The organism is Rhodococcus sp. 5A-K4, assembly GCF_046097995.1.
GTDB lineage: Bacteria > Actinomycetota > Actinomycetes > Mycobacteriales > Mycobacteriaceae > Rhodococcus_F > Rhodococcus_F erythropolis.
The window spans coordinates 223918-280557 of the sequence record NZ_JBJURM010000006.1 but is presented as its reverse complement, the minus strand read 5'-3'; the positions used below and the strand labels follow the sequence as shown (position 1 = coordinate 280557).

General features: G+C 62.8%; 51 protein-coding genes (2 of these 51 cut by a window edge). 26 read left to right on the top strand and 25 right to left on the bottom strand.

Annotated elements, in window-relative coordinates:
* On the bottom strand, nt 1–477 hold the 5' portion of the coding sequence (locus tag ACKAMS_RS11090) for an SDR family oxidoreductase (RefSeq protein ID WP_019746109.1). 582 nt of this gene lie to the left of the window's left edge; only the first 477 of its 1059 coding nucleotides appear in the window; it begins with the start codon at nt 475–477; the stop codon falls past the left edge of the window.
* Nucleotides 478–568: 91 nt separating this feature from the next.
* On the opposite strand from ACKAMS_RS11090, the gene ACKAMS_RS11085 reads away from it, so the two are divergent.
* A complete protein-coding gene (locus tag ACKAMS_RS11085; protein WP_007735219.1) occupies nt 569–880 on the top strand; it encodes a helix-turn-helix transcriptional regulator in 312 nt (103 codons plus the stop codon).
* A gap of 150 nt (nt 881–1030) precedes the next feature.
* The gene (locus tag ACKAMS_RS11080) at nt 1031–2422 is read left to right on the top strand and encodes an amidase (RefSeq protein ID WP_408989037.1); all 1392 of its coding nucleotides are present in this window, start codon (nt 1031–1033) and stop codon (nt 2420–2422) included.
* On the opposite strand, the gene ACKAMS_RS11075 is transcribed toward ACKAMS_RS11080, so the two are convergent.
* Nucleotides 2414–3145: an MBL fold metallo-hydrolase gene (locus tag ACKAMS_RS11075; RefSeq protein ID WP_046379674.1), complete on the bottom strand. Its 732-nt coding sequence runs from the start codon at nt 3143–3145 to the stop codon at nt 2414–2416. The genes ACKAMS_RS11080 and ACKAMS_RS11075 overlap by 9 nt on opposite strands.
* Nucleotides 3146–3242: 97 nt before the next feature.
* Here ACKAMS_RS11075 and ACKAMS_RS11070 point away from each other — a divergent pair, with 97 nt between their 5' ends.
* Nucleotides 3243–3788 (top strand): hypothetical protein, encoded by a 546-nt coding sequence (locus tag ACKAMS_RS11070; RefSeq protein WP_269586544.1) that lies wholly within the window; start codon nt 3243–3245, stop codon nt 3786–3788.
* Here ACKAMS_RS11070 and ACKAMS_RS11065 read toward each other — a convergent pair.
* The 3 genes from ACKAMS_RS11065 to ACKAMS_RS11055 are packed head-to-tail and all read right to left on the bottom strand — an operon-like array spanning nt 3756 to nt 6302.
* Nucleotides 3756–4415 carry an enoyl-CoA hydratase-related protein gene (locus ACKAMS_RS11065; RefSeq protein WP_046379672.1) on the bottom strand — a complete coding sequence of 220 codons (660 nt, stop codon included), beginning with the start codon at nt 4413–4415 and terminating at the stop codon, nt 3756–3758. The genes ACKAMS_RS11070 and ACKAMS_RS11065 overlap by 33 nt on opposite strands.
* Nucleotides 4412–5071, bottom strand: coding sequence for a TetR/AcrR family transcriptional regulator (locus tag ACKAMS_RS11060; RefSeq protein WP_408989036.1), 660 nt, complete (start codon nt 5069–5071; stop codon nt 4412–4414). The genes ACKAMS_RS11065 and ACKAMS_RS11060 overlap by 4 nt, the downstream gene beginning before the upstream one ends.
* 43 nt (nt 5072–5114) lie before the next feature.
* On the bottom strand, nt 5115–6302 hold the full coding sequence (locus ACKAMS_RS11055) for a CaiB/BaiF CoA transferase family protein (protein WP_408989035.1): 1188 nt from the start codon (nt 6300–6302) through the stop codon (nt 5115–5117).
* A 282-nt stretch (nt 6303–6584) separates the two neighbouring features.
* Between ACKAMS_RS11055 and ACKAMS_RS11050 the strand changes: the two genes are divergently transcribed.
* The 3 genes from ACKAMS_RS11050 (at nt 6585) to ACKAMS_RS11040 (ending at nt 11028) form a co-directional block, all read left to right on the top strand.
* Nucleotides 6585–7700: an XdhC family protein gene (locus tag ACKAMS_RS11050; RefSeq protein WP_007735213.1), complete on the top strand. Its 1116-nt coding sequence runs from the start codon at nt 6585–6587 to the stop codon at nt 7698–7700.
* Nucleotides 7701–7802: 102 nt separating this feature from the next.
* Nucleotides 7803–9446 (top strand): PucR family transcriptional regulator, encoded by a 1644-nt coding sequence (locus ACKAMS_RS11045; protein WP_408989034.1) that lies wholly within the window; start codon nt 7803–7805, stop codon nt 9444–9446.
* Between the two features lie 148 nt (nt 9447–9594).
* A complete protein-coding gene (locus tag ACKAMS_RS11040) occupies nt 9595–11028 on the top strand; it encodes a uracil-xanthine permease family protein (protein WP_020971407.1) in 1434 nt (477 codons plus the stop codon).
* Nucleotides 11029–11131: 103 nt separating this feature from the next.
* Here the strand turns inward: ACKAMS_RS11040 and ACKAMS_RS11035 are convergent, their stop codons facing one another.
* The 4 genes from ACKAMS_RS11035 to upp all read right to left on the bottom strand — a co-directional run bounded on the left by ACKAMS_RS11035 (nt 11132) and on the right by upp (nt 16569).
* Nucleotides 11132–12643, bottom strand: coding sequence for a carboxyl transferase domain-containing protein (locus tag ACKAMS_RS11035; RefSeq protein WP_020909751.1), 1512 nt, complete (start codon nt 12641–12643; stop codon nt 11132–11134).
* On the bottom strand, nt 12640–13866 hold the full coding sequence (locus ACKAMS_RS11030; protein WP_408989033.1) for a CaiB/BaiF CoA transferase family protein: 1227 nt from the start codon (nt 13864–13866) through the stop codon (nt 12640–12642). Before ACKAMS_RS11030 ends, ACKAMS_RS11035 begins: the two co-directional genes overlap by 4 nt.
* A gap of 289 nt (nt 13867–14155) precedes the next feature.
* Entirely contained in the window at nt 14156–15853 is a 1698-nt protein-coding gene (locus tag ACKAMS_RS11025) for a PucR family transcriptional regulator (protein WP_003946020.1), read from the bottom strand.
* Nucleotides 15854–15945: 92 nt separating this feature from the next.
* On the bottom strand, nt 15946–16569 hold the full coding sequence (upp, locus tag ACKAMS_RS11020) for a uracil phosphoribosyltransferase (protein WP_019746096.1): 624 nt from the start codon (nt 16567–16569) through the stop codon (nt 15946–15948).
* A gap of 223 nt (nt 16570–16792) precedes the next feature.
* Here upp and ACKAMS_RS11015 point away from each other — a divergent pair, with 223 nt between their 5' ends.
* From ACKAMS_RS11015 to ACKAMS_RS10965, 11 genes are all read left to right on the top strand, one after another.
* Nucleotides 16793–17902 (top strand): ring-opening amidohydrolase, encoded by a 1110-nt coding sequence (locus ACKAMS_RS11015; RefSeq protein WP_003946033.1) that lies wholly within the window; start codon nt 16793–16795, stop codon nt 17900–17902.
* Between the two features lie 137 nt (nt 17903–18039).
* Nucleotides 18040–19518, top strand: a complete 1479-nt coding sequence (locus ACKAMS_RS11010; RefSeq protein ID WP_408989032.1) for an amidase — start codon at nt 18040–18042, stop codon at nt 19516–19518.
* A 41-nt stretch (nt 19519–19559) separates the two neighbouring features.
* Nucleotides 19560–20783 (top strand): aspartate aminotransferase family protein, encoded by a 1224-nt coding sequence (locus ACKAMS_RS11005; RefSeq protein WP_060938487.1) that lies wholly within the window; start codon nt 19560–19562, stop codon nt 20781–20783.
* A 292-nt stretch (nt 20784–21075) separates the two neighbouring features.
* Nucleotides 21076–22515: a uracil-xanthine permease family protein gene (locus ACKAMS_RS11000; RefSeq protein ID WP_408989031.1), complete on the top strand. Its 1440-nt coding sequence runs from the start codon at nt 21076–21078 to the stop codon at nt 22513–22515.
* A gap of 89 nt (nt 22516–22604) precedes the next feature.
* Nucleotides 22605–23507: a xanthine dehydrogenase family protein subunit M gene (locus ACKAMS_RS10995; RefSeq protein ID WP_019746091.1), complete on the top strand. Its 903-nt coding sequence runs from the start codon at nt 22605–22607 to the stop codon at nt 23505–23507.
* Nucleotides 23508–23509: 2 nt separating this feature from the next.
* The gene (locus ACKAMS_RS10990) at nt 23510–24154 is read left to right on the top strand and encodes a (2Fe-2S)-binding protein (protein ID WP_029256750.1); all 645 of its coding nucleotides are present in this window, start codon (nt 23510–23512) and stop codon (nt 24152–24154) included.
* Nucleotides 24151–26673 carry an aerobic carbon-monoxide dehydrogenase large subunit gene (cutA, locus tag ACKAMS_RS10985; protein ID WP_019746089.1) on the top strand — a complete coding sequence of 841 codons (2523 nt, stop codon included), beginning with the start codon at nt 24151–24153 and terminating at the stop codon, nt 26671–26673. Before ACKAMS_RS10990 ends, cutA begins: the two co-directional genes overlap by 4 nt.
* Nucleotides 26670–27341 (top strand): SRPBCC family protein, encoded by a 672-nt coding sequence (locus tag ACKAMS_RS10980; RefSeq protein ID WP_408989030.1) that lies wholly within the window; start codon nt 26670–26672, stop codon nt 27339–27341. Before cutA ends, ACKAMS_RS10980 begins: the two co-directional genes overlap by 4 nt.
* A gap of 281 nt (nt 27342–27622) precedes the next feature.
* Nucleotides 27623–29722: a hydantoinase/oxoprolinase family protein gene (locus ACKAMS_RS10975; RefSeq protein WP_019746087.1), complete on the top strand. Its 2100-nt coding sequence runs from the start codon at nt 27623–27625 to the stop codon at nt 29720–29722.
* The gene (locus ACKAMS_RS10970; protein ID WP_003946069.1) at nt 29722–31662 is read left to right on the top strand and encodes a hydantoinase B/oxoprolinase family protein; all 1941 of its coding nucleotides are present in this window, start codon (nt 29722–29724) and stop codon (nt 31660–31662) included. The genes ACKAMS_RS10975 and ACKAMS_RS10970 overlap by 1 nt, the downstream gene beginning before the upstream one ends.
* Nucleotides 31663–31676: 14 nt before the next feature.
* Entirely contained in the window at nt 31677–32510 is an 834-nt protein-coding gene (locus ACKAMS_RS10965) for an NmrA family NAD(P)-binding protein (protein ID WP_408989029.1), read from the top strand.
* Between the two features lie 6 nt (nt 32511–32516).
* Here ACKAMS_RS10965 and ACKAMS_RS10960 read toward each other — a convergent pair whose 3' ends face one another.
* The 5 genes from ACKAMS_RS10960 to ACKAMS_RS10940 are packed head-to-tail and all read right to left on the bottom strand — an operon-like array spanning nt 32517 to nt 36941.
* The gene (locus ACKAMS_RS10960; RefSeq protein ID WP_019746084.1) at nt 32517–33527 is read right to left on the bottom strand and encodes a YdcF family protein; all 1011 of its coding nucleotides are present in this window, start codon (nt 33525–33527) and stop codon (nt 32517–32519) included.
* A 25-nt stretch (nt 33528–33552) separates the two neighbouring features.
* Complete coding sequence (locus tag ACKAMS_RS10955) at nt 33553–34359, bottom strand: ABC transporter ATP-binding protein (protein ID WP_408989028.1); 807 nt, start codon at nt 34357–34359, stop codon at nt 33553–33555.
* Nucleotides 34359–35141 (bottom strand): ABC transporter permease, encoded by a 783-nt coding sequence (locus ACKAMS_RS10950; protein ID WP_202022878.1) that lies wholly within the window; start codon nt 35139–35141, stop codon nt 34359–34361. Before ACKAMS_RS10950 ends, ACKAMS_RS10955 begins: the two co-directional genes overlap by 1 nt.
* A gap of 2 nt (nt 35142–35143) precedes the next feature.
* Nucleotides 35144–35926 (bottom strand): ABC transporter permease, encoded by a 783-nt coding sequence (locus ACKAMS_RS10945; RefSeq protein ID WP_408989027.1) that lies wholly within the window; start codon nt 35924–35926, stop codon nt 35144–35146.
* Nucleotides 35927–35936: 10 nt separating this feature from the next.
* On the bottom strand, nt 35937–36941 hold the full coding sequence (locus ACKAMS_RS10940; RefSeq protein ID WP_279163329.1) for an ABC transporter substrate-binding protein: 1005 nt from the start codon (nt 36939–36941) through the stop codon (nt 35937–35939).
* Between the two features lie 195 nt (nt 36942–37136).
* Here ACKAMS_RS10940 and ACKAMS_RS10935 point away from each other — a divergent pair, with 195 nt between their 5' ends.
* Genes ACKAMS_RS10935 through ACKAMS_RS10925 form a run of 3 tightly spaced genes read left to right on the top strand, consistent with a single transcriptional unit; the run spans nt 37137 to nt 39157 of the window.
* Nucleotides 37137–37919 carry an IclR family transcriptional regulator gene (locus tag ACKAMS_RS10935; protein WP_019746079.1) on the top strand — a complete coding sequence of 261 codons (783 nt, stop codon included), beginning with the start codon at nt 37137–37139 and terminating at the stop codon, nt 37917–37919.
* Nucleotides 37916–38728 carry an alpha/beta fold hydrolase gene (locus ACKAMS_RS10930; RefSeq protein WP_060939382.1) on the top strand — a complete coding sequence of 271 codons (813 nt, stop codon included), beginning with the start codon at nt 37916–37918 and terminating at the stop codon, nt 38726–38728. Before ACKAMS_RS10935 ends, ACKAMS_RS10930 begins: the two co-directional genes overlap by 4 nt.
* A 42-nt stretch (nt 38729–38770) precedes the next feature.
* A complete protein-coding gene (locus tag ACKAMS_RS10925) occupies nt 38771–39157 on the top strand; it encodes a RidA family protein (protein WP_003946047.1) in 387 nt (128 codons plus the stop codon).
* Nucleotides 39158–39170: 13 nt separating this feature from the next.
* Here the strand turns inward: ACKAMS_RS10925 and ACKAMS_RS10920 are convergent, their stop codons facing one another.
* From ACKAMS_RS10920 to ACKAMS_RS10880, 9 genes are all read right to left on the bottom strand, one after another.
* A complete protein-coding gene (locus tag ACKAMS_RS10920; RefSeq protein ID WP_408989026.1) occupies nt 39171–40421 on the bottom strand; it encodes a reverse transcriptase family protein in 1251 nt (416 codons plus the stop codon).
* A 240-nt stretch (nt 40422–40661) separates the two neighbouring features.
* The gene (locus ACKAMS_RS10915; RefSeq protein ID WP_141488107.1) at nt 40662–41603 is read right to left on the bottom strand and encodes an ABC transporter substrate-binding protein; all 942 of its coding nucleotides are present in this window, start codon (nt 41601–41603) and stop codon (nt 40662–40664) included.
* Between the two features lie 41 nt (nt 41604–41644).
* Nucleotides 41645–42352 carry a class II aldolase/adducin family protein gene (locus ACKAMS_RS10910; protein ID WP_020909735.1) on the bottom strand — a complete coding sequence of 236 codons (708 nt, stop codon included), beginning with the start codon at nt 42350–42352 and terminating at the stop codon, nt 41645–41647.
* Nucleotides 42349–43503: an LLM class flavin-dependent oxidoreductase gene (locus tag ACKAMS_RS10905; RefSeq protein WP_408989025.1), complete on the bottom strand. Its 1155-nt coding sequence runs from the start codon at nt 43501–43503 to the stop codon at nt 42349–42351. Before ACKAMS_RS10905 ends, ACKAMS_RS10910 begins: the two co-directional genes overlap by 4 nt.
* Nucleotides 43500–44609, bottom strand: coding sequence for an LLM class flavin-dependent oxidoreductase (locus ACKAMS_RS10900; RefSeq protein WP_003946034.1), 1110 nt, complete (start codon nt 44607–44609; stop codon nt 43500–43502). The genes ACKAMS_RS10905 and ACKAMS_RS10900 overlap by 4 nt, the downstream gene beginning before the upstream one ends.
* Nucleotides 44606–45649 (bottom strand): ABC transporter substrate-binding protein, encoded by a 1044-nt coding sequence (locus ACKAMS_RS10895; RefSeq protein ID WP_084326391.1) that lies wholly within the window; start codon nt 45647–45649, stop codon nt 44606–44608. The genes ACKAMS_RS10900 and ACKAMS_RS10895 overlap by 4 nt, the downstream gene beginning before the upstream one ends.
* Nucleotides 45633–46475, bottom strand: a complete 843-nt coding sequence (locus ACKAMS_RS10890; protein ID WP_031332129.1) for an ABC transporter ATP-binding protein — start codon at nt 46473–46475, stop codon at nt 45633–45635. The genes ACKAMS_RS10895 and ACKAMS_RS10890 overlap by 17 nt, the downstream gene beginning before the upstream one ends.
* Nucleotides 46472–47329 carry an ABC transporter permease gene (locus ACKAMS_RS10885; RefSeq protein ID WP_019746071.1) on the bottom strand — a complete coding sequence of 286 codons (858 nt, stop codon included), beginning with the start codon at nt 47327–47329 and terminating at the stop codon, nt 46472–46474. The genes ACKAMS_RS10890 and ACKAMS_RS10885 overlap by 4 nt, the downstream gene beginning before the upstream one ends.
* Before the next feature lie 4 nt (nt 47330–47333).
* Nucleotides 47334–48386: an NrtA/SsuA/CpmA family ABC transporter substrate-binding protein gene (locus tag ACKAMS_RS10880; RefSeq protein WP_019746070.1), complete on the bottom strand. Its 1053-nt coding sequence runs from the start codon at nt 48384–48386 to the stop codon at nt 47334–47336.
* Nucleotides 48387–48633: 247 nt separating this feature from the next.
* Between ACKAMS_RS10880 and ACKAMS_RS10875 the strand changes: the two genes are divergently transcribed.
* The 4 genes from ACKAMS_RS10875 to ACKAMS_RS10860 all read left to right on the top strand — a co-directional run bounded on the left by ACKAMS_RS10875 (nt 48634) and on the right by ACKAMS_RS10860 (nt 52081).
* Entirely contained in the window at nt 48634–49383 is a 750-nt protein-coding gene (locus ACKAMS_RS10875) for an IclR family transcriptional regulator (RefSeq protein WP_020971387.1), read from the top strand.
* A 117-nt stretch (nt 49384–49500) separates the two neighbouring features.
* Nucleotides 49501–49971 (top strand): NfeD family protein, encoded by a 471-nt coding sequence (locus ACKAMS_RS10870; protein WP_080910792.1) that lies wholly within the window; start codon nt 49501–49503, stop codon nt 49969–49971.
* Nucleotides 49968–50783 (top strand): slipin family protein, encoded by an 816-nt coding sequence (locus ACKAMS_RS10865; protein ID WP_069145282.1) that lies wholly within the window; start codon nt 49968–49970, stop codon nt 50781–50783. Before ACKAMS_RS10870 ends, ACKAMS_RS10865 begins: the two co-directional genes overlap by 4 nt.
* Before the next feature lie 59 nt (nt 50784–50842).
* The gene (locus ACKAMS_RS10860) at nt 50843–52081 is read left to right on the top strand and encodes a DUF222 domain-containing protein (protein WP_408989024.1); all 1239 of its coding nucleotides are present in this window, start codon (nt 50843–50845) and stop codon (nt 52079–52081) included.
* An 80-nt stretch (nt 52082–52161) separates the two neighbouring features.
* On the opposite strand, the gene ACKAMS_RS10855 is transcribed toward ACKAMS_RS10860, so the two are convergent.
* Nucleotides 52162–52869: a pyridoxamine 5'-phosphate oxidase family protein gene (locus tag ACKAMS_RS10855; RefSeq protein WP_070385325.1), complete on the bottom strand. Its 708-nt coding sequence runs from the start codon at nt 52867–52869 to the stop codon at nt 52162–52164.
* A gap of 97 nt (nt 52870–52966) precedes the next feature.
* Here ACKAMS_RS10855 and ACKAMS_RS10850 point away from each other — a divergent pair, with 97 nt between their 5' ends.
* Together ACKAMS_RS10850 and ACKAMS_RS10845 are read left to right on the top strand one after the other, a co-directional pair.
* On the top strand, nt 52967–54352 hold the full coding sequence (locus ACKAMS_RS10850; protein ID WP_408989023.1) for a PLP-dependent aminotransferase family protein: 1386 nt from the start codon (nt 52967–52969) through the stop codon (nt 54350–54352).
* A gap of 59 nt (nt 54353–54411) precedes the next feature.
* Nucleotides 54412–56529 carry an FAD-dependent oxidoreductase gene (locus tag ACKAMS_RS10845; RefSeq protein ID WP_070797618.1) on the top strand — a complete coding sequence of 706 codons (2118 nt, stop codon included), beginning with the start codon at nt 54412–54414 and terminating at the stop codon, nt 56527–56529.
* A gap of 8 nt (nt 56530–56537) precedes the next feature.
* Here ACKAMS_RS10845 and ACKAMS_RS10840 read toward each other — a convergent pair whose 3' ends face one another.
* Nucleotides 56538–56640, bottom strand: partial view of an isopenicillin N synthase family oxygenase gene (locus ACKAMS_RS10840; RefSeq protein ID WP_223304565.1) — the end only. It continues 956 nt past the right edge of the window; only the last 103 of its 1059 coding nucleotides appear in the window; its start codon lies off the right edge, out of view — the gene reads right to left on this strand; it ends in the stop codon at nt 56538–56540.

Here is a 56640-nt window from a genome sequence, read left to right as displayed (position 1 = left end):
CTTGCCGAGCTGCCTGCGTTCGAGGAACTGCTGTTGGTCGACGTTGAACTCGGGTGGCATGTGCGGTGGATCGCTCTCGCGGGCCGGAGTTTTGAACGGTCCGAGATGTGCCCCGTAAACCTTGTAGCCCTGCATCAGGCTGACGTGCTCGAGTCCGCCGGCAACGGGTTCGATGGCGTCGAGAGTGTTGACCAGCATCGCCAAGTTGGGCGGAACCAGCTCGGCCCATGTCGGGCGGTCTTGATAGGCGGCGTAGAAGACGTGGGTGACGTCGTCCAGTCCGCTCAGTGCCGCTGCAGTCCGGGAAGGATCGAGCAGGTCGACTGCGATGTGTTCGACCCGGTCGGTGTTCGTGCCGCCTCGGCGCGAGAGTCCGATGATCTTCCATTCGCCGGTTGATTCGAGGTGATCGATCAAGTTCCCACCGATCACACCTCGGGCTCCGACCACGAGTGCGACTTTATTGTGATGCACCATTTCAGCCTCCCATTGGAATATCGCGATGTTGCGATATGGGGAGTGAACCATATATATCGGTATTTCGCGATCTAGCGGTATGATCTCGAGCATGGAAGACGCAACAACCGAGTGGGAAACGGCGTTCAAGGCGCTGGCCAACCCGATGCGTGTACAAATCCTGCAGTGGTTGAAAGACCCCGGGAGCTTTCCCCCTCAGCTCGAGCCTGCCGAGGAGGTCGGAGTGTGCCTCAAGCACATACAAGCGAGGGCGAAGGTGTCGCAATCGACTGCGTCTCAGTACATGGCCGCACTCCAGGCTGCGGATCTGGTCACCACCACACGAATCGGCCAGTGGAGGCATTACAAACGAAACGAGCAACAGATCGAGAAGCTTGCTGCATTCATCAGGCAGGGCTTGTAGGTACCAGCACCTGACCGATCCCTCCGGAACCGCGGACGTTGTGGCAAAACCTCACATCGCCGGAGCCGTCGGTATGTGCATTGTGGTCGTTTCTCGGGTTGCTCGCGGTCCTTACGCTCGGCAGAGGAGTCCGGCGAGGAGAGGCATGCGATGAGTCGTGAGAGCTGGGTGGGCCGTGATGCCCGATCCATCGCCGAAGCCGTGCGGTCGGGTCAGGCGTCGGCGCGGACCGTCGTCGAAGATCATCTCGCACGGATCGACGAACGTAACGGCGAACTCAACGCACTGGTCACCGTGTGCGCCGAGGACGCGCGTGCGGCCGCAGACAGCCTGGACGAACGTCGCCTTCTCGGCGAGACACTCGGCCCCCTTGCCGGGGTTCCGTTCACGGTCAAGGACTTGATCGCTACTGCCGGCGTGCGTACCACCGCCGGTTCTCGCACTCTGGCGGACAACATACCGGCCGTCGACGCCCCGGCCGTTGCAGCGTTCAAGGCTGCCGGCGCAATCCTGATCGGCAAGACCAACACGCCGGAATTCGGCGCGTGCGGCCTGACGCGCAACGAACTGTTCGGAACCACGGCCAGCCCGGTGCGACCGGACGGCGTCGTCCGGTCCCCCGGCGGATCGAGTGGCGGCGAGTCCGCGTCGGTTGCTGCCGGAATGAGCGTGCTCGGACTCGGTACGGATTTTGGTGGCTCGGTGCGTTGGCCCGCCCACTGCACCGGCCTCATTTCGGTTCGCCCGACGCTCGGCCGTATCGACCCGGAAGGGCAATACCCCGGCGTGCTTTCGGATGGACGGGTACTCGCCAATCCGGCGACGATGCACGGCACGATCCAGACCATCGGCCCACTGGCCCGCAACCTCGGTGATGCGACGCTTGCGCTGCGCGTCCTGTCGAAGCCGTATCTCGCGTGGACCGAGTCGGAGTCGGTCGACGTCGAACACCTCGACATCCGCTGGGCACCCGGCGAGGGAACCATGCCTGTCGACGAAGAAATCCTGGCGGCGGTTCGCTCGGTGGCGAACAGCCTGGACGCGAGTGAGTACGACGGTCTGGCTCTGCCGCGGGCCAACGCGCTTTTCGGCGCGTTGCGATCGGTCGAGACCCATGCGGACATCCACTCTCTCGCCGCAGGTTCAGCGCACTCTTTCGACGCGGACATCACCGCCATGCTTGCGGCAGGCCATGATCGGAGTTCCGCCGAGGTGGAAGCGCTGTGGGCGGATCGCGCGGTGTTGATCACCGACTTCCTCGGCGAGGTGGGCGACGTCCTGATTCTGCCGGTTGCGTCGGTGCTCGCTCCGCCGCTCGGTGTGGAGAGCTTCGAGGTGGGCGGTCGCGAACTCACGTGGATGGACGCGCTCGCGAGTTGCCGGGCGATCAGTGTGCTCGGCCTTCCGTCGGTCGTGGTTCCGGTAGGACTCTCCCGCGACGGTTTACCGATCGGAGTGCAGGTGGTGGCGCGACCGTTCCACGAGCACGTTGCGCTGTCCGTGGCGGCGCGAATCACGTCGAATGCGCAAGCTCTAGTCTGACTTCCATCTTTCGGTTTCGGCTGCGAAACGTGTTGCGTACGAGTCGGCCAGGTCGTGAAGCGTGGTGACGCAGTCGCCGTAGTACGTCGGTGCATGCATGGTAGCCAGAATCCGCGGCTCGAGGTCGGCCAGGGCGCGGATCGTGGGTTCGAGATCCGGGGTGAGGCAGGTGGCGTGGCCCAAGTCCTCGGCTTCCAAAGCGGGACCGACGATTTCGTGCTCGGTAGTCGCGGGGTGGTGCCCGAACGCAGTGAAGAGATCTCCGCAGAACAGCGTGGACGTCGTCTCCTCGAACATCAGGCCCGCGTCCCAACCGTGCGGGACGTGCGGGGTGTCGATGTGCCGAACGCGGCGCCTGCCGGTTTCGAGTACGTCGCCGTCCTGCAAGGGAAGTGGCGCCCGATCGGCCAGATCGTTGACCTGAACGAAGCACCCCATCGCGCCGTGCGCCACTTGTGCTTCGGGGGCCGCCGCAAGCCAGGAGTTCATGGACCCGCATTCGTCGGCCTCGACGTGACCGAACGTGATCCATTTCAGACGGTTGATTTCGATCAACGTGGAGAGTGCGTCGGAAGCTGAGGTGAACAACGCTCGCTGCCCGGTGTGGAAGAGCAGGGGTTCCTCGCCGTCGACGAGAAACTGGTTCATCGTGAGGTTCGCTTCGTCCACGAAGGTCGACAGTCGGTAGATGTCCGGCGCGATTTCGGTGATCGTGGTGGTCATCGCTGTGCTCCGATCAGGGCTGTTGTACACGTCAATCTGTCTTCTCCAGCCTTCTCGCCGCCCCGCGCCTGCACAAGGCTCTGGAATAGTGGAGGACGTGTTCGTACTACTGCTGACAGGCCCGCCGGGCGCGGGGAAGAGTTCCGTGCTGACCGCGCTTCACGATCGACTCGGTGAGGCCGGGGTGAGCAACGCGATGATCGAGGTGGACGAACTCGAGCGGTGCTACCCGCCGCTGGGAACCGAGCGGGCAATCGCACACGTCGGGATGTTGTGCGCGTCGTACCGGGAAGCGGGGTACGAACTCCTGTTCCTCACGGCGACCGTCGAAGACGACGACTACGGGCATGCCTTGCTGGCCGCGACCGGCGCCGAGGGGCACCTGCTGGCGCGCCTCGAGGCCGATCCGGATACGTTGCGCACCAGAATCGTCGAACGTGAACCGACCGGCTGGGCCGGGCTGGACGGTCTGGTGGAAGCGTCACAACTGCTGGCCGGTTCGATGCCGACGCTCAGTGGGGTCGACGTGGTTCTGAGCACAGAAGGCCGCGATCCCGAAAGTGTTGCCGATGATCTGGAAGCGGCTCTGCGAGAACGCAGTCCAGCGCTCTTAGCTGTCGGTGTTCAGAGCGGTGACCACTGAAGCGAACATCGTCGACTTGATTGCCCCAAGTGTGCCCGCATTCTTCGGGCCGATCGGTGCAACCATTTCGATGGCCTTGGCGGTCAAAGCGTCGACGGATGCGGTGAAGTCCACCAAACCGGCTGCGAATGCGTCACTTCCGCCGTATCGCCGCCCCGTGGTCATGGCGACGATTGCCGACGCCGGGCTGAGCTTGGCCTGGATGAGAGCTGCCATTCCTTCGGTGAAGGGGATGTTGATGTCCACCTCCGGGAAGCAGTAGTAGCCGCGATCATCGCGCATGACGCGGTAATCGTGCGCGATGCCGAGCATGGCGCCCGCTCCGAAGGCGTGGCCGTTGATCGCCGCGACGGTGGGCATGGGGAACGTCAGCATCCGGGCGAACAGCGACTGGACTTGCTGCACATACCACTTCGCCTTGTCGCCGTTCGCGCCCAGCCAGTCGAGGTCGAGTCCGTTGGAGTAGAACTTGCCCGTTGCCGTGGTGACCAGGGCATGTGCGCCTTCGCTTAAAGCCTGGTCGAGCAGCTTGTCGACGGAATCGAGCCAATCCGGCGAGAATCGATTCTCGTCTTCGCCGAGATCGAGAACGGCGATCTTGTCTTCGAAGCGCAGAGTTGCGGTCATGGTTGGCCTTTCCTGTTGCGGGGCTTGGGCAGTGGTGGGTCGAGATGCAGAACCGCTCGAACGGCGGCATCCAACCGCGCGCGCGCTGCGGCGTCGGGGACTCGCCAACCGTCGGCGCGTTTGGCGGGATGAATGAGCAGTCCGGTAGGCAGGCCGACAACACAGGCTTCGATTGCTTCGACGGCTCGGCCGTCCTTGCGGCCCCAGAGCGCGGTCGACAACCGGATGAACAAGTCGACCAGAGACCGGTCGAGTTGTGTGAGTTTCTCGGCGATGTCGGCGGGGACGTCGGTGCCGAGCAGTTCGTCGCGCTGAATCGTCAGCAGCAGCAACGCGGATTGTGGGTAGTCGAGCGCGAAGACGGCCGGAACTTCGGCGGCTGCGACGACGGCGGAAACCGCGGAGGTCGGCGCGGGGTCCGCGAGAGCGTCGTCCACTCTCGATTGCTGAAGGGCGAGAAATCGTTGCGCGGCACGCAGCCATGCGCTACCGACCAGTCCACTGCGAGAGCCGAATGCGTGATAGATCGCCCCGTTGGATACACCGGTGGCGTCGGAGACCGCCCTGACCGTGACAGCGCTCGGCCCGGCAGTGGCGGCAAGTTTTTCGGCAGCGTCGAGCAGCGTGTCGAGATCGTGGACGCGTGGCCGAGGCATGAACGCACAGTAACAGAGCGTCTGCTCTGTTACTAGTGTGCGGTCAGATCACCGAATTTGCGCGAAGATCCTCGATCTCCTCCGGGTGCAGGCCGAAGTCGGTGAGTACGTCGTCGGCGTCACCGCCGAGAGTCATGGGTGGCGCATTTCTGACGGGAAGGGTCTTGCCGTCCACCCAGAACGGTCCGCGGACAACGGGAATCGATGTTCCGTCGGCGCTCTGGGTCTGCTCGACCATCTGCAATGCCTCGACCTGCGGGTCGGAGAACACCTGATCGATCGAATGAATCGGGCCGCAGGGGATTCCGGCACCGCGGATCTCGGCGATCCACTGTGCCGCGCCCTTCGTGGTCAGTAGGTCCTCGAGTTCTTTGGTCAGTTGGTCTCGGTGCGCCAAACGTTCTTTACCCGTGGCATATTCGGCACGGAAGGCGAGATCGGGGTCGCCGATAACCGAGCACAGCGCGATCCAGTGCTTGTCCGAGCCGGTGGCAATGTTGATCGGGAAGTCGGCAGTGTCGAAAGCGCCGTACGGCGTGATCGTCGGGTGCGTATTGCCGTTCGGCGTCGACACCCGCCCGGTGCTCAGGTAGTCCTGCGCCTGGAAGGTCATGATCGAGATCGCGGATTCCAGCAACGAGGTCTGCACGCGGTGCCCACGACCGTCGCGTCCGCGCGAAGCCAACGCCGCCGTGATACCCAGCGCCGCGTAGATGCCCGAGACCGTGTCGATGATGGGGATACCGACCCGCATCGGGGTCTGTTCCCCGGCGCCGGTGACCGACATCAACCCGGACATGCCCTGGGCCACCTGATCGAGTCCGGGCGCGAACTGGTCCGGGCCCACCGGGCCGAAACCACTGATGCTCATCACGACGAGACCCGGATTCTCCTGCTCGAGCGAATCGGGATCGAGCCCCATGTCGGCCAGCACTCCCGGACGGAAGTTCTCGACCAGCACATCCGCGTCGAGGGCCAGGCTGCGAAGCAGTTTCCGCCCGCGGTCACTGCGCATGTCGATGGCGATCGACCTCTTGCCGCGGTTCACGGAAGCGAAGTAGAGGCTTCGATCGCCGTCGAACGGCGGCCACTGACGCGAACTGTCGCCGGAGCCACGGGTTTCGACCTTGACCACGTCGGCGCCGAAGTCCGAGAGCAGCGACGTGCACAGAGGGCCCGCGAGAGCGCGGGTGAGGTCGAGAACTTTGATACCGCTGAGCAATTGGTCCATGGGAGAAACCTCGGTTCTGTGGTGTGCAACGTCGCCCACTCGATCCGTCGCACCATCTGCGTGAATTACCGCTGCAGTGATCGTCGGAGAGGGGAAGAATGAAGGTCAGGCCTGCTTTCGGCTGGGCTCGGTGACAACACTGGTCGAGAGCGCACGGTGATGCGACGGCGACATTGCACAACTGCAGGGTCCGGATTTAGGCGCATTGTGTGACAGGCAGGATTGCGGTGGGCCGATACCGTGAACTCTCTACGGACGGCGATGCAAGCGGGAGGCGAGGCGATGCGCGACATTTCCACTCAGCTGGCGCAGTGGCACGCCCGCGGCGAGGATTTTGCACTGGCGACGGTTGTCCGTACCTGGCGATCCTCACCGCGCATGCCCGGTGCTTCGATGGCCGTCTCACGCTCCGGGGAGGTAGTCGGCAGCGTCTCGGGCGGGTGTATCGAGAGTGCACTGTACGAGATCGCCCAGGAGGTTCTCGCCGACGGCACCAGTCGCGTCGAGGTCTTCAGCGTCTCCGACGACGACGCCATCGGAGTAGGTCTGACCTGCGGCGGAACCATCGAAGTGTTCGTCCAGGCCGTCGGAGCCGATTTCGTCGAGTTCGGTCAGGTCTGTGAACGGATCGAAGCCGATACGCCCGTCGTCGTGGTCACCGAAGTGCGTCCGGGAGCGCCGGCGCGGCACCTCGTCGTCGAGCACGGCCGACGAAGCGGGGATCTGGACGCCACGGAGGACGAGGTCTCCATCCTGTTGCGCACGATGGACACCGGTGAGTCCGTAGCCTTTGTCGCGCCGGCGGGAACCCTCATCGATTCGCAGCACGACCTGCTGGTCGAGATCTTCGCGCCACTACCGCGGATGTACGTGTTCGGGGCCATCGACTTCGCGGCATCGATGTGTACGTTGGGCGCCTTTGCGGGTTACCGAGTGACCGTCGTGGACGCACGGCCGGTCTTCGCGACACGAGCGCGCTTCCCCGACGCCCACGATCTGGTCGTCATGTGGCCACACAAGTTCCTCGAAACCGCACCGATCGACAACAAAACCGTCCTGGCCGTGCTCACCCACGACGAGAAGTTCGACATCCCCTTGCTCGAGATCGCGCTGCGTTCGCCGGCTGCATACGTCGGCGCGATGGGAAGTCGTGCGACGCATGAGCGTCGGGTGGCGCTGTTGAAGGAGCGAGGCGTCACCGACGCCGAGTTGGGGCGTCTGCACTCACCGATCGGGTTGGATCTCGGCGCCAGGACGCCGGAGGAGACTGCAGTGTCGATCCTCGCCGAGATGACCAAGACCCTGCGCAATGCATCCGGTTTGGAACTGCGGGATCTGCAGGGGCCGATCCACCCGCCACCTCAGGAGAATCCGACCGCCCTGCATCGAACGGCCTGAGTCGACTGCGCTGAATTCGGACATCTTGTGTTCGGTGGGGATAGGATCGTTTCTTTCGTGAACCATCTTCCGTGATCCGAATGAAATCGAGGTGCCTGCCAAGTGGCAAACCCGGCCGTACCGGCATCCGAGGTGAATGCTGTTCTCTCCGAACTTCTTCGAACCCCGCTCCTTCCTGGTGTTCGAAAGGTCGCCGGCGGCTGCGAAGACCCGACGGTAGCCCGGGTGGGATTCATGGCGGTTCCGGACATCGGACCGTGGCTGCGACACGGACAGTTGCTGATCACCACGCCGGAAACCCTCGCCCGGGTCACCGAAACCTTCAAAGCATTTGTCGGACGGTTGTCGACGCGCGGAGTTGCAGCGCTCGCCGTCCAATTCGGCGCAGACGGGGACACTCTCGCGCCGGAACTGGTCGACGCGGCCGAAAACGCAGGCTTCCCGCTCCTGGTTTTTCACGGTGCGTGCGATCACCCTGCGGCGAGAGACCGTGAGCAGACGGAGTCGGCCCAGATCGACGCCATGTTCGGGGCCGAGCGCTTGCGACGGCTGCTGGTCGACGTCGTGATGGGCGGCGGTGGCCTCCCACAATTGACCGAGGTCATCGCACGGGAGATGAAGGGCGCCGCCCTGATCACCACCTCGGACGGACGCGAGATCTGCCGCGCCGGGGATGCGGCGGAGCGCAAGCATCTGTCTGCCTGTCCCGCCGTCGATTCCACCGGTCGTCTGCGGACCGACACCGTCGAGGGCGGGTTGGGTCTGCACGAGTTCGACGGTCAATTCATCGCGGTGTCCGCGATTTCCGCCAATCACATCGACCACGGGCGTCTCGCGTTGTTCACCGGTGAGCGCGTGATGACGAGTTACGACCAGTACCTGGTCGAGCGAGCGGCGTCGGTGTGCGCGTTGGTCATCACCCGTGAGCAGGCCGTGGCGTCGGTGGAAGAACGCCATCGCGCCAACTTCGTTCACGACCTGCTCCTCGGCCGGGCCGGGGACCACGATCACGTTGTCTCCCACGCCAAGACGTTCGGTTGGGACTTCGATCGCCCGCTGGTGATCGTCTCGATCGAGCCGGACCCGATCGACGAACCGGCCTCTGCGGCGCCCGCTCGGCTGCCTGTCGTCGATCGCCAGGCGATGGCGTTCTCCGGGGCGATCGCCCACCGCGATCCCGGTGCGGCGGTGACCGCGCTGACGGGCGAGACGGTGATCGTCATGGGCGTCGGCACCGACACGATGGCATTGGTGCGGGACCTCGTCACGGTCGTTCGCGGTGAAGGTGGCGGCGGGAGAAGGCCGTTCAGTGTCGGGGTGTCCCGGCCGACAGCGGCGATCGACGCCGTCCCCGCGCTCTACAGTCAGGCGCGCACCGCACTGACCGTCGGACGCCGGATCTCCGGTCCGTGGACCGTGACTCAGTTCGACGATCTCGGCGTGTACAGACTGCTCAGTCTGGTCGAGGACGAAAACGAGCTGGAGACGTTCGCGCGGGAGACATTGCGGGAACTGACGGAAGAAACTGCCGAAGCGCAGGACATGCGCAAGACATTGGAAGTCTTGCTCGCGACCAACATCAACATCGCCGAGACAGCGCGCAAGCTCCACTTCCATTACAACACACTGCGTTACAGGGTCGTTAAGCTGGAGAAAATGCTTGGCCCCTTCACGGCGCAACCCGAGCTACGGCTGGATCTGTCTCTAGCACTGAAGATAACCGCGATGCGCGGCATCAATCACTAATATTGCCAATCCGAGTCCGTGGGTTCTGGCAGATTGTCATCACGTCGATACCCCTGCGCTGTAATAGCGTTTCACTCCAGTCACGGTGTTTTGTGAGCTGGAGCACACTCAGCGTTCGGACACCTTCCTCTGCACGAAAGGTCCCATCATGCCGATTTGGACGTTGCACGGAGATGGAAAGAACATCAGACCGGGTGAAGTGGTCGCTCCCGGCGAGCGGCTCAGCTGGGGAAGAACCATCGGGCTGGGCAGCCAGCACGTGGTGTCGATGTTCGGCGCGACGTTCGTCTTCCCGATCATCATGGGGCTCAATCCTCAACTTGCCGTGATGATGTCGGGCTTTTGTACGCTCTTCTTCCTGCTGGTGGTCAAGGGACGCATTCCCAGCTACCTCGGTACGTCGGCGGCCTTTGTCGGCGGTATCGCCGCCATTCGTGCCCAAGGCGGAACGTCCGCAGAGGTGACCGGCGCGATCCTGGTGTCCGGACTGGTCCTGGCAGCCATCGGTATCGCGATCCACTTCCTCGGTGGCCGGGTCGTATTCAAGGTTCTTCCCCCGGTGGTGACCGGCGCAGTGGTGATGCTGATCGGATTCAACCTGGCACCCGTCGTCGCAGGGCTGTACTGGCCGCAGGACCAGTGGGTGGCTCTGATCGTCATGGTGGCCCTGATCGTCATGAGTATCGCGCTACGAGGCTTCATGGCGCGCATCGCCATCTTCCTCGCGCTGATCTTCGGCTACGTCCTCTCCTGGATCCTCGACCGGGTCTCGGGCACGATCACCTCCTACGACGCAGGCACCGGTCAGATCACCGAGCACTTCCGCGTCAACTGGGATTCGGTGCAGTCGGCGTCGTGGTTCGGCCTGCCCCCGTTCTCGGACGAGGCCAACGGAATCGTCGGCATCCACGCTCCGTCGTTCAGCCTGACGTTCATCATCCTGGTCCTTCCCGGTGTCATCGCGTTGATCGCGGAGAATGCCGGCCACGTCAAGGCGGTCGCAGAGATGACCGGCGACGATCTCGACCCGTACATGGGACGCGCGCTCGCCGGTGACGGTTTCGCCACCGCTATCGCCAGCAGCGTCGGCGGTTCGCCCACCACGACGTACGCCGAGAACATCGGTGTCATGGCAGCGACCCGTGTGTACTCCACCGCCGCCTACGCAGTTGCCGGCATCGTCGCGATGATGCTCGGCTTCTCCCCCAAGTTCGGTGCCGTCATCTCGGCGACGCCCGGCGGTGTTCTCGGCGGAATCACCGTGGTGCTCTACGGCATGATCGGTCTGCTCGGCGCCAAGATCTGGAAGGAGAACGGCGTCGACTTCGGCAATCCGCTCAACCTCATGCCGATCGCGGCCGGCCTCATCATCGGTATCGGCGACACGGCTCTGAAGTTCAGTGACACGTTCTCGCTCAGCGGCATCGCGCTCGGCACCATCGTCGTGATCGGGATGTACCACCTGTGCCAGTTCATCGGTTCGAAGAACCCGGAGCTGAATGCGAAGAATCCGGAACCGAACAAGCCGGATTCGAAGGCTCCAGGCGGCGAACGGGAAGAACCCGCCCCGCAGCTCACGTGACACTTGGCTGAGTGTGCTCGATTGTCGAAGGCCGGACATCCTCCTTGGAGGATGTCCGGCCTTTCGCGGTGTGTGCGTGTTCTGTGTGCTGTGTGCTGATCGATCAGACGGCAGTGCTGGCTTCGACCAGGCCGATACGGTCGATGCGTTCGGTGCGGGTGATGAGCCGTTCAGTCGCATCGGTAGCACTGAGCACGCTCAGCTCGTAGTGCAGTACCGCTCCGACGCGAGTGCAGAAGGCGGCGGATTCGTCCGCGGCATCGGGAAATTCGGGGATGACCCGATCGACGATGCCGCCCGTGAGCAGATCGAAGGACCGTATCCCTTGACCGGCTGCCATCTCCGGAGCGTGCGTGATGTCGTGGAACATGATCGCGCTCGCCCCCTCGGGAGGTAAGGGCGAGAGCCAACCGTGGCGGGCCGCCAGCACTCGATCGGCCGGAATCAGTGCCAGGGCGCCGCCGCCGGTGCCCTGCCCGAGCAGGAGGGAAATGGTCGGGACCTCGAGTGAAATCATGTCGGCTATGCACCGAGCGATCTCGCCGGCCAATCCACCTTCTTCGGCTTCCTTCGACAGTGCCGCGCCTGCCGTGTCGATGATCGTCACCAACGGCAGGTCGAGCTCTGCGGCAAGCCGCATCCCTCGCCGAGCTTCCCGCAGAGCGCCGGGGCCGAGTGGGGAGTGAGCAGTCTGTCCGCGTCGGTCCTGTCCGAGAAGGACGCAGGGCATGTCGCCGAAGCGAACGAGCGCGAGCATGATGCCGGGATCGTTCTCGCCTTGGCCGGTTCCGTTGAGCGGGAGCATGTCCGAGGCGGAATTGAGCAACACTTCCCGGATTCCCGGTCGGTCTTCGCGTCGGGATGCGACGACGGATTCCCACGCCGACGTATCGGGTGGGCAATCGTACGAGCACGGGTCACTCGGCAACGAGTACCCACGACGTCTCGAGGTGATGATGCGCAATGCGCGGTCGACGATTTCGGCGAGCTGGTCTGGCGGCCTCACCGCATCGATGAGTCCGTGCTCGTGAAGGTTCTCCGCTGTCTGGACACCGACGGGGAAAGGTGAGTTGTACAAAGCCTCGAACACCCGGGGGCCGAGGAATCCCACGAGGGCTCCTGGCTCCGCGATCGTCACGTGACCGAGTGACCCCCAGGACGCGAATACGCCTCCGGTGGTGGGGTTTCGGAGGTAGACGATGTAGGGCAGGTGCGCTTCTTTGTGCTTGATGAGCGCCGCGGTGATCTTGACCATCTGCAGAAATGCCGTTGTCCCCTCCTGCATACGCGTTCCTCCGGAGGTGGGAAGCGCAAGAAGGGGCAGCTGCTCTTGCGTCGCTCGACGGATGGCGACGACGAGGCGTTCGCCCGCCGCCACGCCGATCGATCCGCCGAGAAAACCGAACTCGCAGACGATGATTGCCACACGGCGGCCTCGGACGGAGGCGCTTCCGGTCAGGACGGACTCGTCGAGCCCGGTCTTCTCCTGCGCCCGCAGAAGTGCTTCGGCGTAATCGGAGTCGGTCGCGACGGGGATCGGAGGGGTATCCCACGACTCCCAGGTGCCGGCATCGATCACCAGGTCGAGCAAGTCGCGAGCCGTCAGGCGGTTCATCGGGTGAATCCTTGTAGCCACGACATGACTTCGTCAGTGTCTTCACCGAGTACCGGCGGTGCGGTGTGCCGGGTCTCCGTCACTTCGGTTCCGTCCGGATCGAAGAATCGCAGCGGCGGCCCGGGCAGAGTGATGTTTCCGAGCGTGCTGTGGTCGACGTCGACGAGCAATCCCTGTGATCGGGTCTGTTCCCATTCGTACACTTCGGAGATCGTCCGAACCCGTCCTGCCGGTATTCCGATGCGGTCGAGTTCGGTCAGAAGCTCGTCACGCGAATACGGTTTGAAGGTACGTTCGATCAATTCGACGACCTGGAAATGATTTTCGACGCGTTCGGCGTTTGTTGCCATACCGGGGGCGTCAGGGTCGAGGTCGAATCCTTCGCAGAATCTTCTCCACAGGCTTTCGCTGCCGACCGAGATCTGTACTGCGCCATCGCCGGTACGAAAGAGTCCGTACGGTGCGATGGAGGGATGGTGGTTGCCTTGCGCTGTGCCTACCTCGCCGGCGACGGTCCACTTCGTTCCTTGAAACGCGTGAACGCCGACCACGCTGGCCAAGAGCGACGTTCGAACGACACGGCCTCTCCCCGTCTGTTCGCGTTCCTTCAAAGCCGCGACGACACCGAACGCCCCGTACATCCCGGCGAGAAGATCGGCGATCGGAACTCCGACTCGTTGAACGTCGTCCGGGCTCGAGCCGGTCAGCGACATGAGTCCGGCTTCCCCCTGGGCGATCTGGTCGTAACCGGCGCGGCCACCTTCCGGGCCGTCGTGGCCGAAACCGCTGATGGACAGGACGATCAGTCGAGGATTGAGTTCGGCCAGCCGCTCGGTGGAGAATCCGAGTCGATCGAGAACTCCGGTGCGGAAGTTCTCCATGAGAACGTCGGCGCGGCAGACAAGATCTTCGAGGGTTGCGCGCCCGCTGTCGGATTTGAGGTCGAGCGTGATCGACTTCTTGTTCCGGTTCGTGGAGAGGAAGTACGTCGATTCCCGTTGCGTGTTCGGTGGTTCCAGCGGTGGCTCCACAAAAGGCGGCCCCCACCCACGGGTGTCGTCGCCACCGTGAGGTGATTCGACCTTGATCACGTCGGCACCCAGATCGCCGAGCATCATTGCCGCGTGAGGACCCGCGAGTGCGCGCGTGAGGTCGACGACAATCACGTCGTGTAACGGACCACTACGAGCACTTGTGTTGTGAGGCTTCGAAGTCGAGTTCATGTCGCACCGCCGTGTTCTGGTGTAATTGGCTGAGCCAGTTGGTGGTTGAGGCCTCCGTAGTTCGGTCGACTCCGGTCCGCTGGACCGAGAAATCGGCCAGGGCCACTGAAGGAGGTATGTGCGGCCCGTCTTTCGAACCGTAAGCGCGCACCGGTCAACGGCACATGGGTAACCTTGCCGATGACGGGTATCAGTGGTGGGTAAGAAGTGACGAACGCTCAACGCACGGCGCGATTGCGGTTGTATCGAACCGTAATTGGGGCGTTCTGTCAGCCTATTGGGTGCATCTTCATGACATTTCGTGCATCTTCATGACCTGCAGGGCGAGTGAGACGTTCAATCGAAGGACGGGGTCGTCGGTGAACGATCCGACGACGCTCTCCAGCTTTCCGATTCTGTATCGCAAAGTGTTGTAGTGCATATGCAGTGCCCGGGACGCCTCGGCGACATTGCAATTGCAGTCGAGCAACGTCTGGAGTGTCAGACGCAAATCTGCGGCTTCGGCGTTGTCCGCCGACAGTGACTTCAGAACGTCATCGGTGAACGAACGCAGTTCGCTCTTGTCCGTCTGGAGCGAGAGGAGTCGGTGTACGCCGAGTTCGTCGAAGTGCGCGATCTGGCCCGGCCCGTTGATACGTCGGCCGACGACCACGGCCGTACAGGCCTGGTCGTAGGCAGCAGGTAGATCGGCCAGGGAGTAGATCACCCGGCTCACTCCCGTGCTGAAGGAGCGGCGGCCGCTGGTGCGATCTCCGGCAACCTTGCGCACCAACCCTTCGATGTCCCGAACCGCACGGTCGGTGCTGGTGGGGAAAAGCGTGACCACCTCGTGTCGAAACCCGACGGAGGGTGCCGTCCGCTCGTGGGTGCGTACCACTTGTTGCCAGCCGTCGCTGAGTCGATCTTGGTCCGTGCGCGTGGAATTCGCGTGCTGGGATTCCGGGTGATCGACGTCGAGTTCTGCAACCACTACGGCAAGTGGACGAGTGACATCCCACCCCAACTGGGTGAAGTGCGCGCTCACTTCCGCCGGCGAGCCGGCTTCACCTATCAGTGCGTCGCGGAGGAAGTCGCCGCGGAATTTGGATTCCACTGCCGCAACTGCCAGCTGCTTGGTGACGGCCAGCGCAGCAACGGTGGCCGCTCGCTCCAGCGCTTGGACGACAACTGCGCCGAGTTCGTGGGTGCCGGCGTACGCGACCATTCGGCCGTGGTCGGTGCCGCCGGCCACCACCCGGGTGAGCGCCAACTGACCAGGAAATCCTTTGGGCGCGTTCTGTAAACCGACAGCGACCCGTTCGGTCAGGAACCGACCGGTGCTTTCGAACAACGGAAGCGCGTTCAGCGCGGCTGAATCTCCGGCCTCCGTCAACACTCTTCCGTCCGGCGAGCAGATGAGAACGCTGACGTCGAAAAGCGCGGCGAATTCCGCGGCAATCTGGGGTAGATCGCCACCTTCCAAGACGATCGACGTCAACGAGCGGTGAAGACGATCGGCAATGTCGAGTGCCGCAGACTGCTTCGCCACCAACTTGGTGAAGACCTCCGAGATCACCTCGTCGAATCCTGCGGTGACGGGAAGAACCAACAACGGCAGCCCTCGCTGCTCTGCCATGTGCAGCATGGCTTCCGGCAGTTCGTCGAGATAGCGGCCCGTTTTAACGGCAAGTGCCGCGACTCCTCGGCGTGCGAGACCGTCGACGAGGTCGCTGAGATCTGTATCGTCGAGAAGCTCTCCGGTTCGCCCGTAACGCAGCGGGAACCCGGTTGTCACCAACAGTTCGTTCGGCTTCACCCAAGCGAGGATGTCCGGTACTTCCATCACGTTCACCGATTGAACGAGGTGGCGCAAGCCCCCGTGCCCGGCAAGGACTTCGGCTCCACGCAGACTGGGCAGCTCGAGGACATCCCGAACCGTCAGTCTGTAGTCGCCACCTTCTGGCAAATGTTGAAGCTCTTCGCTCGAATATTTGGCAGATCTATCCATGTCGCGAGACTACGCTCGATCACGCGACGAACATTGTCAACAGTTGACGAAAATAGCCTCTCGAAATGAGTGGTTCTCCGTATGTCTGCCAACTACCGTGGTCCGAATTGGCGATCGCCCGCGTCTCCGAGTCCAGGTACCAGGAAAGCATTTTCGTTCAGGCCGTCGTCGATGCTCGCAGTGAGGAGCCTGACTGGATGTCCGGAGTTCCTCAGTGCTTCGATCCCCTCCGGAGCCACGACGACACATATTGCAGTCACATCGGTGGCTCCGCGTGCAATGAGCAGATCGATTGTGCGGATGATGGATCCACCGGTCGCCAACATCGGATCGAGGACGTAGACGGGGGTGCCCGACAGATCAGCGGGAAGGGACTCCAGATACGGAACCGGTTGGTGTGTCTTCTCGTCTCGTGCCATTCCCACGAAACCGACACCTGCCTGCGGAATAAGGGCACTCGCCTGCTCGACCATGCCGAGGCCTGCTCGCAAGACCGGTACCAGGAGCGGTGGATTTGCCAGCCGCACTCCCAGCGTCGGAGCAACTGGCGTCTCGATGTCGAACTGTTCCACTTCTGCGCCGCGCATGGCCTCGTAGACCAACATATGGGTCAGTCTGCGCAAGGCGGACCGGAAAGTTGCGTTGTCGCTGCGAGCGTCGCGCATGGTCGTGAGCAGCGATGCCGCCAGCGGATGGTCGACAACAGTGGTGTCCATGGTCGAATCGTAAGTGAGAACCGATGGGGCGGCGCACAACCGGTGAATTGGAGTCGAAATAACCAATCGCGGTTTTCGTTTGGGCAACTATTGACGATGCCGAAGGGTTCGAGTCGTCATAGCGTGGTCGGCATGGCAGTTCCGAACCGCTCGGCTGGGCTGGGCGCCAGGAGCTGTCAAGGCCCAATTTTGCCTCCACGATTCCCTATACAAGGAGATGCCAATGCCCGAAGCAATCGAGGTCCGTAAGGTTCCGCTACACAGCGTCTCCGACGCCAGTGAGCTCGCCAAGCTGATCGACGACGGTGTCCTCGAGGCCGACCGCGTCATTGCAGTCATCGGCAAAACCGAGGGTAACGGCGGCGTCAACGACTACACGCGAATCATCGCGGACCGAGCGTTTCGAGAGGTTCTCTCCGCCAAGGGTAATCGCAGCCCCGAAGAGGTGGCGGAGGTGCCGATCGTCTGGTCAGGCGGCACGGACGGTGTGATCAGCCCGCACGCGACGATCTTCGCGACGGTACCGGCAGACAAGGTCACCAAGACCGACGAGCCGCGACTGACCGTGGGTGTCGCCATGAGTGAGCAGCTGCTGCCCGAGGACATCGGTCGTACCGCAATGATCACCAAAGTAGCTGCGGCAGTGAAAGATGCGATGGCCGATGCCGGAATCACCGATCCCGCCGACGTGCACTACGTACAGACCAAGACTCCGTTGCTGACAATCCACACCATCCGTGACGCCAAGAGTCGCGGCAAGACCGTGTGGACCGAACAGACTCATGAGTCGATGGACCTGTCCAACGGCGGTACGGCGCTCGGAATCGCGGTTGCACTCGGCGAAATCGACATGCCGACCGACGAGGATGTCATGCACAGCCGCGAGCTCTTCTCCTCTGTTGCATCCTGCTCGTCCGGCGTCGAGTTGGACCGTGCTCAGATCGTTGTCGTCGGTAACGCACGTGGCGTCGGCGGACGCTACCGGATCGGCCACAGCGTGATGAAGGATCCGCTCGACCAGGACGGCATCTGGGCGGCGATCCGTGACGCCGGACTCGAACTTCCGGAGCGGCCGCACTCGAGCGACCTGGACGGTCAACTCGTCAACGTGTTCTTGAAGTGCGAGGCCAGCCAGGACGGAACGGTCCGCGGCCGTCGTAATGCGATGCTCGACGACTCCGACGTGCACTGGCACCGCCAGATCAAGTCGTGCGTAGGTGGAGTCACGGCAGCTGTCACCGGTGATCCGGCAGTGTTCGTCTCGGTCTCGGCAGCGCATCAGGGCCCCGAGGGCGGCGGCCCTGTCGCCGCCATCGTCGATCTCGGTCAGTAGCCGGTAAGAACCTCGCTGGAAACTTCGACAGTCGCGCGCCGCCACCGGTAATTCGTCCTCGAATCAGTTGCCGGTGGCGGCGAATCCGACCGAGATTCTGCCGGCGCAACCCACTTCACTGCTTGAAAGGATTCACGATGGTTCATGCTGCTGACCCTGTCGACGAGAGCGTTTCCGGTGCGCCCGAGAATCGCGAGCTCGTCATGGCCGATGCGGTCACGCTCAGTGGTCTGATACGCAGGCGTGAAGTGTCGTGTGTCGAGGTGATGGAGAGCTACCTCGACCAGATCGAAGTTCATAACCCGGCGGTGAACGCGATCGTCGCATTGCGGGATCGGGAAGCGTTGACGGCGGAGGCGCGCGAGCGTGATTCGCAGTTGGCGAGTGGGCAGTATCTCGGTTGGATGCACGGGTTTCCGCATGCGGTGAAGGATCTTTCGGCAGCCAAGGGTCTGCCGTTCACGTCCGGGTCGCCGATGTTCGCGGATCGAATCGCCGAAGAGGACGACCTGTTCGTCAAGCGGATCAAGTCTTCCGGTGCCATCGTGATCGGCAAGACGAACACACCGGAGTTCGGGCTCGGATCGCAGACGTACAACCCGGTGTGGGGTACGACGGTGTCGCCGTACGACAATTCGCGCACTGCCGGCGGTAGCAGCGGAGGCGCAGCAGCGTCGTTGGCGCTTCGCATGCTGCCGGTGGCTGATGGAAGCGATTACATGGGTTCGCTCCGAAACCCGTCGGCGTTCAACAACGTTGTTGGGTTTCGACCTTCCTGGGGTCGGATACCGGAGACGGGATTCATCGCTCAGGGCGCTGTTGTGGGTCCGATGGGCCGAACCGTCACCGACGTGGCTCACCTTCTCTCTACGATGGCGGGGCCGGATGCCTATGCACCGTTGGGGATTCGTGAGAATCCCGCTGTGTTCACCGAAAGCCTCGCACGGGATCTGAAGGGCTCTCGGATCGCATGGGTCGGTGACTGGAACGGGTACCTGGCAACCGAACCTGGAGTTCTCGAGTTGTGCGAATCCTCGTTCGAGGTCTTCGAACAGTTGGGGTGCCGCGTCGAGGCTGCGCTTCCTGACTTCAAACCCGAGGACATCTGGCAACTGTTCCTGCGATGGCGTTGGTGGGCGCAGCTCGGTTTGATCGATCAGTACAACGATCCGAGTTTGCGTGAGTTGATGAAGCCCGAACTGTTGTGGGAACTCGGGCATGCGGTCACCCTCTCGGCACTCGACGTGACCAAGGCTGCGGAGGCCCGCAACGGCTGGCTGTCGGCCATTACCAAGATGTTCGAAACCTACGACTACATTCTCGCGCCGAGTGCTCAGGTGTTTCCTTTCGACAAGAACACTCACTGGCCCGAGACCGTCGACGGGCGGTCGATGGACACGTATCACCGGTGGATGGAGACGGTTGTTCCCTGGACGATGGCCGGGGTTCCGGTTGCGGGGATGCCGGTCGGCTTCGACGATCGTTCGCTTCCCATGGGTATCCAGATCATCGGTCGGCACGGAGCCGACTTGGACGTACTCCAACTCGCCTACGCATTCGAGCAGGCAACCCAGTGGGTCGAGCGGGTTCTTCCTCCCGCACTCCGCGTGAACTGACCTAATCTATTTCGAACGTATCCAGTTGGGAGAGAACGACGATGGCTTCGGCATTGTGGCACGGGTTCGCGGACATGGGCGCTGTGGAGAAGAACGGCGCGTTTGTCGTCTCTCGCGGTGAGGGCGCGTACATCTGGGATTCCGAGGGCACTCGGTATCTGGATGCGACGGCGGGCCTGTGGTTCACCAATGTCGGGCACGGGCGCACGGAGATCGCGGATGCGGTGGCGGCTCAGTTGTCGAAGATCGCTCATTTCTCGAATTTCGGTGATTTTGTTCCCGAGACCACGCAGGTGTTGGCGGAGCGGTTGGCGACGATCGCGCCGGTTGCCGGGAGCAAGATCTTTTTCACCTCGGGTGGTTCGGATTCGGTGGACACTGCGGCGAAGCTCGCTCGCCGGTACTGGCACGAGGTGGGGCAGCCGGAGAAGGCGATCATCGTCGGTCGTCAGAAGGCGTACCACGGAATGCATGTTGCGGGAACAGCTCTGGCGGGTATTCCGGTGAACCGTGAGGGTTACGGCGAGCTGATGGCGGATGCGGCCACGGTCGGCTGGGATGATGCGAAGAGTCTGCTCGAGTTGATCGAGAGGATCGGTGCGAACAAGATCGCCGCGTTCTTCGCGGAGCCGATCATCGGTGCGGGTGGGGTGTATCTTCCGCCGGAGGGGTACCTGGCCGAGGTGCGCGACATCTGCCGCGAGCACGACATTCTGTTTGTCGTCGACGAGGTCGTGACCGGTTTCGGTCGTATCGGCGGCGAGTGGTTCGCGTCTACTCGTTTCGATTTGCAGCCGGACATGATGACCACGGCAAAGGGTTTGACGTCCGGTTACGTTCCGATGGGTGCGGTGTTCATCGCGCCGCGGGTGGCGGAGCCGTTCTATGCGGGTTCGTGGTGGCGTCATGGTTACACGTACGGCGGGCATGCCGGTGCTGCTGCGGCGGCGATGGCGAACCTCGACATTCTCGAGCGTGAGAATTTGCTTGGGGAGTCGAAGCGTCTGGAGGCGTCGTTGCATACGCATCTGCAGCCGTTGGCCGAGCATCCGCGGGTGGCGGAGGTTCGTAGTGGACTGGGTGCGGTCGCTGCGGTGCAGTTGGCAGATCCGGCGGAGGCGTTGCCGTTCGTGAAGACGTTGCGTGAGCACGGTATTTCGGGTCGCGCGGCGGGTCAGGGTGCGATGCAGATTTCGCCGACGTTCGTCATGACCGACGATCAGGTCGCGGAGATGGCAGCAGGGATCCTCGCAGCCCTCGGCTAGGTACCTCGTTTTCCGTTGACAGACATCGTGTTACGGAATCATTAAGCCGAAGAAAATGTTTGGACCCTTCGCGGCGCGGTCCTCATTTCGGTCGAAACTGTCTCCAGCACTGACGATGACCCCTGCCCGCGTCATCTGCCACCATTGTTGCCAATCTCGGCGAGTGGGTTCTGGCAGATTGTCATCACGTCCAAATCTGATTGCTGCATTAGCGTTTCACTCCAGACACGGTGTTTGTGAGCTGGGGCACAAAGCATTTCGAACACCTTCCTCCTTCGCGAAAGGTCTCGTCATGCCGATCTGGACGTTGCACGGAGACGGAAAGAACATCGGACCCGGTGAAGTGGTCGCTCCCGGCGAGCGACTCAGTTGGGGAAGAACCATCGGGTTGGGTGGCCAGTATGTCGTGTCGATGTTCGGCGCGACGTTCGTCTTCCCGATCATCATGGGGCTCAATCCTCAACTTGCCGTGATGATGTCGGGCTTTTGTACGCTCTTTTTCCTCCTGGTGGTCAAAGGACGCGTCCCCAGTTACCTCGGTACGTCGGCGGCCTTCGTCGGCGGCGTTGCCGCTATTCGTGCTCAGGGTGGAACGACGGCGGAAGTGACCGGTGCGATTCTGGTGTCGGGGTTGGTTCTGGGATTCGTCGGCATCGCCATCCACTTTCTCGGCGGTGGCGTCATCAGTAAAGCGCTACCGCCGGTGGTCACCGGCGCTGTGGTGATGCTGATCGGTTTCAACCTGGCGCCCGTTGTCGCGGGGTTGTACTGGCCGCAGGACCAATGGGTGGCACTGATCGTGATGGTTGCCCTGATCGTGATGAGCGTTGCGCTACGCGGCTTCCTGGGACGTATCGCCATTCTCGTCGCGCTGGTTTTCGGCTACATCTTCTCGTGGGTCCTCGACCGGGTCTCCGGTCCGATCACGTCCGCCGGCGGTAGTGGAGCACCCACCGAGCACTTTCGTGTCAACTGGGATTCGGTGCACTCGGCGTCATGGTTCGGGTTGCCGCCGTTCTCGGACGAAGCCAACGGAATCGTCGGTATCCACGCTCCCTCGTTCAGCCTCACGTTCATCGTTCTGGTCCTTCCCGGTGTCATCGCACTGGTCGCGGAAAACGCCGGTCACGTCAAGGCCGTCGCCGAGATCACGGGCGACGATCTCGACCCGTACATCGGACGCGCAATTGCCGGTGACGGTTTTGCCACCGCCATCGCCAGCGCAGTAGGCGGCTCTCCCACGACGACACACGCCGAGAACATCGGTGTCATGGCGGCCACTCGGGTGTACTCGACCGCCGCGTACGTGATCGCGGGTGTCATCGCGATCCTGCTCGGCTTCTCCCCCAAGTTCGGGGCGGTCATGGCGGCGACTCCCGGCGGCGTTCTCGGCGGAATTCTTGTGGTTCTGTTCGGCATGATCGGTCTGCTCGGCGCCAAGATCTGGAAAGAGAACGGTGTCGACTTCGGGAATCCGCTGAATCTGATGCCGATCGCCGCCGGTCTGATCATCGGTATCGGCGACACGGCTCTGAAGTTCAGTGACACGTTCTCACTCGGAGGCATCGCGCTCGGCACCATCGTCTTGATCGTGATGTACCACTTCTGCCAGTTCGTCGGGTCCAGGAACCCCGAACTGAACAGGCCGGAGCCCGGCAGGCGACCGGGCTCCACGACGGGTCCGGATACGTCAGATGACGAACGGGAAGAGCCCGTGGCGCAGCTCACGTGATGCCAAGTTGAATGTATGCCAGGTATGACCCGTGACCGTTGTCACATCTGCACAAAACGTGAAGTGACTCATAGAGGCAGGATTGAGTAATGAAACCGTCGCCGCTGACTTATCACCGACCGTCCTCGGTCGAGGACGCGTGCCGAATCCTCTCCGAGGTCTCTCACGAGGGGAAGGTGCTCGCCGGTGGGCAATCGCTTGTGCCGCTGCTGTCCATGCGCCTCGCCGCGCCCGCCCACATCGTCGACATCGGATCGATCCCGAACCTCGCTTCGGTGACCTCGTCCGAAGACGAAGGAGTGCGGTTCCAGGCCCTGGCCACGCACTCGGTGCTGGCGGCCGACGAAGGTGCTCGTCGAGTTCAGCCTCTACTGAACCGTGCTCTGCAGTTGGTAGCGCACCCCACGATCCGTAACCGCGGGACGAGCGTCGGTTCCATCGTCCATGCCGACCCGTCGGCGGAGATGCCGGCAGTCCTGACACTGCTCGGCGGCAGCGTGACCGTCCAGTCGGTGCGTGGCACCCGCGAGATCGCGTCGACGGATCTCTTTGCCGGTCCTCTCGAATCGAGCCTGGAATCGGACGAGATCGCGGTGTCGGTGTCGGTGCCCGGCGCCGAACCCGGAGTGGGGACCGCCATCGACGAGATCGCGCGTCGTCACGGTGACTACGCACTGGTCGGCGTCGTCGCCCGGATTCGCGTGGTCGACGGTCTGGTGGCCGAAGCGCACATGACGTACGTGTCCGCCGGAGAACTGGGGCAGGTCGTGGACTACACGGACGTGCTGGCGGGGGCGTCCGCGACGGATCAGCGAGACCCGCGATGGCGCACTCTCGGAGAATGCGCCCGCGCGCAGATAGATACCGAGGCAGACATTCACGGGACGGCGGCGTACCGCTCGCAGTTGGTGTCCGCGCTCACGGCGCGGGTCGGCTTCGCGGCGGCAACGGATGCTCTCAGTGAGAACGCAGTACTGGCAGGAAAGTGGTGACAATGTCCAAAAACGATCGCTCCATCGATGATCAACTTGCCGAGTTGGCAGCAGACACCGGTGAGCACCATGTGGCCGTGACGTTCACGCTCAACGAGGTGACGAGCACCGTCGTTCTTCCCTCCCGCACTTTGGCTTCGGATGCCATTCGTCACCACCTCCGTAAGACGGGCACGCACGTCGGTTGTGAACACGGCGTGTGTGGTGCGTGCACCGTGCTGCTCGACGGAAAGCCGGTTCGGTCCTGCCTCGTCCTCGCTGCCAGCCTCGAAGGTCGATCGATCACGACCGTCGAAGGCCTCGTCGAGCCGGACGGTACTTTGCATCCGGTTCAGCAGGCGTTCAAGGATTGTCACGGTCTGCAGTGCGGATTCTGCACTCCGGGATTCGTGACGACCATCGCGGCGTTTCTCGAGGAGAACCCCAATCCCACACGTGAGGAAGCAACCGACGCGATCGCGGGAAACCTTTGCCGTTGTACGGGATACCAGAACATCAGGGCGTCGGTTCTGCGCGCAGCCGAGATCAAGCGTGAACGGGCCGGGCAGTTCCCGCTCGGAATCGACGACGCGTCCACTCGGGAGGCGTTGGATCGCAAGGTGCGGGGAACGACGAATCCCGTCGGAGGACGGGCGGGTAAGGCATGAGTACTCCGGTCAAACCAGCAAAGCGCAACGGGGCGAAGCACCCCGCTTCCGATCATTCGACGGCCGATCATTCGGTTGCCGACGACGGCAAGTTCTTCGGTAAACCGATTCCGCGCGAGGAAGATACGCGTCTGCTCAGCGGTCAGGGGCGATACCTCGACGATCTGGGCCACAACGCGCTGATCGCGGCATTCGTCAGGTCGCCGCACGCTCATGCGCGAATCATCGACATCGACATCGACCAGGCGCTGGAAGTGCCTGGTGTGCATGCCATCTACACCTACGAAGATCTCCTGGCCGACACGCCGGAAATGGCGGAGAACCTGCCACTGCTCATTCCGCATCCGGGAATCATCGCTCCGCGCAACGGGTATCCCCTCGCGAAGGACGAGGTGAAGCATGTCGGCGAAGCCATCGCCATGGTGGTCGCCGACAACCGGTACATCGCCGAGGACGCTTGCGCGAAGATCGACGTCACCTACGAGGCGCTGAAGCCTGTAGTGGGGATCGACGTCGCTCGCACTGCCGCCAACGCCGTCCACGCCGACGTTCCGGACAACGTCGCCGCTCACCTGCAGCACGGGTTCGGAGATCTGGATGCCGAACTGGCCGCCGCGCCGCACCGACTGACGCTGGATCTCGAAATCGAGCGTTCGGCTTCCATGCCGATGGAGGGCAAGGGTGTCTACGCGCGCTGGGACGGCGACGAGAACACCCTCACGTTCTGGACCTCCACCCAGACCTCCACGTCCGCCCGCGCCGCAATCGCCGCGCGATTGGGGATGGCGCTGAACAAGGTTCACTGCATCGCTCCTGACGTCGGCGGTGGATTCGGCGTCAAGATCGTTCACCCGTGGCCCGAAGAAGTGATGATCACGTGGGCCGCTCGACGCCTCGGCCAGGCCGGCATCTCCTGTGAGGTGAAGTGGGTCGAGGATCGCCGTGAGCACTTCATCTCGAGCGCGCACGAGCGTGGGCAGATCCAGAAGGTCGACATCGGATTCGACGACGAGGGTCGCCTGTTGGCGTTCGACTTCACGTTCTGGCACGACAACGGTGCCTACCTGCCGTACGGGATCATCGTCATGATCAACACCGCGACGCAGGTTCTCGGGCCGTACAAGCCGAAGTCGTTCCGGGTCAACGCCTATTCGCTGTACACCAACACGGTCATCGTGACCCCGTACCGCGGCGCCGGACGTCCGCAGGCAGTGTTCGCTATGGAGCGATCCATGGACGCCATCGCCAAGTACCTGAACAAGGACAAGATCGCGGTGCGGGAGGCGAACTTCATTCGCCCTGAGGACATGCCGTACGACTTCGGCCTGATGTTCCAGGACGGACGCCCGTTGATCTACGACACGGGCGACTACCAGGCAGGCATCGACAAGCTCAAGAAGCTCATCGACTGGGACGGATTTCCCGAGTACCAGAGGAAGGCTCGCGCCGAAGGGCGGTCGGTCGGAATCGGTATCGGTGCGTACGTCGAGGGAACCGGCCCGGGACCTTACGAGGGTGCCCACGTCGTGGTCGAGACGTCCGGAAAGGTCAAGGCGGCAACAGGCTTGACGACGCAAGGCCAAGGCCATCAGACCGCGTTCGCCCAGATCGTTGCGGACGATCTCGGAGTCAAGGTCTCCGACGTCGAGATCGTCACGGGTGATACCCGCCGGTTCGGTTATGCCGTAGGCACTTTCGCCTCGCGTGGGGCGGTCATGTCGGGTTCGGCCTTCCATGTCGCGGCGCAGATGGTCGCGGAGAAGGCGAAGAAGATCGCCTCCGGAATCTTGGATCTGCCGGAAACCGAACTGGAACTCCGGGAAGGCCACGTGTGCAAGATCGGCACCGAAGCCGGTGTGGAAGGTACGTCCGTACCGCTGAGTGTTGTTGCCGTGCTGTCGAACCCGCTACGATATGCGTTCGACCGTGAGTCGAAGCTGGCCACCGGTTTCGCCAAGACCGACACGGACATGTCGAAGCCGCCGATTCCCGAGGGTGAGCAGCCCGGTCTGGAAGCAACCGGCTACTACTCGCCGCCCAGTTCCACCTTCGCTTCGGGAGTGCACGCGGCGATCGTCGAAACCGATCCCGTGACAGCCGAGATCACGGTCCGTCGTTACGTTGTCATCCACGACTGCGGAAACGTGATCAACCCCCGCATCGTCGAAGGCCAGGTCATGGGCGCCGTCGCGCAAGGTATCGGCGGCGCACTCTACGAGCGGATCGTCTACGACGAGCACGGGCAGATGCTCAACGCGTCGTACATGGACTTCTTGATGCCGTTCGTCACCGAGATGCCGGATTCGCTCGAGATGGATCACACCGTCACGCCGTCAGGGCTCAACCCACTCGGAATGAAGGGTGCCGGTGAGGCCGGTGTGATCCCCACCAGCGCCGTCATCGCGGCCGCCATCGAGGACGCCGAAGGAATCTCGATCACGTCCATGCCCATTTCACCGTCCGAACTGTTCGAACTTCGACTCGCACATGCGGGTTCGTCATCAGAGGAGAATGCATGAGAATCGCCGGCACCGCGCAGCTGACGGCACCTCGCGAAGAGGTCTACGACAAGCTCCAGGACGGTCGTGTACTGGCCGCGACCATTCCCGGTGTGCAGTCGCTCGAGCAGCTCACGGACAATCACTACAAGCTCTCCATCATGGCCGGAGTTGCGTCGATCAAGGGCGTCTACGACGGCGAGGTTGTTCTGTCGCAACAGAATCGGCCCAATTCGTTTGTCATGACGGCTTCGGGGGCTGGTGCTCCCGGCACGGTGAAGGCGGACGTCACGGTCACCTTGACGGAGAACGAGGGTGGCACGCTGCTTTCGTATGACGCCGACGCCGTGGTCGGCGGGATGGTCGGCGGCGTCGGGCAGCGCATGATCACCGGTGTAGCCAAGAAGATGGCCGGGGTGTTCTTCAAGAGCATCGACGGCGTCATTGCCAACGGCATCCCCGAGAAGGTCACTGCCGCCGTGGCCGCGGCAATACCGGCAGTGGCGGTCGAGGCGGTGCCGGTAGTTTCCGGAGCTGTCGCGGCACCGGCGATTCTTCCGGCCGCTGCACCGACAGCGGGTGGCGCCGATGCTCGCACGGTGATGGTCAGCGCCGTCGTCGGCGCAGCCATTGCTTTGTCAGGTGTTGCTATAGGCGGATTCCTGGCGCGTTCTGGTTGTCGCGAGTAGTTCACTCAGGTGTCAACAGCTGATTCACGATGAGGGAAACGCCCCGAACCGACCAGGTTCGGGGCGTTTTTCACGTCCGCGTAACCCACGGGGGCGCCGGCGAAGATCCGCTCGTGATCGTGCGCCGAACCTTGGTCCCCCGATTCGGCGAATTGTGACAAAGAATCCGCCCTTCCGAACCTGTGGAATAGCACTACACGTCAGGTACGAGCCACTCACCGGCTAGGCCGCAACCGTCGATCGGTACCAGACGAGACGAGCCAAAGATCTCAGGAGGAAGCGTGGAACCCAGGAAGATTCGGGTCGGTATCGATACCGGCGGAACGTTCACCGACATCGTGGCAGTGGACGACGAAACCGGCGCCATCGTCACCACCAAGACCCCGTCCACCCCGGCGGATCCCGCCGAGGGCTTTCTCGCCGGTATCGAGAAAGTGCTCGCCAAGCTCGGCGAGAGCGGCGACTCGATCGGTGCGGTCAGCCACGGCACGACCGTTGCGACCAACAAGCTGCTCGAAGGCAAGGTCGAGAACCTCGGCTTCATCACCACCGAAGGCTACGAGCACGTTCTCGAAATCGCTCGTCAGTCGGTGCCGGACGGCTACGGCAACTCGTACTTCTGGGTCAAGCCCGAACGCATCGTTCCTGCCGATCGTGTACGCACCGTCGGTGGACGGCTTTCCTTCGACGGCAGCGAGATTCGTCCGCTCGACGAAGAGAGCGTTCGCAGCGCAGCGCAGTTCTTCAAGGACCGCGGCATCCGGACCATCGGCGTCTGCCTCATGCACTCGTACGCCGATCCGACGCACGAGGAGCGCGTTCGCGACATCCTCTTCGAGGTCTTCCCCGATGCGACGGTGAGCATCTCGAGCCAGGTGCTTCGTGAGTACCGCGAATACGAGCGGTCCATCACCACTCTCGTGGACGCCGCGGTCAAGCCGAACATCCGAAACTACGTGAACAACATCGCGAATCGTCTGCGTGAGTTCTCGACCACCGACGGCGAACCCCGCGACATCCCGTTCTACGTCATGAAGTCCAACGGCGGTGTCCTGTCGGCCAAAGAGGTTGTTCACCAGCCTATTACGACAGTCCTGTCGGGACCGGCTGCCGGAGCTCTCGGTGCTGCGCTGATCGCCGATGCGGCCGGCGTCGAGCAGGTGTTGACCTGTGACGGCGGCGGAACGTCGACGGACGTCACCGTCGTGGTTCGCGGCGAGCCCGCGCTGACCACCGAAGGGCGAGTGGGCAACTACCCGTCGAAGATCCCGATGATCGACGTCGTGACCGTCGGCGCCGGCGGTGGCTCGATCGCGTGGATGACGCCGGAACGCACCCTCCGAGTCGGCCCTCAGTCGGCGGGCGCCGATCCCGGACCGTTGTGCTACGGCAAGGGCGGCAGCGAACCGACCATCACCGACGCGCACGTCCTGCTCGGGCGCATCCCACCCCATCTGCTCGGCGGCGAAATTCCCCTCGACACAGAACTGGCACGCAAGGGCCTCGAAGAGCTTGCAACACAGCTCAGTCTGGGCTTCGAGGAGTGTGCGGTCGGTGTCCTCGAGGTTTCGGCGTGGAACCAGGCCAACGCCCTGCGTCAGATCACGGTCAAGCGTGGCCTCGACGTTCGCGACTTCACCCTCGTGACGTTCGGCGGCTCCGGCTCCCTGCTCGCCTGCCGTCTCGTCGACATCCTGGGTCTGAAAGACGTTCTTGTCCCGCTCAATCCGGGTAACGTCTCCGCGTTCGGTCTGCTGACGGTCGATGTCCGCAACGATTACGTCCAGACGCATGTCAGTCGTCACGACCGGTTGAAGGCTGAAGACCTGCAGAGCCAGTTCGACGCGTTGGCCGGCGAAGCCGAGATCGCGCTCGCCGAAGAGGGTTTCGACGAGACGCAGCGCAAGTACTCCCGTACTGCGGATCTGCGTTACCTCGGTCAGGCCTTCGAGGTACGCGTCCCGGTGGCGGAAGGTACCGTCACGGCGCAGATCATGGACGACGCGGCCGAGGCGTTCCATCAGGCGCACCGCGAACTGTACGGCTACGACTTCCGGGGAGACCCGTCGCAGCACGTGGAATGGGTCAACCTGCGCGTGAGCGGCATCGGCCCGATCAAGCGTCCGACGCTCAAGGAGATCCCCGCCGGCACTGGCGCCGACACCGCCCGAACAGGTTCGCGGCAATCGTATTTCGACAGCTGGGTCGAAACTGCTACCTACGACCGCACGCTGCTCGGTGCGGGTGACGTCATCGAAGGACCGGCCGTGATCGAGGAGTTCAGCTCGACTGTCCCGATCCACCCCGGATTCTCGGCACGTATCGACACCTTCGGGAACATTCGTATCTCGAAGTCTTCCGACTCGAACGGAGTGAAGTGATGACCGCCATTCTCGATGCTGCTGCTGCCACCGCGGCCAAGCCGTACCGACTCACCGCTACCGACGGCGCGTCACCTGATCCGATTTTGGTCGAGATCGTCGCCGGTTACCTCGCCAGCGTGGAAATGGAGGTCGAGACCTCCATTTCGCGCACCTCGCGTTCGCCGATGATCCGTGACGCTCACGACTTCCGCGCGGGTATTCACGACCGGAACCTCCGCAAGCTCACGGGCCGTTCGTATTCCGCCCTGGTTCATCCGATCGCCCGGGACTTCCCACTCGAGACGATGAAGCCGGGAGACGTGTACTTCCACAACGACGTCTACCTGTCCGAAGGTGGCATCGGCCATCTCCCCGACCTCTGCGTCACGGTGCCTGTCTTCGCCCGCGTCACTCCCGATGCCGAGCCGAAGGTTGTTGCGTTCGTTCAGGCATTCGGTCACCACGACGACATCGGCGGTTGCTGCCCCGGCTCCATGCCGTCCGGCGCCACCACGGTGTACGAAGAGGGTTTGATGGTTCCGCCGATCAAACTGTGGGACCAGGGAGTTCCCAACGAGGCGGCGCTGCGCATCATGACGCGTAACTCCCGCATGCCGGACGCTCTCGCAGCTGACCTCGACGCCGAGTGCTCGGCGTGCCTGATGGGTGCGCGTCGACTCACCGAATTGTTCGAGCGCTACGGCGTCGACACCGTCGAGTCGTGCTTCGACGCGATGATGGACGCGACCACCGAGACGTACCGCCGCGAGATCCTGAGCAAGATCCCGGTCGGTGAGTACACGTGGGAGGACTACGCCGAGCACGACGGCGTCGACGAGCCGATGCTCCACATCCAGCGCATCACGCTCACGAAGACGCGGCCGGAGGACGAGGGCGGCGAGCGACTCATCCTGGACTTCAACGGAACCGGACCGCAGGCAAAGGGCCCGATCAACCACTGCGGTGACTACGCGGACGGAAACTTCCTCATCAAGTGGTTGGCCCCGATTCTGCGTAACCTCGCGGACACCCCGGAGCGCATGGCCGAACTGGATGTCAACGAGGGCGTCGTACCGCTGATCGAGATGAAGTTCCCCGAGAAGGGAACATTGATCACCCCGATCTTCCCTGCCCCCACCAACGCTCGCACGTTCGTCATCCTCCGTCTTCTCGGAGTGCTGGCCGGCGTCGTCGCCAAGGCTGTGGACGGCAACATGCCCGCCGATCAGGAGACCATCAGGTACACCGGTGTTTACGGTGAGGACTTCGAGGGTCACTCGTACCTCATGCGTGAGGTGCTCGGCGGCGGTTCGGGCGGACGCTATTATGCCGACGGTGAGGACACGATTCACGTCGTTCCCGATTCACGGAACCTGCCGACCGAATTCACCGAGAGCCGTTTCCCCTTCATCGTCGAGAAGCTCGGTCTGGCCATGGATTCCGGCGGAGCCGGACGCTACCGCGGCGGCCTGGGATACGAGAAGCACATCCGGATGCTCAAGGATGCGCACTTCATGTCCATTGCGGATCGTTCGATCCTCGCCTGCTGGGGAGTCAAGGGCGGCAAGGCCGGTCGGCCGTTCTCCGTGGTCCTGGATCCGGGTGGACCGAACGAGCGTGAGTTCGACGCGCTGACCGATGCCGAGCCGATCAAGGCCGGCGAGGTCGTACGGATTCGCACCACCGGTGGTGGCGGTTGGGGAGATCCACTGGAGCGCCCGATCGAGGAGGTCTTGCGAGACATTCAGTGGCGCAAGGTTTCCGTGGAGGGTGCACGCGACGACTACGGTGTTGTCGTGATCGAGGGTGACGAGCCGTCGGTCGACGAGGCTGCTACCACGGAGCTACGGGATCAGTTGCGCTCGGAGCGCGGTGAGAACGAACCCTTCTTCGATCGGGGTCCGGGCTACGCGCAGCTTTCCGGTGGCGCCACCTCAGCGGTCTACGACTACGTCTAGGACGGAAAACTCTCATGGAGAACGGAATTGCTCGCGGCGCCGACATCGCGGTGATCGGCGCCGCGGGTAAGACCGGTGAGGCAGTCGTCGCTGCACTGCCGCAGAGCGTGACAGCTCGGCGACTGGTGCGAAAGGCGCGTGTCGACGGGGACTTCGAGGTAGAACTCGAAACGGGAAGAGGGCTGCGCAAGGCCCTCGCCGGGTGCCGAGGGGTGTACTTCATTGCTCCGAACGTCCATCCCGACGAGCCGGCACTACTTCGCAATGCGCTGACGGCAGCGGCTTCGGCGGGGGTGGAACACTTTGTCTATCACTCCGTGGCGTGGCCGTTCAGCCCGCCAATGCCGCATCACCTGGACAAAGCCAGGTGTGAGGACGAACTGCATCGTTCTCCCTTGAAATGGACTGTGCTGCAACCATGTGCGTACGCGCAGAATTTCGAAGCGGTACTCACGGGTCGGTCAGAGACCATCGTCGTGCCGTACAGCGCGGACACGAGGTTTTCGTTCGTGAGTCTGGCGGACGTGGCAGCTGTTGCCGCGGTCGTCCTGAGCGAGGGCCCGGGCGAGCATCACGGAGCGACGTACGAGGTGGGGGGCCCTGAAGCTCTGAGCGTCATGGAGGTGGCACAGATGGTGGAGAAGCAGACGTCACGTACCGTCGCGATAGAACAGATCAGCGTGGATCAATGGCGTGAACAGAGCGGCAGCGGCCTGGACGTCAACGCCAGCTCACGATTGGCGGCGATGTTCGAGTTCTACAACCACCACGACTTCCTTGCGGGCAGTGCTGCCGTGGAACTGCTTCTGGGTCGCCGACCGATGGGCGTCGAGAGCCTGATTCGGTGAGGCTTGCTACGCAATGCCTCCTGCCGCCCAGACAACCAGTGGGGGCAGGGCGGCGAGGATCAGGCAGACCGTTCCGTTGAGCCACTTGTGTTCCACCGTGACGGCGGCGAACTCGCGCAGAATAGCGCTCGGCAGGTAGTACCGGGCGGTGTGGGAACCGATGACTTCTGCGTCCAGATCGAGGCTTCGGGCAAACGTTGCGGTTCGGAGTATATGGAAGTTGCTGGTGACCAGAACCATTCGAGGCTTCGTGGTGTCGGCGCGGAGAAGGTCCCTGGTGTACTCGAGATTCTCGAGCGTGGTGGTCGAACGGTCCTCTAGCATCACGTTCTCGCGCGGGATCCCGTGATCGACGAGGTAGACGCACATTGCCTCAGCCTCGCTGACCACCTCGTCCGATCCCTTCCCGCCGCTGACGACCAACAGCGGTGAACGTCCTTCGCGGACCTCGGCGCGGAAGACGTCCGCGGCCTTGTCCAGACGGCTGGCCAGCAGGGGCGTCACGTCGGCACCCGAAAGCCCGGCGCCGTGCACCACTATCGCGTCCATCCCGGGCTGGTACTTCTGGCGTCCGTACACGTAGGAGTAGAGCAGAAAGCTCGTGAACAGAAACCCCAGGTACGACGCGACCAGGCTGAACGATCCGAGAACGACTGCGAGCCAATATCTCTGCGTCAGCAACGCTGATGCGAGCAGTACGTAGGGAACGAGCAGTCCGAGTCCGGCGACGAGGGAGAGCAGGTTCGCCACGCTGAATCCCTCGCGCCGCAGCATCGTGACCCCGTTGACGATCAGGAATCCTGCAAGCAGGAGCACCAGCAACGGCGAGAGCAGAGCGATCGTCGCGATGACGAACGACGGGATCTCGGTCCCCGGTGCACCCGACTGCAGCATCCACAGACCGGTGAAGATCACTCCGAGAAGTAGATAGACGCCGTTGCTCAGCCTCCGCCGATCCTGCCTGAACCGGTAGCCGCAGAATCCGAGCAGCGCGAGGCCGATGAGGAGAAGGATCACGGAGCCAGACTAGGCGAGGTGCCCACTACACGGGCGCCACCGTTTTGGACTGCTGGATTGCGGACAGCACCCTGGTACGGCACTCGATGAACAGTGGGTCCGCCTTGGTGGTCAGTTGATCTCGAGCTCCGGTCAACGGGACGTCGACGATGTCCTGCATCAATGCCGGCGTTCCGCCGAGTACGACCACTCGATCGGACAGGTACACCGACTCGTCGACGTCGTGGGTGACCAGGAGGACGGTGATACCAAGATCACGTTGAAGCGTCAGCAGCAGGTCTTCGAGTTCCGCGCGGGTCTGCGCATCGACCGACGCGAAGGGTTCGTCCATGAGGAGTACCTGCGGCCGATAGGCGAGAGCGCGAGCTATCGCTACTCTCTGCTGCATTCCGCCGGACAACTGCCAGGGGTAGGAACGCGCAGCGCCGCCTAGACCGACAACGGCGAGTGCATCGGTAACCCTCTCGTTCTGAATCTTCCGCGCCAGACTGTTGCCCCGCAGCGGCAGGCGAACGTTCTCGCCCACTCGAAGCCACGGCATCAGTGTGCGTCCGTAGTCCTGTGACACGAGAGCCAGAGTGGCCGGCGGTGCATCGATCGCGATCCCGGCGATGTGGACCTCACCGGTGGTCGGCTTCTGCAGACCGGCGATGCAACGAATCAGCGTGCTTTTGCCGATGCCGGAATGGCCGACGATGCAGACGATTTCTCCCGGTGCGACCGTAAGGTCGATCCCGCGGAGCACTTCGCGGCCGGTGGGGCCGCCATAGGTCACCCCGAGGCCGTTCAGTTCGACTGCGGGTATCGATGCCGCAGATTCTGTGGATGACATCAGTTTCCTTTCACTGCGAGAGCGTCGTGGGTCCGCGGCTGCCATCTGAGCAACCATCGTTCGATCACGCCGTATCCGAGGTTGAGCACGTATCCGATGATTCCCAGCAGGAGAATTCCGGACCACATGTCCGCGATGGCGAATGTCTGTTGCGCGACGATCACGAAGTGACCGATTCCTGCAGTGGAGACATACATTTCGCTGCCGACCATGATGACGACACCGATCGCGAGACTGGTACGGATGCCGACTGTTATCTGCGGCATCGCTCCGGGGAGGAGTACCTGCGTCACCAGGAGGGGTGTACGGATCCGGTAGCTGCGCGCCACCAATCGGATACTCGGGTCGATGGAGCGAATGCCGTCGAGGGTGTTGAGGAGTATCGGCCAGACCGCGCCGAAGGCGATGGCGGCAACGTTACCCGTCGAACCGGTTCCGAAAACGATGAAGAGGGCGGGCAATACGGCCAGCGCCGGAATGGCGCGGAAGAACTGGAGAAACGGATCGGCAATATCGGCAGCCAGCGGGAACAGTGCCAGCAGGAGACCGGCGCCGATGCCGACCACCAGTGCCACGGCAAGACCGAAGGCAAGGTTGGTCAAGCTCGGTACGACGTCGTGGGCGAATCCCGGACCGAACCAGTTGTCCACAAACGCTTTCCAGATACGCGACAGTGGCGGGAAGTAGGGCGACTTGCTCGACTCCGAACCGAAGTACCATACGACGACGATCAAGATCGGCAGCCACAACTCCCACGCGAGGAGTCGAAGTCCTGACATCATCTTCACGTCGTCATCCTCCTCGGGATGTAATGCCAAGCAAGTAAACGATTCTCGATCGCCATCACGGCGAAGGCGAGCAGCATTCCGAGTAGTGCGGCGACGATGATCAGTGCGAACATTCGATCGGGGACGGATTGGCTCAGCAGGATCTCCTTACCGAGTCCCGGCACGCCCGCGATCAATTCTGCACCGATGGTCAGCAGCAAGCTCAGTGTTGCCGAGATGCGAATCCCGGTGAAGATGTAGGGCATCGACGCCGGTGCGACGACGAGAGCGAGTCTGCGCCACAGCGGAAGTCGGAAGGAGCGTGCGGTCGCCAGCAGTTCCGGGTCGACGTTGCGCACACCGTGAATCGTCTGGAGCAGAATCGGCCACACACTTACTGCCACGATCAGTGCCACCGCCATCCGTTGCGTCGGGCCCATGATCAGCAGAAAGAGCGGAATGATTGCGAGCGGCGGAACGGTTCGGCAGAAGTCGATGACGAAACGGGAGGAGACCGTCAGGAACGGGTGCGCGGCGAGCAGCAGTCCTGCCGGGATTCCGATCACCAGGCACAGAGCCAATCCGATCGCCGTGGTGGTCACCGTTTGTCCCAGTGATGTCCACAACGGGGACGTGCCGAGTTCGTTCACAAGGGCCACTGCCACGTCGCTGAACTTCGGAATACCTTTGACGTCCTCGTCGCCGAGCATTCCGAAGATCTGCCAGGCGGCTGCCAACGCGAAGAGCGTCAGCAGCCGACCGAGCAGAACCTGCCTGCGGCGAGTCTGCAGGGTTGTCAAGGCGGACAACTCAGTTGGCCGGGGTCAGCAAGGAATCGGCCTCGACCGAATCCGTCAGTACCCCGTACTTGACCAGCAGTTCGATCTCCGTGCCGAGAGCACCCGGTTCCACTACTGCGACGAACTGAGGATTCTTGCTGTTGGCCAGCATTTCGAGCGGAATCTTGGCTTGTGTCGAGAGTGCAGCCTTGACGGCGCCCGGATTCTGATTGGCGTAGTCGACGGATTTGGCAAGCGCCGTGCGGAATTTGGCGAGTGAGTCCGGGTTCGCGTCGACAAACGATTCCGAAGCGACCAGCGAGGTCCCTGGCACACCGGGCGCGGCCAAGGGGAAGGGGTGGCCGAGGATCTTCAGCCCCGAGTCGGTTGCTTTGCTCAGGAACGGATCGATGAGGAATGCCGCATCGGCTCCGCCAGTGGAAACAAGGTCGCCGAGGTTGGGCATGGGCGCCTGAATGAACGAGATCTTGTCCGCTGCTCCACCGGACTTCTCCACCGCAGCAGAGATGACTGCCTCGCTGACGGACTTCAATCCGCTGATCGCAACGGTTTTGCCTTCGAGGTCACGGAAGCCGCTGATGGAACTGTCTTTGGCGACGACGAGGCCGGACTGGTCGACGTCGTCACTCGCGGCAAAATTCGTGAGTCCTCCGACGATGGTGACGGGCATGTTCTGGCTGCGTGCCTGAATTGCGGCGGCGGCGGTCGTGGCTGCCATATCTGCATTTCCGCTGAGCAGCAACGGAATTTGAGCCGAGGAACTAGCACCGCCCTCGACGAGTTGGATGTCGAGTCCTTCGTCGGTGAAGTATCCCTGCTCCATTCCGAGCCAGATCGGTGCGAAGTCTGCGATCGGCTGAGGTGCGATTCGAATCGTGGTGGTCTGGGTGCCCCCGTCGTCGGAGGCCGTGGCGTCGCTCGAGCAGCCGGTCAGTGCCAATGCTGCGGTCGCGACCGCAGCTAGGGCAACAACTCTGAACCGTGGTGTCGACCGAAGGGTATGTCCAACCGTCATGTCCGAAAGCCTCTCGCTGGGAAAGATATGACTTCCTTGCCGGTAATCCGGTGGGAAGGTGAAGACGCTCAAAGAATTCCGTACGCCGGAACGATTGTTGTGACTATAGTAATTTCCAAGACGAATGCCAAGGGTTTTCCAAGAACACGAGATTTCGGATCGCCGGGTACATCCACGGCACCGGGAGGGGATCGGATGACGAAGGGTTCTGCGTCCGCCGTCGACAAAGCGCTGGATCTACTCGAGGCCATCGCGCGCTCGACCACGCCGATGAAGCTCAGCGAACTGGCAGAAGAAGTCGGGATGCTCCGCCCGACTGCGCACCGAGTGCTCGGAGAACTCGCGAACCGTGGTTGGGTCTTCCGCTACGACGGTCGCTATCTCCCCGGCCCGGCTGCACTGCAGGTTTCCCACGAAGCGGCAGCGCACTCGTTGGCGGCCTTGTGCGATCCGACCATGCGGGTGCTGTCCGAGAGCACCGACATGATGGTGAATCTGCAGGTTCTCGAGAGCGGCGGAACGCGGATCATCGCGGCGCTGCGTCCCGAGAGACTCAAGATGATCACTCGGATGCTCGGGGATCTGCTTCCGCCGCACCGGTTCGCGGGTCCGCTCGCGTTGGTCGCGGCACTCGAGGACAACACCCGGGCGCCCTACCTGGCGATGGTGGAGAAGAGCGGCTATCCACTGGAAGGCCCCACCGGCTTTCTCGCCGACATAGCCGAGACGCAGAAAACCGGATTCGCCGTTGTACACAAACGATCTCAGGACATCATCGGTTCGGTCTCGCGTGCAGTGTCTTCCCGCAAGGGATCTCCGCTCTGCGCGTTGACGGTGATCGGGTTCGATACCGACTTCGATGCGAAAACGACGCGAATGGTCGAAGAACACCTGCTGCGGGCCACCGATGAAGTGCAGCAACTCCTCACTGACCACACTTCGGGCAAGCGCCCGTCCGACACAGGAGAAGAAGGATGATTTCACGGACCGAGGGCTTCATCACCGTCGCAGACGGCGAACGGGTCTGGTACGAGACTGCCGGCGAAGGCCCGGATCTGATTCTCACGCACGGTCTCGGCGGCAACGCCGCGGTCTGGTACCAACAGGTACCGTACTTCGCTCAGCATTATCGGGTAATCAGCTGGGATCAGCGAGGATTCGGCCGGTCCACCAACGAAAAGGGCAACCACGGCCCGGTAGCGGCAGTCTCGGATCTGATCGAAATCATGAACCTGTTGGAGGTCGATCGAGCGCACGTGGTCGGCCAGTCGATGGGCGGTTGGGCCGCATTGGGGACCGCGATCGCTGTTCCGGAGCGGGTGGAGTCGGTAGTCCTGGCCTGCACGACCGGCGGCATTCCCGTCGGATTCGGTCCGGACAGCGCACCTCCCCTCACCGCGGCGCCCGTCACGGCGCGGCCATTGGGGGAACACCCCGCTGTGGGCGGACGGTTGCCGAGCTTGGACATGGCGAGGGCATACCTGTACCAAGCTCTCGGCACCTTCGGTCATCGCCCACCTGACACCGAGTTCTTCCGAATTCTCAAGGCCCACAACTACTCGCCGAGCGATCTTGCCGCGGTGACGGCGCCGGTTCTGCTGATCGCGGGTGAGCTGGACGATTTGATGACACCCGAGCGGATTCGCAGCGCCGCCGAGTTCCTGCCCCACGCCGAAGTGGTCGAACTTGCCGACCGCGGCCACTCCCCCTACTTCGAGGACCCACACGCGTGGAACGAGTTGGTGGCGCACTTCCTGGCCGATGTTCGTGCCCGCCCAGTGCGCTGAAACACCAACTCGTCACGCATATTCCAACTCCGAGGAGATCTAATGGATTCATCTCAGACCGTCGAGTTCATCCCACCCGCTTTCGATACGCCGTTCTCCACCGGAGTGCGCGTCGGAGACGTTCTGTATCTGTCGGGTCAGATCGGCATGCTCCCGGACGGGACTTTGGCCGACGGCTTCGAAGCGCAGGCTCGACAGACCATGGAGAACATCGTGGCTTCGCTGATCGCTTACGGTTCCGGCGTCGAAGCAATCTTCAAATGCACTGTCATGCTTGACGACATGTCTCGTTGGCAGGAGTTCAACAAGGTCTACCTCGAGTACTTCCCGGCGTCGAGACTGCCGGCCCGCAGTGCGTTCGGAACAGACGGACTGGCGCTGGGTGCGCACATGGAAGTCGAATGCATGGCCTACACACCGCGGGTCTGACTGCTCGCGGGCACTAACCGTCCCAATCCACACGTTCAGCCAGGCGCAGCAATGTGCGTCGGCGCGTAGTGCTGGTTTCGCCGATGTGCGCGATCCGGCCGTAGATGTGGGCGCGGAAGTTCTCGATACCGTCCCGATTCTGTTCCTGCGCAGAAGTACTGGCGGCATTGTGCAGCAGGGCACGCAAGCGATCGTAGTCGTCACGCGGATACGACGGTTGGTCGTTGATCACCAATCCGGTGAGGTGTTGGCGTCGATGAGGGCGCATCACCTTGGTCTTTCGTGGATGGATGGCAAACCCTTCGTCCCTGGCGATCTGCTCGACCGTCCAGAGGAGGGTTCCGACGTCGGCTACTTCAATTCCGGAGAACGCGAGGTCGTCGGCGTATCGGGTGTAGGTGAGCCAGTTCGCTTGTGCGAGTCCACTCAAGCGGATGTCGAGTTTGCGTGCGACGAGATTCGCCAGTGCCGGCGAAGTTGGCGCGCCTTGCGGAAGATGCGCGGTGCGTAGCTGTGATGCCTGTGCATACGGTAGTCCGCGCAGGGTATCGGCAGGTGTTGCAACAGTGCACAATCCGGTGAGAACTCCTGCCACTGCGGGTGGATAGCCGAGGGCTGTGAAGACGGCGTGAACGCGGCTGCCGCTGATCGAGGGGAAGAACTGCGCGAGGTCCACACCGATCACGATTTCCGACTGTGCGTGCGGCGCTGCAAAAGTCAGAGGGCTTCGACCACGGACGAATCCGTGTGCCGCGTCGTGTGGGGGCACCAGGTCGAGTATGCGGCGCAGAATCTTGCGCTGAATTTCGCGCAATCGAGATTTCGGTACCTCGAGGAGGCGAGCGCCGGTCTTCTTGCTGATCTGCATGGGCCGGTAGTGGCGTAGCGGTAGGGGTTTCGTGCGGAGCCATTCCCCTCGGTCGGCAAACCACTCGAGTTCGGAGATCGTCAGATCCAGTGAACGAGCCAGGTCCACACTGGTGTTGTAGCGGGGAACGTCGAACCGCCACACCGAAGATTCATTGGTGTCCAGTGAGAGAGGAACAGGCCGCAGGCGAGGTAGTTCGCGAAGCAATCGGTACAGCGTTTGCGGTTCGAACGGTGGGGCGGGCATGAGGTCGAGAACGCGCACGGCCAGGAGCGTCGGGGAAACGCCGAAGACGGTTCCGAATGCCTCCTCGAGGCCGCTGAGGGTCCACGGAGCATCAGCAGCCGCAACGGCCAGACGACGCGCCAACTCGGGATCGAGCTCGAAGTCACGCATGATTCGACCCCGGGATGCGACGGGGCGGGGTGACCAAATCCTTTGTCCGGTGCGGCGGCAAGCACGCGGAGCGTGCCGAACGCCGGTGGACGCAGTATCCAATTCTTCTGGCCGACCCAGGGGTTACCCCTGAGACTGGTCGCGTGGACCAACTCTCACCCACGCGCCGCCGCATCCCTTCACAATGGCAGACCGTTCGGTATCTGTCACGTGTGAAGCGGATCTGTCAGGTGTGGGCCCTCAGATCGACGAACGATCCGAACCGACGAACTCGCTGATCCACGGCACGACTGCTTCGCGGACGGTGACCGCCTGCGGCAGTAGTCCGTTGCTCAGCAGGAGATCGGCCGCGCGCTGCTGCTCGTCGAGGAACTCGTCGGTGACCGGGTTGACACCGAAAGGACGTCCGCGCAGTGCAGCTTCCCAGGCATTGATGCTCGCGGACCCGCCACGCTTCTCGATGTCGTCGACGAAGATCTGCGCGGCTTCGCGGGGGTTGGCTTCGATCCAGGCGTCGGATTCCTGCAGGGCCTCGATGATCGCCTGGAGGGCCTCCGGGTTGGTATCCGCGAAATCGCGCCGGGTGAACCACAGTGAGGGGTGGCTGAAGAGTCCGTCGGTGGCGATCAGCGTGCGCAGTTCGTGGTTCGCTTCGATGTCGGTCAGCCCCGGGTACGCCCCTACCCAGGCATCGATGGTGCCGTCGACGAGGTCCGCTCCACCACCGCGCACGTCGGTGTCGACAGGGACGATGTCGGACCAGGTCAGCCCCGCCTGATCCAAGGCGAACAACAAAAGTGTGGTCTGCCATGATCCGTGCGCGATGCCGACGCGCTTGCCGCGCAGGTCCTCTACCGTGTTGATCTCGGACTCTGCCTTGACTACCAGGCGCCCGTTCTCCACGCGGGGGCCGGAGATTCCGATGTAGACGAGATCGCGGCCCTGAGCCAATCCGGTGACCGGCGGCGTGAATCCGGTTCCGATCACATCGTATCCGCCCTCCTCGAACAGCCAGTCCGAGTGCAGGGTCGGCAAGGCGTTTTCCGGGTTCACTGCAGGCTTGGCGGGAAGCTCACGCAGGTCCACCCACTCGACGTCCGGGAGACGACGTTCGAGGATTCCGGTGTGGCGCAAAACGAACAGTGAATTGTTGTGTGGGAAGTATCCGACGCGAACGGTCATGAGATCTACGCTTTCCTGTTCTGAATCAGTGATGGGGGTGGCTAGATGAGGCCGCGTCGACGCGCCTCGTCGGCGAGTCCGCTACGGCCCCACTGGACCGTGAGGTTGGACGGATCGAATTCGACCGAACCGCCGAGGGTTTCGGCGATCGCCTGGAACTGCGCGCCTTCCTCGAGGAGGACGACGAACTTCGCGAGGTCGAGCAACCCGCTGCGGCCGATGACGTTGACCCCGCCGTTGGCTTCGAAGATCGCCACCAGATCGGGATCGTGTTCGAGACGCTCGAGAATGAACTCGCCCGCAGAACGGGACCGATCGATGTGCGGCGGAATCTCTCGGGAGAGCGTCAGCCTCTGCGAAGCCGCATATCGGATGGGTAGCGTCCGGTGTGTCTGGGCCCAACCGCCGAGCCACGGAGTGTGGATGTGGACAACGCTGGTGATTTCCGGATGCTCACGGAACACTGACGCGTAGCCGGTGACAAAACCAGCCGATCCGTTGCCGGACAGCACCTCTCCATCGAACGTAGCGACAACCGGTGACACCGACGGATCGTCCGCCCACGGTCCCGGGTCGTTCAGGGCGACCGCGATTTCGGTGCCGGGTACGCGTTCGACGAAGTTCACGGTCCCGTTGGCTGCAACCGTTCCGGTCTTGCGGAAGACGTCGAATGCCTTGTCTGCTGCTTTGCGCGCTGCTTCGACGAATGCTGCGGTATCGGCGTCGAGTCGAGTTTCGGTGGTGGTCATCGAGTCTCCAGTCCAGAAGGTGTGATCGGGGTGCGCTGCAGGAGGGGAAGAACTTCTTCGCCGACGCGGTATGCCTCTTCGAGATGCGGGTTACCCGCGAGGATGAAGGCGTCGACGCCCAGTTCGCGCAGCTCGTCGAGTCTTTCGGCGACCTGTTCGTAGCTGCCGACCAGTCCGAACGCTGGTCCGCCGCGGATGAGGCTGAAGCCACACCACACGTTGGGCTGCACTTCCAGATCTCGGTAACCGGTGATGTGTTCGGGCACCCACCCCTTGATGCGGGCGGCGCCCACCGAATCACCCTGCGCTGCGCGGTCGGCGGCCCCCTTGTCGACGAAAGCCCAGCCTTTCTCGATCTCGGCCCACGCGGCTTCTTCGGTGTGCCGGGCAACGACGTCGATGCGTACGGCGAACTTCGGGGTGCGTCCCAGCTTGGCCGAGTTCTCCCGCACGCCGTCGATCTTGGCTCTCAGATCGGCGTACGGCTCCAGCCAGGAAAGGTAGTAATCGGAGTGCAGTCCGGCGGCGGCGACGGCTGCTGCCGAAGATCCGGAGAAGTACACCTCGGGAAACGGCTGGCCGGCAAGTCCGGGTGGCAGTGCAGCGCCGTGGGTTTGGAAGAAGCGACCGTCGAAGTCGAAAGGTTCGCCGTCCCACACACCCTTGAGGACATCGAGGAACTCGGATGTCCTGGTGTAGCGATCGTCGTGGTCGACTTTGTCGCCCCACCACAGCTGAGGCGCGCCGCCTCCACCACTGATGATGTTGTAAACCAGACGTCCGCCAGTTGCTCGCTGCAGACTCGCCGACATCCGCGCGGCCTGCACCGGGTGAAGGAACCCTGGTTGGAACGCGACCATGAAACGGTACGTGGTGGTCTCGGCGGCCAACGCTCCTGCGGTCGCCCACGGATCCTCGGTCATCGGGAAGGACGGCAGCAGTCCACCGAGGAAGCCGGCAGACTCGGAAGCCTTTGCCACTGCGGCCATGTGGTCGATGTAGCTGTATCCGTCCAACTCGCCGCCGCGGATCGCGGGAGCGATGTTGCCCGGCCCGTATCCACCGGCATCGCCGCGGTTGTAGCGACGCGGAGTACGCAGCGACGCGTGGTCGCCTTCCATCCCGATCCGCCAATAGAAATCGATGCTCATGCGGTGGCCTTCTCTTCTGTGGTGGCCTTCTCTTCCTTGCGGATCCGACCCTCGGGATCGACCAGGTGCAGGAGATGCTCGCCCGCCCGGTGCAGCTCTTCGATGTGTGGCCGACCGGACAGGACGAAACCGTCCACGCCGAGATCGCGATACGACGACAATCGCTGCGCCACTTCCTCGTAGCTTCCGACGAGGCCGATACTGTGCTCGTAGCCGATGCGGTCGAATCCGGACCACAGGATGCCGCCCCGGTCGATCTCGAGTGCAGCGGAATCGGATTCTCTCAGTTGCCGTTCGACGCGAGCCCAGGCTTCGTCGGCTGTCTCCCTCGCGATGATCGGGATGCGCAGGACCTTCTCGACGGTCCTGCCGAGTTCGGATGCTCGGTCGTCGAGGGTGGTGATCCGTGTCGACAACTCGTCACCGGCAAGGGTGAACTGATGGACATCGGCATGGTGGGCCGAGAGTTCCAGAGCTTCCGGTGAGTCTCCGGTCAGATGTACTCGGGGAAAACGGAGTCCCGACAAGATGCCTCGGAATCCGCCGCCGAGTACGTCGTAGTACTCGCCGTCGAAGTCGTAACCCGTGCCGCCGAATCCGCCGGGGAGAATCTGTTCCTCGTTCCACACACCGCGTGCGACGGTCAGGAACTCCGCGGCGCGCGCGTAGCGGTCGGCTCCTCGAACCACGTCTCCGCGAGCAGCGGCGTCTTCGGGGTCCGTCTCTACCTTCACTCGCCATTCGAGACGACCTGCCGACAGGCGCTGAAGTGTGGCCGACATTTTGGCGGCGTAGACGGGGGTCCCGAAAGTGGGGTGAAACTCCACGACCACTCGCGAATGACGCGTCTGACGTAGGGCGGCGGCAGCAACGATCCAGGATTCTTCGCCATTCGGATCGTACGGTGCGACAACGCCGTCGACGCCCGACAGTTCGGCTGCGAGAACGATCTGTGCCAATTCGTCGAAGGGCCCGAAGTTTCCGGGGCGAACATCGGTCGCGACGGTAGTCGGTCGCTGTGGCCCGAAGCCGCCGCGACTGTTCAGCGCGGCCACTGCCCGGCGTCCGTCACCGCGCGAGGGCAGCTCCCAGTAGACGTCCGTCATTCTTCTGTGCCCTTCTGCGCGGCGACAAGTGCGCGTGCCTGTTCCAGTGGTTCGTGCGCCACCCAGGACCGCAGGTCGAAGTCGGCGGCAAGGAAGCCGTGCGCATACAGGAATTGTTTCTGCACGCCGAGCAGGTCCACACGCTCGTCCGACAGGCTCAAATGCAGTCCGGTGTGGAAGTTCTCGCCGTAGGCTGCCACCACACCTTCGGGCCCGGACTGTGTTTCGGTCTGCAGCACGGCTCGGACCTCGTCGATGTTGGCTGCGGCCCAGTCCGCTGCTCTCAGGCTCTCGGCGAGGAAACCGACGACGATGTCCGGGCGCTGTTCGAGTAGGTCGGCATGAACCGTGATCGGTCGTGGGGTGCCGTTGTTCACGCGATCACGGAGGGATGCAGTGGAATCGAGATCGACGGCCACGGCGAGGCCGTGTTCGCGGGCAACTTCCTGGGCGCGGGCGCCCTTGACGTAGATGGCATCGACGTCGCCGCGGAGCAGGGATTCGACACCCCACGTCGTGTTGCGGGTGGACGAGGCGGTGCGGACCTCGGGGGCTGCGGTCGTCGCAACCTCGACGAGGGTGACGTCGGCAAAACTCAACTCGCCCAGTCGAAGTGCGGAGGCGAAGCCGTGCAGGGCCATGGCGCGAGGAAAGCTCCTGGCCTGATCCGCAGCCCAGGCCGGGATTCCGATCCGAGCGCCGGCCAGAAGACCTGCTTCTCGGATGTCGGAGTCTCCGCGCACCAGGATCGCCTGGGCCTCGTCGATCCAGGTGAGCCCGATGAGCCGCGTCGGAGAACCACTGGCACGCGCGGCCAGTGCGGGGACGTTGCCGCCCTCGCGAATGAGTCCGGAGAGGTGGTGATCGAAATGGCGCACTGCCAATTCCGGTCCGGCATCTTGCAGTACGCCGAAACGCACTCCGGATTCGTTTGCCGTCCGGTCGAGCCAACCGAGACTGTTGGCGAGACCGCTGGCGGTGGGAACGGGGCAGCGGGTGTACCAGAGTGTGTCGATTGCGGAATCAGCGATCAATGTCATGACTGTCCTGTCCGTCGGGGAAGGTGCGGCCGACACCGAGTTCCTTCAGGAAACTCGCTCGGTAGCGCAAAGATTCGGGATCGTTCCGATCGCGGGGGCGTGGCAGGTCGATGTCGACGTCCACGGCAAACCCGCCCTTGTCGAGGATGAGCACGCGGTCGGCAAGTCGTACGGCTTCGTCGACGTCGTGCGTGACGAGTAGTACAGCCGGACGGTGGCGGGCGACCAGATCGCCTACCAAGTCTTGCATTTGGAGCCTGGTCAAAGCGTCGAGGGCCGCGAACGGTTCGTCGAGCAGTAATAGTTCAGGTTCGCGAACGAGAGCGCGAGCCAATGCGACGCGTTGGGCCTCGCCGCCGGAGAGGGTGGCCGGCCAGGCACGGTGCTTGTCCGCGAGGTTGACCTCGGAGAGTGCGTTGCGTGCATTGTCGGTCACCTGACGTGACCGCTTCTGTCCGACTGTGACATTAGCCAGAACTCGCTTCGACGGGATCAATCGCGGTTCCTGGTAGACGACCGTGCGGTCGCGCGGAACCAGCACCTCGCCGCTGTCCGGTGCTTCCAAACCGGAGAGCACTCGCAACAGGGTCGTCTTGCCGGTGCCGCTGGGGCCGAGGAGAACGACGAACTCTCCGCGTGTGATCTCGAGGTCGATACCACCCAGAACAGTCTTGTCACCGAACGACTTCCGCACTCCGGTGAGTGAGACTGCCACTGGTGATCCGGCTCGTCGTTCGGCCGCAGTGGTGCCGGTCCGCTCACGCGTTGCCAACGGCGGGAGAGGTGCTTCGGTGGTCGGCAGCGAGCCGACGGTCGTGTTCGTCATCGCGCCACCGACAATCTCCGCCACGGCATGGAGTACCGCTCGATCAGCCTGACGACGGCGTCGAAGATGAGACCCAGCGCCGCGTACATGACGATGCACAGAACCATGTAATCGGTGCGGTTGTATTCCTGCGCCAGAGTGACCAGGTATCCGATGCCCTCACGTGTGCCGACCTGCTCGGCGGCGATCAATCCGGTGATGCTGAGCGACAGGCAGATTCGAAGCCCCATCAGAACACCGGGGAGGGCGGTCGGAAGAATCGCTCCGAACACCAGTCGCCAACCTGTCAGTCCGAAACCCTGTGCCGCTTCCACCATCTTGCGATCGACCCCGCGCACTCCCAGGTAGGTGTACGCGTACATGGGGGCGACGGTCGCGACCGCGATCAGGACCACCTTGAAAGTTTCGTCGATACCGAACCAGGCGATGAACAGCGGAACGAGCGCGAGGAACGGAACCGCGCGATTGATCTGCATGGTCGAGTCGATCAGTTCTTCACCGAGCGAGGAGAGACCGGAGAGAACCCCGAGCACCAATCCGACGATCACACCGACCGAAACACCGAGTGCAGCACGTTGAAGCGACGCGAGACCGAAGTCGACCAACTGACCCGACTGGTACAGCTCGGCGAATGCCGTCCACACCGCCGGAGGTCCGGCCAGGATCTCTTCGCGGATCAGTCCGGTAGCGGATCCGATCCACCATCCGGCAACCAGCAGCGCGGGCACGAGGAAGCGGAGGGGGATCGAGACCCACTTGGGCCTGCTGCGATTGCGCCGGTAGCGGGGCGTTTCGAGTTGCGGATGTTCCACTGACGGCGACGCCGTTCGTGCGGGGCGGGTCAGCGTCACCATCGGGTCACTTCCCCTCGGTGGTGGGCGCTGCCGCTGCCGAACCTGCCACAGCACCCTGGAGGTCGAAGATCACGTCGCTGCCCTTGAGGGGCTGCTGGATCACCTTGTTCTCGGCGAACAGCGTGGAGATCGATTCGAGGTCGGTGGCATCCGCTGCGGTCGGATAGCGGAAGTTGGTGATCTGGCCGCCCAGGGTGATCGCGTCGTCGAGCCGCTGTCCGGAGAGTGCACGCGGACCGGTCTGTTCGAAGACGTTCTCGAAGGCTGCTGGGTCGGCCTGCTGCTTCGCGGTGAGTTCCTGGGTGACCTCGAGGAACTTCTGGACCACCTCGGGATGCGCTTCGAGTACTGCGGTGCGGCCGGCGATGATGGTGCTGTCCACGGAGTCGATGCTCGCCTCGGTTGCGATCTCGACCGCGCCCTTGGCCTTCGCCTCCTGATATGGAATCAGGAAGGATGCCCACGCGTCGACCTGCCCGGTGGAGAACGCCGACGCCGCGTCAGCCTGTTGCAGCGGAACACGTTCGACGGAATCGATCGGCACTCCGGCCTGCGTCAGGGCCTTGAGCGTGATGTACTCGCCCTTACCTGCAGGGTTGACGGCGATGCGCTTGCCGGCCAGATCTGCGACGGTCTTGATTCCGGATTCCGGAGTGGCGATGATGCCGGCCTGGTCCTTGTTGTACGGGTCGGACGTGGCGAAGATGCGGACACCCACGTCCTTCGACAGTGCGCCGACGACGGGACTGTATGCGCCGGTTTGGATGTCGAGTTCTCCGCTGTTGAACAGTTTGAGGTTGGAGCTGAATCCCGGTGTGGTCTTGACCCATTCGATCTTTGCGCCCAGCGGTGCCAGCGCCTCGTCGTAGGTTCCGTCACGCTTGCCGACGGCGATGGCACCGGAGTTTCCGGGATCGAAGACTTTGAGCGTGAAGTCGGCGCTGGAATTGCCTGCGGCGCTGTCGGAATCGGAAGACCCACACGCCACCGCCAACCCGGCCAGCGGGATCATGGCGAGCGCAGCGGCAGCTCGTGGCAGTCGGCGGAAGCGGGACATGTATGTGGCTCCTTCAGGCGTTGATTCGTCAGAACTGACGACGATGACGCTATTGGGTGCCTGTCCGTTTTACCCCCGTTTGTTTTCTGGAGATTGGAAATCTTGACAACATCGGAAGTCTGTTCATCTGGGCTTTTATGGACCGTCGTCTGGTTCCTTTCCACCTGATGGAAAGGATGGCCGGACTGCTGGGTCCGTGTTAGCGTCCGATTCTCAGGTCGATCAGGCCACAGCGAAAGGATCGTTCGTGACGGACGCACGCGGCGCGGGAGTTCAGACGGTAACCCGTGCCCTGACCATGCTCACATGTTTTCGCAGTGGCGAAGAACTGGGAGTCTCGGAAGTTGCGCGGCGACAAGAGCTTGCGGTCAGCACCACGCATCGATTGCTGCAGTCGCTCGTCGACGCGGGGTTCCTCGAGAAGGACGACGCAACCAGTCGGTATCGCATCGGCGCGGCGCTGGCGGCATACGGACAGGTCTCCTACCGGCAGCATCGGATCTATCTGTCCGAGCCCTATTTGGAGCAATTGGCCGCGACGACAGGAGCATCCGCCTCCCTGGCAGTGCGAAGCGGAAGTGAGGTGGTGTTGCTCGGATTCAGCCGATGGCGCGAGGCCGACGGGCACGTGCTCCAGGGTGTCCGCCTTCCCTTGCATGCGAGCGCACTGGGGAAAGCCTTTCTGGCTTGGTCCGATGTCGACGATTCCGAGCTCGCTGCGCTGCCACGTGAAGCGACCACTCAGCGTGCGATCACCGATGTTGCCGGTATCCGCCGGGAATTGGAACTGACTCGTGAGCGAGGATACGGATTCAACGACGAGGAGTTGACCCCGGATTACCGAACGATCGGAATTCCGATCATCGATGGATCCGGCACTGTGCGTTACGCTCTCGGGCTTCGTGGTCCGGTCGAGCTGATGATCGACGAACGGATTCCGTTCCTCGCCGACCTTGCCAAGGTGACTGCGCGACAGATCGGTGAAGTGCTTCTCTGAACTGGCGTGAAGCGCTTGTGGCAGATCCGGCCGAACGTGATTACCGTTGAAGTCGAGGGCGCGATCGCACAATGGCTACGCGACGTGACCGCGTCCTCGCGAGCGTGGAGACGAGTGATGACGACGATCGGTGTCGTTGCCCTGCTGCTGGGCGTCCTGTTGATCGTGGTCGAGGCGCATGCCCCAACCGCGGGGGTGCTCGGTGTGCTTGGAGCACTCATGATCGGTGCCGGCGTCTGGATGCTTTTCACATCCGACGGTATCGGCCAATTGATCGCGATCCCGGTGACGGCGGGAGTCGCGGTAGTCGGCCTGGGCGTGGTGGCGGTAGCGAGTCGAAAAGCGCTTACCGCGCGCCGCGCTCCCGTGCGTACGGGGACGGAATCTCTTGTCGGTTCCGACGCGACCGTTCGCAGTTGGACCGGCGCGCAGGGTCAGGTCGAGCTTGACGGCGGATTATGGAGTGCTCGAATGGAATTCGGGTACGACGACTCCGTGCCTGCCGTGGGCGAATTCGTCGTCGTAGAGCAGGTACGAGGCCTGACTCTGAAAGTGCGCCGTCGTGAACCGTGGGAGCTGCCGCTATGACCACCGTGCTTGTCATGTTGTCCGTGTTTGTCGTGCTGATTGCAGTCCTTGTGGGAATGTCGGTGAGAGTTCTGCGCGAGTACGAGCGCGCGGTGGTGTTCCGCCTCGGCCGATTGATCACCTTGAAAGGCCCAGGCCTGGTGATTCTGGTGCCGGCGATCGATCGCATGGAACGGGTCAGTCTGCGAACCGTCACGCTGAAAATACCGGTCCAAGAAGTGATTACCCGCGACAATGTTCCTGTGAAGGTCACCGCCGTCACGTACTTTCGGGTCGTCGACGCTGACCGTTCGATAGTCGAAGTCGAGGACTTTCTGGCCGCCACCTCGCAGATCGCCCAGACCACACTGCGCTCCATCCTCGGTAAAGCTGAGCTGGACTCGCTGCTATCCGAACGGGAACGCCTCAACGAGGATCTGCAGAAAGTCATCGACCAGCAGACCGAACCGTGGGGCGTCAAGGTCACGACCGTCGAGATCAAGGACGTCGAGATTCCAGCCAACATGCAGCGCGCCATCGCCAGGCAAGCAGAGGCCGAACGTGAACGTCGAGCCAAGATCATCAACGCCGACGCAGAGTTTCAGGCTTCGGCCAAGCTCGCCGAGGCGGCCGAGGTAATCAGCCGCAATCCGACCACCCTGCAATTGCGATATCTGCAGACACTTCACGAGATCGGTAGCGAGAACAACTCCACCGTTGTCTTCCCCTTGCCGCTGGATCTTGTCCGGCCCTTCATGGGCGGTCAAGCGGAGGTCTCCACAGCCACCCAAGAACATGCCCGTTCTGTCTGGAATGCGAAAGTTGTTGACTAGCAGCTAGTTTCATCTCGTTTTCTCTTGTGTTCGAAACTCTGTTCGAATATGATTGCTTCATGGACAGTTGGGATGCGTGGCAGCTGGATGGTGAGGGCCTCAGGGGTGAGGTTCTGGATCTGGTGCGTGCCCGGCACGAGTTGCAGTCGCGGTTGGTGTTGTTGATCGTGGAGATGTTTTCCCGGGAGGTTCTCGGGGGGAAGGGTTTTCGGGCGATCGCGCAGTGGTTGCATGGTTCGACGAATTTGGAGATCGGTGAGTGCAGTCTGCTGGTCGGGTTGGCGCGGTTGTTGATGCTCGAACCTGTGGTGGCGGATGCGTTTCACCGCGGTGATGTGGATGCGTTGAAAGCGCGTCAGGTGGCGTCGTTTTGTCAGCATCCGCCGAAGAACATGACCCTGGCGGATGTGGACAAGGCCCGGGGGATTTTGTTGTCGTTGGCGTCGAAGAACATTGCCGATTGTGATGCGGTGCGGGCGGCGATTCGGCGGATCGAGAAGCAGTACGGCAAGCGTGAGGACGGTGTTCCGGTCGGGGAGGATTCCGAACGTAACGAGTTCTACGCCTCGAAAGGCCTGTACGGGCGGGTCACGGTGAAGGGCGATCTGGATGCTGTGAACGGGGCCCGTCTGATCACGTTGTTGTCGAGCCTGTCCGCTCCGACACCGGAGAAGGACGGTGTCAAGGACACCCGCACGCCTGCATTACGGCGTGCGGACGGGTTTTGCGAGTTGTTGCGCCGGTACGAGCGGGCGGGGTTGGGTCCGATCGAGGGCGGCGTGAAACCACACATCACGGTCACCGCGTCCGCGAAAGACATGACGGACCTTAAAGTTCTGAAAGACCTGTTGCCGTCCACGGAGGAACTCGGGTTTGCGTGGACGGATTGGGTGGGTCCGATCAGTATCGATACCGCACGGATGCTGGCGTGCGACTGCACCGTCACCCGGATCCTCCTGGATGAGAATGGTGTTCCGCTCGACTGCGGTAAGGAAGCGAGAACCGCGACGGTGCCGCAGAGGCGGGCGTTGGCGGTTCGGGATGGTGGGTGTGCGTTTCCGGGGTGTGGGACGCCGTCGGGGTGGTGCGATGCTCATCATATTGTTCACTGGGGTGATGGTGGCCCAACAGATCTCGACAATCTGATCTTGTTGTGCGGTCATCATCATCGGACACTGCACCACACCGAATGGCGTGTCGAGATCGGCCCGGATCGGAAGTCGGTGTTCTATCCACCGATGTCGGTTGATCCGCACCAGCATCCGATCGGCGGGAACAGCCCGCCCACAGCAGCCTGAACGGGCGCAACTGAATACGTACACACCGGGGCATAGCCATGCCCCGGTGCGAGCTGCGTTTGTCGGAGTCGCGTGTGCGGTCAGAGCATCGTCGAGATATGGTCCGGAAGCGCGACACCGGAGTCGAGATCCTCGGACGGGATCGGTTCACCGAAGTGCGTAGCTGCAGGAACTACTCCAGCCCAGACGGTTTCGACACCGATGTCGGCGGCATCGTCGCCGGGACCGCCGGTGCGGGCCTTGACGGAAGCCTCGTACAACGGCAGTGCAAGAACGATGGTTGCCGCCATTTCCTTGCGCGTGTGATCCCGCAAGTGTTGGGAACGTCCGGGAACCACCTGGTCGACGATCAGATTCAAAGCCTTCACTCGCTCGTCGCATTCGGTCACGACTCGAGGTGATCCGATGATGACGCCGCTGCGGTAGTTCATCGAGTGGTGGAAGCCCGACCGAGCCAACACGAGCCCGTCGAGGATCGTGATGGTGATGCAGATTTCGCTGTCCGGAGCCAAGCTTCGCGAGGCCACCGAGCCGTGAACATAAATAGACCCGCCGCGGTCAGGGCCGTCGAGGTCGAACCCGTACGCGGTGGGAAACACCATGGGAACTCCGCCGACGTTCACGCCCATGTGGCACAGCTTCGCGGACTGCAAGACGTCGACGAGTGCCGCGCGTTCTGCGACGCCGTGGTGGCGGGCGCGCTTGTGCGTCGTACGTGCTGTCGGAGACAGCGGAATAGGTGCAGTGGGGGCAGGAGCAGGGGCAGCAAAGACAACGGAATCTGTCATGCAGACAATGCTGGTGGCAAAGTGGCTTCAAGTCATGGTCCAATCAGTGGAGACTTCGATAGGCCACTTCGATGTGCCACTTCCGAGAGGGTTCTGAATGTTTCTTCCTTCGGCGGTAGCCGTCGTCCTCGACCGGACAGATCGGCGGGCGCTCCCGATCCAGATTGCCGACCACCTCAGAGCGGATATCCGCAGTGGTAAGGCGGCAGTGGGACTGAGGTTGCCCAGTTCCCGGAAGCTGGCGGCGGAGCTCGAGGTGGCGCGGGGCGTCGTGGAACGGGCGTATGAGCAGTTGATTGCCGAGGGTTGGCTTGTCGCTGTGCACGGCTCGGGCACCTTCGTTGCCGAGGCGCCCTCTCCCGCGGTCACTCCCACGACTACACCGAAGAAGACCGCCGACAAGATGTCACCCAGGGTGCAGCTCCGGCCAGGCGTGCCGTGGACGCCGCCGCGTGCATCGGCAGCGTGGCGGCGGGCGTGGCGTGATGTCGGGTCCAAACCGCCACCATTCGAGGATCCCGATCCTGCGGGTGACTACGAATTGCGTTCGGCACTATCGGAATTGCTGGCAAGAGCCCGCGGAATGTCGGTTGAACCCGAGAGAATCCTGATCACCTCAGGTGCCACGCATGGTCTCGGCCTCGCCCTGTCGGCTCTGCGTACCCGTGGTGCTGTTCTGGCGATGGAAGATCCCGGATACCGGTATGCGTCCTCGGCCGCAACAGCCTGTGGATGGTCGCTGCTCGACGTGCCCGTCGACGCTCATGGTCTCTGTGTCGACCAACTCGAAACGGCGTCGGAGAGCGTCCGCGGTGTGTATGTGACACCGTCCCATCAGTATCCGACAGGTGGGCTGCTTCCGGTAGGTCGGCGCAACCAGTTGATCGAGTTCGCCCGCGCCCGCGACGTAGTCCTGTTCGAGGACGATTACGACTCCGAATTCCGTTACGACGTAGCGCCTTTACCTGCGCTTGCCCAGTTGGCTCCTGATCGGGTGGTGTATCTCGGAACGGTTGCCAAAACGCTCGGCGCCGGAATTCGATTGGGCTGGTTGGTAGCTCCCCTCGACCTGGTCGACCGCATAGCATTACACCGCAAGCGAATCGGCGACTTCCCGTCGGTTCCGCTGCAGCAAGCACTCCTGTCCCTGCTCCGTGACGGCGAATGGGATCGGGCGGTACGTACCGCCCGGCGCAGGTACCGCGAGCGCGATCGGGCGCTCGAGGACGCGCTGTCATCGTTCGGTGAACTGCGCGGACTCGGCGCCGGCATGCACACGACGCTCATGCTCGACGCGGATCTGGCAGCGACCGTCGCTCGCGAGGCACTCCTGCACGGCGTCGAAGTGCCCACCCTGGTCGAGTCCACCCGAACGCACGGAGACCCCGGTGGATTGGTCATCGGCTACGGGCGAGTGGAATCCGCAGACCTCGAATATGCGCTCGAGGTGATAGCCGAGTGCCTCGCACGTCACAGCGCGTGAAGTCTCGTTGATCGGGAGTGCGGCAACGGATGGGCGTGGTCCAGTTCTAGCGTCTGCTCGTGACGATCCGAAGCCAGACCTTTCCGCACCTGCTCGCACCAGGCACCATCGGCCCGATGACCGTGCCCAATCGCGTGGTTCTCCCTGCGATGGACATGAACCTGTGTGAAGACGGGGAAATCGAAAAGGGCGACATCGACCACTTCGTGGCTCGTGCGGCCGGTGGAACGGGTCTGATCATCACCGGTTGCTGCGCTGTTGCGTACCCGCTGGGCTGCACCAGCCGCAAGGAACCGGGGCTCTCCGAAGACCGGTTCATCCCCGGACTCAAAGCGCTGGCAGACGCGGTGCACGACGCAGGCAGCAAGCTCTGTGTGCAGATGACACACCACGGCAAGGTGGCGCGCATCGATACCCTCGACGGCCGACCGCAGCTGGTCCCGTCCACACCGAAGCCGCCGGGTGACATGAGTGCGATGGCCGACTGCACGCCCGAGGAACTGGGCAAGATGGCTGCCATCAACGAGGGCAAGAGGGCGACCTACCACGAGGCCACCAAGGAAGATCTTGATTGGCTCGTCCGCATGTTCGCCGAGGCTGCCGGACGGGTGAAAGCGGCCGGCGGCGACGCCGTCGAGATTCACTGTGCCCACAACTACGTCCTCGGAGCGTTCCTGAGTCGCTACACGAATCAGCGCAGCGATGAGTACGGAGGTTCCATGGAGAACCGTGCACGCCTGGCTTGTGAGGTCATTCGGGCGGTCAAGGAGGAGGTCGGCGGTGCGCTTGCCGTCATCGTGCGTCTGGCCGGTCAAGAGTACGGCGAAACCGACGGGCTGACCGTCGACGAGGCTGCTGCGGCCGCCAAGATGTTCGAAGAGGCCGGCGCTGACGCCATTCACGTCACCGGTACCGCGCTGAATGCTTTTGCCAACTTCACCGACGGCCCCCTGCCCGACAAGGTCGGCTACTACACGGACAATGCAACGCGAATCAAGCAGGCGATATCGATCCCCGTGATCACGGTCGGACGTATGCTCCCAGAGGTCGGCGAGAAGATGATCGCGGAAGGTCGCACGGACTTCGCCGCGATGGGCCGCCAGCTCCTGGCCGATCCACAGTTGGTGAACAAACTCAAAGACGGTGTACCCGAGCGGGTTCGGCCTTGCATCAATTGCTACGTCTGCGTGCAGGAGAACTTCTGGGACGAGACCCCGCTGTGCGCGGTGAACCCTGCCCTGGGCAACGAAGCGCTGCTCCCCTTCGTTCGGACCAGCACTCCGAAACACGTTGTTGTGGTCGGAGCGGGCCCCGGTGGTCTCGAAACGGCTCGCGTGGCCGCTGAACGTGGGCACCGAGTCACGGTGTTGGACAAATCCGATCGCCTCGGCGGCACCCTGTGGTTCTCGAGCCTCACTACCCCGGACAACGGGCGTCTGCTCAGCTGGTTGAAAGTGGAGATCGAGCGTCTCGGTGTCGATGTTCGACTGAAGACCGAAGCCTCGGTTGCTTCGATCCGGGCACTGAACCCCGACGCCGTAGTCGTGGCCACCGGTGCAGTTCGTGAGCGGCCTAGTGTTCCGGGCGGCGACTTGCCGCACGTGCACACCGGTGATTCGTTGCGCGCGTTGATGACCGGCGCTGGAGACGTCTCTCAGGTGCCGCCGTTCCTGCGGACGATGGCCAAGTTGGGCAAGCTGTCCGGTATCACCAAGAGCCCCGCGGCGATCCGAGCTGTGACTCGCAAGTTCCTGCCCATGGGTAAGGACGTTGTCGTGATCGGTGGTTCGCTTGTCGGACTCGAGCTTGCGGAGTTCCTGGCCGAGCGAGGTCGTAATGTGACGCTGATCGAAGAAGGCCAGCAGTTGGGTATTCCGATGGCGATGCCGCGCCGCTGGACGGCTGTGCGCCACGCCAAGCATGTCGGTGTGGACATTCACCGCAATTCAACGGTGCAGCGAATCACCAAGGAGCACGTCGAATTCCGTTCCGGTGACAAGACACTGACCGCTCCAGCCGACATGGTTGTCGTCGCCTCGGGGGTGTCAGCGCAAGCGCCGCTGGCCGACGCTCTGATCGGCGTCGTCTCCGACGTGCACGTGGTCGGTGACGCGGTGAACGTCGACTACATCGAAGGTGCGATGCACACGGCGTGGAAAGTTGCGATGGATCTTTGACCCATCCCCTAGGTAGCGCTTTGTGCCGCAACGATGTCCGGCCACCATCGGGCCGCGACATCGGGGTGCGCGCGTAGTCGACTCTTGAGGGCGTTCGCCCCGTAGGAATCG

What these genes read in the sequence shown, in the direction of transcription:
- ACKAMS_RS11085 (WP_007735219.1), top strand. Translation starts at nt 569, where the DNA reads ATGGAAGACGCAACAACCGAGTGGGAAACGGCGTTCAAGGCGCTGGCC.
- ACKAMS_RS11080 (WP_408989037.1), top strand. Translation starts at nt 1,031, where the DNA reads ATGAGTCGTGAGAGCTGGGTGGGCCGTGATGCCCGATCCATCGCCGAA.
- ACKAMS_RS11075 (WP_046379674.1), bottom strand. Translation starts at nt 3,145, where the DNA reads ATGACCACCACGATCACCGAAATCGCGCCGGACATCTACCGACTGTCG.
- ACKAMS_RS11065 (WP_046379672.1), bottom strand. Translation starts at nt 4,415, where the DNA reads ATGACCGCAACTCTGCGCTTCGAAGACAAGATCGCCGTTCTCGATCTC.
- ACKAMS_RS11060 (WP_408989036.1), bottom strand. Translation starts at nt 5,071, where the DNA reads ATGCCTCGGCCACGCGTCCACGATCTCGACACGCTGCTCGACGCTGCC.
- ACKAMS_RS11055 (WP_408989035.1), bottom strand. Translation starts at nt 6,302, where the DNA reads ATGGACCAATTGCTCAGCGGTATCAAAGTTCTCGACCTCACCCGCGCT.
- ACKAMS_RS11050 (WP_007735213.1), top strand. Translation starts at nt 6,585, where the DNA reads ATGCGCGACATTTCCACTCAGCTGGCGCAGTGGCACGCCCGCGGCGAG.
- ACKAMS_RS11040 (WP_020971407.1), top strand. Translation starts at nt 9,595, where the DNA reads ATGCCGATTTGGACGTTGCACGGAGATGGAAAGAACATCAGACCGGGT.
- ACKAMS_RS11035 (WP_020909751.1), bottom strand. Translation starts at nt 12,643, where the DNA reads ATGAACCGCCTGACGGCTCGCGACTTGCTCGACCTGGTGATCGATGCC.
- ACKAMS_RS11030 (WP_408989033.1), bottom strand. Translation starts at nt 13,866, where the DNA reads ATGAACTCGACTTCGAAGCCTCACAACACAAGTGCTCGTAGTGGTCCG.
- ACKAMS_RS11025 (WP_003946020.1), bottom strand. Translation starts at nt 15,853, where the DNA reads ATGGATAGATCTGCCAAATATTCGAGCGAAGAGCTTCAACATTTGCCA.
- upp (WP_019746096.1), bottom strand. Translation starts at nt 16,569, where the DNA reads ATGGACACCACTGTTGTCGACCATCCGCTGGCGGCATCGCTGCTCACG.
- ACKAMS_RS11015 (WP_003946033.1), top strand. Translation starts at nt 16,793, where the DNA reads ATGCCCGAAGCAATCGAGGTCCGTAAGGTTCCGCTACACAGCGTCTCC.
- ACKAMS_RS11010 (WP_408989032.1), top strand. Translation starts at nt 18,040, where the DNA reads ATGGTTCATGCTGCTGACCCTGTCGACGAGAGCGTTTCCGGTGCGCCC.
- ACKAMS_RS11005 (WP_060938487.1), top strand. Translation starts at nt 19,560, where the DNA reads ATGGCTTCGGCATTGTGGCACGGGTTCGCGGACATGGGCGCTGTGGAG.
- ACKAMS_RS11000 (WP_408989031.1), top strand. Translation starts at nt 21,076, where the DNA reads ATGCCGATCTGGACGTTGCACGGAGACGGAAAGAACATCGGACCCGGT.
- ACKAMS_RS10995 (WP_019746091.1), top strand. Translation starts at nt 22,605, where the DNA reads ATGAAACCGTCGCCGCTGACTTATCACCGACCGTCCTCGGTCGAGGAC.
- ACKAMS_RS10990 (WP_029256750.1), top strand. Translation starts at nt 23,510, where the DNA reads ATGTCCAAAAACGATCGCTCCATCGATGATCAACTTGCCGAGTTGGCA.
- cutA (WP_019746089.1), top strand. Translation starts at nt 24,151, where the DNA reads ATGAGTACTCCGGTCAAACCAGCAAAGCGCAACGGGGCGAAGCACCCC.
- ACKAMS_RS10980 (WP_408989030.1), top strand. Translation starts at nt 26,670, where the DNA reads ATGAGAATCGCCGGCACCGCGCAGCTGACGGCACCTCGCGAAGAGGTC.
- ACKAMS_RS10970 (WP_003946069.1), top strand. Translation starts at nt 29,722, where the DNA reads ATGACCGCCATTCTCGATGCTGCTGCTGCCACCGCGGCCAAGCCGTAC.
- ACKAMS_RS10965 (WP_408989029.1), top strand. Translation starts at nt 31,677, where the DNA reads ATGGAGAACGGAATTGCTCGCGGCGCCGACATCGCGGTGATCGGCGCC.
- ACKAMS_RS10955 (WP_408989028.1), bottom strand. Translation starts at nt 34,359, where the DNA reads ATGTCATCCACAGAATCTGCGGCATCGATACCCGCAGTCGAACTGAAC.
- ACKAMS_RS10950 (WP_202022878.1), bottom strand. Translation starts at nt 35,141, where the DNA reads ATGATGTCAGGACTTCGACTCCTCGCGTGGGAGTTGTGGCTGCCGATC.
- ACKAMS_RS10940 (WP_279163329.1), bottom strand. Translation starts at nt 36,941, where the DNA reads ATGACGGTTGGACATACCCTTCGGTCGACACCACGGTTCAGAGTTGTT.
- ACKAMS_RS10935 (WP_019746079.1), top strand. Translation starts at nt 37,137, where the DNA reads ATGACGAAGGGTTCTGCGTCCGCCGTCGACAAAGCGCTGGATCTACTC.
- ACKAMS_RS10930 (WP_060939382.1), top strand. Translation starts at nt 37,916, where the DNA reads ATGATTTCACGGACCGAGGGCTTCATCACCGTCGCAGACGGCGAACGG.
- ACKAMS_RS10925 (WP_003946047.1), top strand. Translation starts at nt 38,771, where the DNA reads ATGGATTCATCTCAGACCGTCGAGTTCATCCCACCCGCTTTCGATACG.
- ACKAMS_RS10920 (WP_408989026.1), bottom strand. Translation starts at nt 40,421, where the DNA reads ATGCGTGACTTCGAGCTCGATCCCGAGTTGGCGCGTCGTCTGGCCGTT.
- ACKAMS_RS10915 (WP_141488107.1), bottom strand. Translation starts at nt 41,603, where the DNA reads ATGACCGTTCGCGTCGGATACTTCCCACACAACAATTCACTGTTCGTT.
- ACKAMS_RS10910 (WP_020909735.1), bottom strand. Translation starts at nt 42,352, where the DNA reads ATGACCACCACCGAAACTCGACTCGACGCCGATACCGCAGCATTCGTC.
- ACKAMS_RS10905 (WP_408989025.1), bottom strand. Translation starts at nt 43,503, where the DNA reads ATGAGCATCGATTTCTATTGGCGGATCGGGATGGAAGGCGACCACGCG.
- ACKAMS_RS10900 (WP_003946034.1), bottom strand. Translation starts at nt 44,609, where the DNA reads ATGACGGACGTCTACTGGGAGCTGCCCTCGCGCGGTGACGGACGCCGG.
- ACKAMS_RS10895 (WP_084326391.1), bottom strand. Translation starts at nt 45,649, where the DNA reads ATGACATTGATCGCTGATTCCGCAATCGACACACTCTGGTACACCCGC.
- ACKAMS_RS10890 (WP_031332129.1), bottom strand. Translation starts at nt 46,475, where the DNA reads ATGACGAACACGACCGTCGGCTCGCTGCCGACCACCGAAGCACCTCTC.
- ACKAMS_RS10885 (WP_019746071.1), bottom strand. Translation starts at nt 47,329, where the DNA reads ATGGTGACGCTGACCCGCCCCGCACGAACGGCGTCGCCGTCAGTGGAA.
- ACKAMS_RS10880 (WP_019746070.1), bottom strand. Translation starts at nt 48,386, where the DNA reads ATGTCCCGCTTCCGCCGACTGCCACGAGCTGCCGCTGCGCTCGCCATG.
- ACKAMS_RS10870 (WP_080910792.1), top strand. Translation starts at nt 49,501, where the DNA reads ATGACGACGATCGGTGTCGTTGCCCTGCTGCTGGGCGTCCTGTTGATC.
- ACKAMS_RS10865 (WP_069145282.1), top strand. Translation starts at nt 49,968, where the DNA reads ATGACCACCGTGCTTGTCATGTTGTCCGTGTTTGTCGTGCTGATTGCA.
- ACKAMS_RS10860 (WP_408989024.1), top strand. Translation starts at nt 50,843, where the DNA reads ATGGACAGTTGGGATGCGTGGCAGCTGGATGGTGAGGGCCTCAGGGGT.
- ACKAMS_RS10855 (WP_070385325.1), bottom strand. Translation starts at nt 52,869, where the DNA reads ATGACAGATTCCGTTGTCTTTGCTGCCCCTGCTCCTGCCCCCACTGCA.
- ACKAMS_RS10850 (WP_408989023.1), top strand. Translation starts at nt 52,967, where the DNA reads ATGTTTCTTCCTTCGGCGGTAGCCGTCGTCCTCGACCGGACAGATCGG.